Annotated in this window: 45 protein-coding genes, 1 rRNA gene and 1 riboswitch (2 of these 47 running past the window's edge); of the genes, 30 read left to right on the top strand and 16 right to left on the bottom strand. The window is 68.4% G+C overall.

Annotation, left to right across the window (positions count from 1 at the left end):
- Positions 1 to 769: the 3' portion of an SbcC/MukB-like Walker B domain-containing protein gene (locus C1925_RS20640; RefSeq protein ID WP_108770526.1), read on the top strand. 2,612 nt of this gene lie to the left of the window's left edge; only the last 769 of its 3,381 coding nucleotides appear in the window; the start codon falls outside the window, past its left edge; it ends in the stop codon at positions 767 to 769.
- Between the two features lie 96 nt (positions 770 to 865).
- Here the strand turns inward: C1925_RS20640 and C1925_RS20635 are convergent, their stop codons facing one another.
- A complete protein-coding gene (locus tag C1925_RS20635) occupies positions 866 to 1,645 on the bottom strand; it encodes a sulfite exporter TauE/SafE family protein (RefSeq protein ID WP_164075305.1) in 780 nt (259 codons plus the stop codon).
- An 82-nt stretch (positions 1,646 to 1,727) separates the two neighbouring features.
- On the opposite strand from C1925_RS20635, the gene C1925_RS20630 reads away from it, so the two are divergent.
- A complete protein-coding gene (locus C1925_RS20630) occupies positions 1,728 to 2,120 on the top strand; it encodes a YchJ family protein (RefSeq protein ID WP_108770783.1) in 393 nt (130 codons plus the stop codon).
- Here C1925_RS20630 and C1925_RS20625 read toward each other — a convergent pair.
- Entirely contained in the window at positions 2,102 to 3,406 is a 1,305-nt protein-coding gene (locus C1925_RS20625; RefSeq protein WP_108770524.1) for a GGDEF domain-containing protein, read from the bottom strand. The two genes, C1925_RS20630 and C1925_RS20625, sit on opposite strands and share 19 nt — an antisense overlap.
- Positions 3,407 to 3,548: 142 nt before the next feature.
- Here C1925_RS20625 and egtB point away from each other — a divergent pair, with 142 nt between their 5' ends.
- The 4 genes from egtB to C1925_RS20605 all read left to right on the top strand — a co-directional run bounded on the left by egtB (position 3,549) and on the right by C1925_RS20605 (position 8,843).
- Entirely contained in the window at positions 3,549 to 4,820 is a 1,272-nt protein-coding gene (egtB, locus tag C1925_RS20620; RefSeq protein ID WP_108770523.1) for an ergothioneine biosynthesis protein EgtB, read from the top strand.
- Entirely contained in the window at positions 4,817 to 5,803 is a 987-nt protein-coding gene (gene egtD, locus C1925_RS20615) for an L-histidine N(alpha)-methyltransferase (RefSeq protein WP_108770522.1), read from the top strand. The genes egtB and egtD overlap by 4 nt, the downstream gene beginning before the upstream one ends.
- Positions 5,804 to 5,890: 87 nt before the next feature.
- Complete coding sequence (locus C1925_RS20610) at positions 5,891 to 8,050, top strand: lytic murein transglycosylase (RefSeq protein ID WP_108770521.1); 2,160 nt, start codon at positions 5,891 to 5,893, stop codon at positions 8,048 to 8,050.
- 31 nt (positions 8,051 to 8,081) lie between these two features.
- On the top strand, positions 8,082 to 8,843 hold the full coding sequence (locus C1925_RS20605; RefSeq protein ID WP_108770520.1) for a GYF domain-containing protein: 762 nt from the start codon (positions 8,082 to 8,084) through the stop codon (positions 8,841 to 8,843).
- On the opposite strand, the gene C1925_RS20600 is transcribed toward C1925_RS20605, so the two are convergent.
- Entirely contained in the window at positions 8,837 to 10,027 is a 1,191-nt protein-coding gene (locus tag C1925_RS20600; protein ID WP_108770519.1) for a benzoate/H(+) symporter BenE family transporter, read from the bottom strand. The two genes, C1925_RS20605 and C1925_RS20600, sit on opposite strands and share 7 nt — an antisense overlap.
- A 574-nt stretch (positions 10,028 to 10,601) precedes the next feature.
- On the opposite strand from C1925_RS20600, the gene rrf reads away from it, so the two are divergent.
- Positions 10,602 to 10,716: ribosomal RNA gene (gene rrf, locus C1925_RS20595) — 5S ribosomal RNA — on the top strand.
- A 352-nt stretch (positions 10,717 to 11,068) separates the two neighbouring features.
- Here the strand turns inward: rrf and C1925_RS20590 are convergent.
- The 3 genes from C1925_RS20590 to hemH all read right to left on the bottom strand — a co-directional run bounded on the left by C1925_RS20590 (position 11,069) and on the right by hemH (position 15,284).
- On the bottom strand, positions 11,069 to 13,171 hold the full coding sequence (locus C1925_RS20590) for a methyl-accepting chemotaxis protein (protein ID WP_108770518.1): 2,103 nt from the start codon (positions 13,169 to 13,171) through the stop codon (positions 11,069 to 11,071).
- 308 nt (positions 13,172 to 13,479) lie between these two features.
- On the bottom strand, positions 13,480 to 14,325 hold the full coding sequence (locus tag C1925_RS20585) for an alpha/beta hydrolase (RefSeq protein WP_108770517.1): 846 nt from the start codon (positions 14,323 to 14,325) through the stop codon (positions 13,480 to 13,482).
- Positions 14,322 to 15,284 carry a ferrochelatase gene (gene hemH / locus C1925_RS20580; protein ID WP_108770516.1) on the bottom strand — a complete coding sequence of 321 codons (963 nt, stop codon included), beginning with the start codon at positions 15,282 to 15,284 and terminating at the stop codon, positions 14,322 to 14,324. The genes C1925_RS20585 and hemH overlap by 4 nt, the downstream gene beginning before the upstream one ends.
- A 165-nt stretch (positions 15,285 to 15,449) precedes the next feature.
- Between hemH and C1925_RS20575 the strand changes: the two genes are divergently transcribed.
- From C1925_RS20575 to tatC, 4 genes are all read left to right on the top strand, one after another.
- A complete protein-coding gene (locus C1925_RS20575) occupies positions 15,450 to 16,334 on the top strand; it encodes a YSC84-related protein (RefSeq protein WP_108770515.1) in 885 nt (294 codons plus the stop codon).
- A 74-nt stretch (positions 16,335 to 16,408) separates the two neighbouring features.
- Positions 16,409 to 16,636: a Sec-independent protein translocase subunit TatA gene (gene tatA / locus C1925_RS20570; RefSeq protein WP_108770514.1), complete on the top strand. Its 228-nt coding sequence runs from the start codon at positions 16,409 to 16,411 to the stop codon at positions 16,634 to 16,636.
- A 15-nt stretch (positions 16,637 to 16,651) separates the two neighbouring features.
- Positions 16,652 to 17,128: a Sec-independent protein translocase protein TatB gene (gene tatB, locus C1925_RS20565; protein ID WP_108770513.1), complete on the top strand. Its 477-nt coding sequence runs from the start codon at positions 16,652 to 16,654 to the stop codon at positions 17,126 to 17,128.
- A complete protein-coding gene (gene tatC / locus C1925_RS20560; RefSeq protein WP_108770512.1) occupies positions 17,125 to 17,874 on the top strand; it encodes a twin-arginine translocase subunit TatC in 750 nt (249 codons plus the stop codon). Before tatB ends, tatC begins: the two co-directional genes overlap by 4 nt.
- 74 nt (positions 17,875 to 17,948) lie before the next feature.
- Here tatC and C1925_RS20555 read toward each other — a convergent pair whose 3' ends face one another.
- The 3 genes from C1925_RS20555 to C1925_RS20545 are packed head-to-tail and all read right to left on the bottom strand — an operon-like array spanning position 17,949 to position 21,459.
- Positions 17,949 to 18,860: a BPSS1780 family membrane protein gene (locus tag C1925_RS20555; protein WP_108770511.1), complete on the bottom strand. Its 912-nt coding sequence runs from the start codon at positions 18,858 to 18,860 to the stop codon at positions 17,949 to 17,951.
- 51 nt (positions 18,861 to 18,911) lie between these two features.
- Positions 18,912 to 19,658, bottom strand: a complete 747-nt coding sequence (locus C1925_RS20550; RefSeq protein ID WP_108770510.1) for a glutamine amidotransferase — start codon at positions 19,656 to 19,658, stop codon at positions 18,912 to 18,914.
- Positions 19,630 to 21,459 (bottom strand): GspE/PulE family protein, encoded by a 1,830-nt coding sequence (locus tag C1925_RS20545; RefSeq protein WP_108770509.1) that lies wholly within the window; start codon positions 21,457 to 21,459, stop codon positions 19,630 to 19,632. The genes C1925_RS20550 and C1925_RS20545 overlap by 29 nt, the downstream gene beginning before the upstream one ends.
- Positions 21,460 to 21,542: 83 nt before the next feature.
- On the opposite strand from C1925_RS20545, the gene glyQ reads away from it, so the two are divergent.
- The 4 genes from glyQ to C1925_RS20525 all read left to right on the top strand — a co-directional run bounded on the left by glyQ (position 21,543) and on the right by C1925_RS20525 (position 30,492).
- Positions 21,543 to 22,454 carry a glycine--tRNA ligase subunit alpha gene (gene glyQ, locus C1925_RS20540; RefSeq protein ID WP_108770508.1) on the top strand — a complete coding sequence of 304 codons (912 nt, stop codon included), beginning with the start codon at positions 21,543 to 21,545 and terminating at the stop codon, positions 22,452 to 22,454.
- 82 nt (positions 22,455 to 22,536) lie between these two features.
- Complete coding sequence (gene glyS, locus C1925_RS20535; RefSeq protein WP_108770507.1) at positions 22,537 to 24,612, top strand: glycine--tRNA ligase subunit beta; 2,076 nt, start codon at positions 22,537 to 22,539, stop codon at positions 24,610 to 24,612.
- 226 nt (positions 24,613 to 24,838) lie between these two features.
- Positions 24,839 to 26,635 carry an autotransporter assembly complex family protein gene (locus C1925_RS20530; RefSeq protein WP_108770506.1) on the top strand — a complete coding sequence of 599 codons (1,797 nt, stop codon included), beginning with the start codon at positions 24,839 to 24,841 and terminating at the stop codon, positions 26,633 to 26,635.
- Positions 26,632 to 30,492, top strand: a complete 3,861-nt coding sequence (locus C1925_RS20525) for a translocation/assembly module TamB domain-containing protein (protein WP_108770505.1) — start codon at positions 26,632 to 26,634, stop codon at positions 30,490 to 30,492. The genes C1925_RS20530 and C1925_RS20525 overlap by 4 nt, the downstream gene beginning before the upstream one ends.
- A 15-nt stretch (positions 30,493 to 30,507) precedes the next feature.
- Here the strand turns inward: C1925_RS20525 and C1925_RS21175 are convergent, their stop codons facing one another.
- The 3 genes from C1925_RS21175 to C1925_RS20510 are packed head-to-tail and all read right to left on the bottom strand — an operon-like array spanning position 30,508 to position 34,903.
- Positions 30,508 to 31,833, bottom strand: coding sequence for a J domain-containing protein (locus C1925_RS21175; protein WP_174213470.1), 1,326 nt, complete (start codon positions 31,831 to 31,833; stop codon positions 30,508 to 30,510).
- Positions 31,830 to 33,218 carry a hypothetical protein gene (locus C1925_RS20515; protein WP_108770504.1) on the bottom strand — a complete coding sequence of 463 codons (1,389 nt, stop codon included), beginning with the start codon at positions 33,216 to 33,218 and terminating at the stop codon, positions 31,830 to 31,832. The genes C1925_RS21175 and C1925_RS20515 overlap by 4 nt, the downstream gene beginning before the upstream one ends.
- On the bottom strand, positions 33,215 to 34,903 hold the full coding sequence (locus C1925_RS20510; protein WP_108770503.1) for a molecular chaperone HscC: 1,689 nt from the start codon (positions 34,901 to 34,903) through the stop codon (positions 33,215 to 33,217). The genes C1925_RS20515 and C1925_RS20510 overlap by 4 nt, the downstream gene beginning before the upstream one ends.
- Positions 34,904 to 35,047: 144 nt before the next feature.
- On the opposite strand from C1925_RS20510, the gene C1925_RS20505 reads away from it, so the two are divergent.
- Together C1925_RS20505 and C1925_RS20500 are read left to right on the top strand one after the other, a co-directional pair.
- A complete protein-coding gene (locus C1925_RS20505) occupies positions 35,048 to 37,195 on the top strand; it encodes a S46 family peptidase (RefSeq protein WP_108770502.1) in 2,148 nt (715 codons plus the stop codon).
- A 199-nt stretch (positions 37,196 to 37,394) separates the two neighbouring features.
- Positions 37,395 to 40,841 (top strand): PAS domain-containing hybrid sensor histidine kinase/response regulator, encoded by a 3,447-nt coding sequence (locus C1925_RS20500; RefSeq protein ID WP_108770501.1) that lies wholly within the window; start codon positions 37,395 to 37,397, stop codon positions 40,839 to 40,841.
- A 39-nt stretch (positions 40,842 to 40,880) separates the two neighbouring features.
- Here C1925_RS20500 and C1925_RS20495 read toward each other — a convergent pair whose 3' ends face one another.
- The 3 genes from C1925_RS20495 to acs form a co-directional block, all read right to left on the bottom strand.
- Positions 40,881 to 41,456 carry a manganese efflux pump MntP family protein gene (locus C1925_RS20495; RefSeq protein WP_079224342.1) on the bottom strand — a complete coding sequence of 192 codons (576 nt, stop codon included), beginning with the start codon at positions 41,454 to 41,456 and terminating at the stop codon, positions 40,881 to 40,883.
- A gap of 10 nt (positions 41,457 to 41,466) precedes the next feature.
- Positions 41,467 to 41,635, bottom strand: a riboswitch (yybP-ykoY riboswitch).
- Positions 41,636 to 41,858: 223 nt separating this feature from the next.
- Positions 41,859 to 42,524, bottom strand: coding sequence for a response regulator transcription factor (locus C1925_RS20490; protein ID WP_006477308.1), 666 nt, complete (start codon positions 42,522 to 42,524; stop codon positions 41,859 to 41,861).
- Between the two features lie 153 nt (positions 42,525 to 42,677).
- Positions 42,678 to 44,621 carry an acetate--CoA ligase gene (gene acs / locus C1925_RS20485; protein WP_108770500.1) on the bottom strand — a complete coding sequence of 648 codons (1,944 nt, stop codon included), beginning with the start codon at positions 44,619 to 44,621 and terminating at the stop codon, positions 42,678 to 42,680.
- A 244-nt stretch (positions 44,622 to 44,865) separates the two neighbouring features.
- Here acs and C1925_RS20480 point away from each other — a divergent pair, with 244 nt between their 5' ends.
- The 4 genes from C1925_RS20480 to xth all read left to right on the top strand — a co-directional run bounded on the left by C1925_RS20480 (position 44,866) and on the right by xth (position 50,511).
- Positions 44,866 to 46,293, top strand: coding sequence for a DcaP family trimeric outer membrane transporter (locus tag C1925_RS20480; RefSeq protein WP_108770499.1), 1,428 nt, complete (start codon positions 44,866 to 44,868; stop codon positions 46,291 to 46,293).
- A 95-nt stretch (positions 46,294 to 46,388) separates the two neighbouring features.
- Positions 46,389 to 48,044, top strand: coding sequence for an MFS transporter (locus C1925_RS20475; RefSeq protein WP_108770498.1), 1,656 nt, complete (start codon positions 46,389 to 46,391; stop codon positions 48,042 to 48,044).
- Between the two features lie 188 nt (positions 48,045 to 48,232).
- Positions 48,233 to 49,639: a coniferyl aldehyde dehydrogenase gene (locus C1925_RS20470; protein WP_108770497.1), complete on the top strand. Its 1,407-nt coding sequence runs from the start codon at positions 48,233 to 48,235 to the stop codon at positions 49,637 to 49,639.
- 104 nt (positions 49,640 to 49,743) lie between these two features.
- Positions 49,744 to 50,511 carry an exodeoxyribonuclease III gene (gene xth, locus C1925_RS20465; protein WP_108770496.1) on the top strand — a complete coding sequence of 256 codons (768 nt, stop codon included), beginning with the start codon at positions 49,744 to 49,746 and terminating at the stop codon, positions 50,509 to 50,511.
- Positions 50,512 to 50,590: 79 nt separating this feature from the next.
- On the opposite strand, the gene C1925_RS20460 is transcribed toward xth, so the two are convergent.
- Positions 50,591 to 50,842, bottom strand: a complete 252-nt coding sequence (locus C1925_RS20460; RefSeq protein ID WP_108766857.1) for a GlsB/YeaQ/YmgE family stress response membrane protein — start codon at positions 50,840 to 50,842, stop codon at positions 50,591 to 50,593.
- Positions 50,843 to 50,932: 90 nt separating this feature from the next.
- On the opposite strand from C1925_RS20460, the gene C1925_RS20455 reads away from it, so the two are divergent.
- The 9 genes from C1925_RS20455 to C1925_RS20415 all read left to right on the top strand — a co-directional run.
- Positions 50,933 to 51,532, top strand: a complete 600-nt coding sequence (locus C1925_RS20455; RefSeq protein ID WP_108770495.1) for a 4'-phosphopantetheinyl transferase superfamily protein — start codon at positions 50,933 to 50,935, stop codon at positions 51,530 to 51,532.
- Positions 51,533 to 51,584: 52 nt separating this feature from the next.
- Positions 51,585 to 52,223, top strand: a complete 639-nt coding sequence (gene rsmG / locus C1925_RS20450; RefSeq protein ID WP_108770494.1) for a 16S rRNA (guanine(527)-N(7))-methyltransferase RsmG — start codon at positions 51,585 to 51,587, stop codon at positions 52,221 to 52,223.
- 112 nt (positions 52,224 to 52,335) lie between these two features.
- The gene (locus C1925_RS20445; RefSeq protein ID WP_108770493.1) at positions 52,336 to 53,133 is read left to right on the top strand and encodes a ParA family protein; all 798 of its coding nucleotides are present in this window, start codon (positions 52,336 to 52,338) and stop codon (positions 53,131 to 53,133) included.
- Positions 53,133 to 54,053 carry a ParB/RepB/Spo0J family partition protein gene (locus tag C1925_RS20440; protein ID WP_079224318.1) on the top strand — a complete coding sequence of 307 codons (921 nt, stop codon included), beginning with the start codon at positions 53,133 to 53,135 and terminating at the stop codon, positions 54,051 to 54,053. The genes C1925_RS20445 and C1925_RS20440 overlap by 1 nt, the downstream gene beginning before the upstream one ends.
- A gap of 85 nt (positions 54,054 to 54,138) precedes the next feature.
- Complete coding sequence (locus C1925_RS20435; protein ID WP_108770492.1) at positions 54,139 to 54,864, top strand: suppressor of fused domain protein; 726 nt, start codon at positions 54,139 to 54,141, stop codon at positions 54,862 to 54,864.
- Between the two features lie 45 nt (positions 54,865 to 54,909).
- Positions 54,910 to 55,875, top strand: a complete 966-nt coding sequence (locus C1925_RS20430) for an NAD-dependent epimerase/dehydratase family protein (RefSeq protein WP_108770491.1) — start codon at positions 54,910 to 54,912, stop codon at positions 55,873 to 55,875.
- Between the two features lie 90 nt (positions 55,876 to 55,965).
- Complete coding sequence (locus tag C1925_RS20425; protein ID WP_108770490.1) at positions 55,966 to 56,688, top strand: glycosyltransferase family 2 protein; 723 nt, start codon at positions 55,966 to 55,968, stop codon at positions 56,686 to 56,688.
- Positions 56,688 to 57,029 carry a lipid-A-disaccharide synthase N-terminal domain-containing protein gene (locus C1925_RS20420; protein WP_108760679.1) on the top strand — a complete coding sequence of 114 codons (342 nt, stop codon included), beginning with the start codon at positions 56,688 to 56,690 and terminating at the stop codon, positions 57,027 to 57,029. The genes C1925_RS20425 and C1925_RS20420 overlap by 1 nt, the downstream gene beginning before the upstream one ends.
- Before the next feature lie 187 nt (positions 57,030 to 57,216).
- On the top strand, positions 57,217 to 57,671 hold the beginning of the coding sequence (locus C1925_RS20415; protein WP_108770489.1) for a DUF885 family protein. The gene runs 1,315 nt beyond the window's last position; 455 of the gene's 1,770 nt are visible here — the first part of the coding sequence; the start codon lies at positions 57,217 to 57,219; its stop codon lies beyond the right edge, outside the window.

The raw sequence follows: 57,671 nt of genomic DNA, 5'->3' as shown, positions 1-57,671 counted from the left end.
CAACCTGCTGGCCCTGCAGCGCCACAGCGCCGAGGCCCGCAAGTCGATCGGCCAGCGCCTGGACGAGGTCAACGCCAGCCTGGAACAGGTGCCGTTCAACCGCGGCACCCTGCTGACCATCGAGCTGAGCGACCGCCGCCTGCCGGAAGTGGGTGAGTTCCACCTGCAGCTGCGCGAGGTGCTGTCGCAGCAGCAGACCGAACAGCGCGAGCTGGCCGAATCGCAGTTCACCGTGCTGCGCCAGCTGGTCAACCGCCTCGGTTCGCAGGAAGGCGAGGACAAGCGCTGGCGCGAGCTGGTGCTGGACGTGCGCATGCACGTCGAGTTCATCGGCGTGGAGCTGGACGCGGAAACACGCCAGCAGGTCGAGATCTACCGCAGCGGCGCCGGCAAGTCCGGTGGCCAGCGGCAGAAGCTGGCCACCACCTGCCTGGCCGCGGCGCTGCGCTACCAGCTCGGTGGCGCCGACAGCCAGCTGCCCAGCTATGCCGCCGTCGTGCTCGACGAAGCCTTCGACAAGGCCGACAACGAGTTCACCGCGCTGGCGATGAACATCTTCGACAACTTCGGCTTCCAGATGGTGGTCGCCACCCCGCTGAAGTCGGTGATGACGCTGGAGCCGTTCATCGGCGGCGCCTGCTTCGTCGAGATCAGCGGCCGCCACGATTCGGGCGTCCTGCTCATCGAGTACGACGAAGAAGGCAAGCGCCTGAAGCTGCCCGAGCGCAGCCGCCAGCAGGCCAACGAACCGGAAGAAGCCGAGGCCTGACCGCCTCGGCCGGAACGGGAATGCCGGCCAGCGGCCGGCACTACCGGGCCATGAACCCGTCCACAGGTAGTGCCGGCCGCTGGCCGGCAGCAACCATCACGCCCCGCGGAACGTATCCCACGCCATCCGCGCGATCAGCACCACCACCAGCCCCACGAACAGCTTGCGGATGAACGGCGTGCCGCCCTTCAGCGCCAGCCGCGTGCCCACCACCGAGCCGAAGATGTTGGCCGCCGCCATCGGCAGCGCGAACAGCCACAGGATGTTGCCGGTGGGGATGAAGAACGAGATCGCCGCCACGTTCGTCGCCAGGTTCACCACCTTCGACGCTGCCGAGGCGCGCAGGAAATCCAGGCCGAAGAAGCGCACGAACAGGAAGATCAGGAAGCTGCCGGTGCCCGGCCCGAAGAAGCCGTCGTAGAAACCGATCGCCGCGCCGATGGCCAGCGCGATGGCCAGCTCGCGGCGGCCGATCTCCTGCGGCCGGTGCAGTGCACCGAAATCCTTCTTCCACAGCGTGTAGCCCAGCATCGCCACCAGCAGCACCAGAACCAGCGGCCGCACCGCCTCCTTGGGCAGCAGGCTGACCGCGGTGGCACCAGCGAAGGAGAAGATGAAGGCAGTGCCGGCGGCGAACAGCACCGGTTTCCACGGGAAGCGCACGTTGCGCGCATAGCGCCAGGCGGCCGCGCCGGTGCCGAACATCGAACTGAACTTGTTGGTGCCGAACAGCATGGCCGGCGTCTGCTGCGGCAGCACCGTGAACAGGCCCGGCAGCTGCACCAGGCCGCCGCCGCCCACTGCCGCATCGACCAGGCCGGCGATGAAGGCAATCACCACCAACCACCACAACTCAGGGGGAACCAGTTCCAGCACGGCGATCGACACTTGGATGGGGGGCGACAGCATACGCCTATCGCCGATGGATGCTGGCCGCGTACCGCGCGACAATACCGGCATGACCCGCATCCCCGCCGATCCCTGTCCCTGCGGCCTGCCCGCCGACTACGCCGCCTGCTGCGGCCGCTACCACGCTGGCGAGGCCGCCCCGGATGCCGAGCGCCTGATGCGTTCGCGCTACAGCGCCTACGTACGCCAGCTGGCCGACTACCTGCGCCAGACCTGGCACCCGGACACGCGCCCGGCCGAACTTTCGCTGGACGAGGCAACAGGCCAGCGCACCCAGTGGCTGGGCCTGACCGTGAACGATCACACCGTCACCGGCCCCGACAGCGCCGAAGTGCGCTTCACCGCCCGCTACCGCATCGGCGGTGGAAGCGCGGTGCGGATGACCGAGCACAGCCGCTTCCTGCGCATCGACGGCCGCTGGTACTACCTCGACGCGGTCTGAGCCTCGGCGCCGCCGCGCACCGCCAGCACGCGCTGGCCGCCGTGCGCGCAGACCCGGTTGCGGCCTTCTTCCTTGGCCGCATACAGCGCCTGGTCGGCGGCCTTGACCACCCCGGCCGGGCGCGCATCGATGCGGCTGTCGGCCAGGCCGATGCTCACCGTCACCTGCACCACCTGGCCGCTGCCGCCGCGGCCGCGCTGCTGCTGCCCGGCCGCGTCGTCACGGCTGCGCGTGCTGCGGTCGCGCAGCTGCATGCGGCTGTCCTCGATGCTCTGCCTCAGCGCTTCCACCGCATCCACGCAGGCCGGCGCCGCGCGGTCCAGGAACACCACCGCGAACTCCTCGCCGCCATAGCGGAACGCGCGGCCGCCATCGCCCACCCGCGCCAGCCGCGAGGCCACCAGCTTCAGCACGTCATCGCCGGTGTCGTGGCCGTGGGTGTCGTTGAACTTCTTGAAGTGGTCCACGTCCACCATCGCGATGCTGTAGGTGCCGGCGGCACGCTGCAGGGTTTCGTTGAAGGCGCGCCGCCCCGGCAGTCCGGTCAGCTCATCGCGGAATGCCATGTGGAAGGATTCCTGCAGGGCGGCGCCCAGCATCAGCAGCAGTGCGGCCACGCTCAGCGCCGGCAGCAGCGCCGGCTGCAGGAAGATGCGCGGCAGCATCCACCACAGGCACAGCAGCGCCAGCAGCATCGCCGTGTGCAGGGGGCGCGGCCGCCGCCAGGCCTGCCAGCCCAGCGCAGCGGTCGCCGCCAGGAACAGCAGGGCCGGCAGCTGCGCCAGCGCATTCCAGTCGCTCGGAATCCACGCGAAGTGCCGGTTCGACAGCAGGTCATGCATGTCCTGCGGCTGCTGCGCGGCCAGCAGGATGAAGATCGCCAGCAGGGTGCCGCTGCCGATCCCGCGCAGCAGCAGGTCCTGGCGGCGCCGGCCACGCTCGGGCCACAGCGCATGCACGGCAAACAGCAGTGGCAGCCAGGTGGATACCGCATGGAAGCGCAGCGGCGTCAGCGGGCTGACGTAGCCCAGCCGCAGGTAGTGGGCCAGGTCCGGGTGCAGCACCGTGAACACGGCCGCCACCAGCAGCAACAGGCACAGCGTGCGCACCTGGTTGTACATCAGCGCCAGCCCCGCGCCCAGGCAGGCCAGCAACCAGGGCAGCACGCGCTGGCCGGCGCGGCCGACATCCTCGTTGCCCAGGGTGGCCCACAGCACCAGTGCGACCAGCAGGGCGGGCAGCACGAACAGGTAATGCGCAGGCTGGCGGAGCGGATGATCGGACAAGCGGTAATTCCAGCGCGGTCACTACACGGCCGCAGCACTGCCGTTAGCGGCGTTGGCGCAGGGTTCTTGAATGGGCGCGATGTGAATGCGCTGACGCCATGCGATGACATCGCGCTCACCCGTGGCAGCCGAAGCTGGGCCCATGGACAGCGCAACCCTCGCCGTCGCTGCCCCGCAGCGTGAACTCGCCAGCCACTTCGCCCACGTGCGTGGACGCAGCCAGCAGCTGGCCGCACCGCTCAGCGCCGAAGACGCGATGCTGCAGAGCATGGACGATGCCAGCCCGACCAAATGGCACCTGGCCCACACCACCTGGTTCTTCGAGCGCTTCGTGCTGGCCAGCGTACGTGGCCACCAGCCGTGGGATCCGGCCTGGGATTTCCTGTTCAACAGTTACTACAAGAGCCTCGGCCCGGCCCATGCCCGCCCACGCCGTGGCCTGCTGTCGCGGCCCTCGCTGCAGCAGGTGCGCGACTATCGCCGGCACGTCGATGAGCAGGTGCTGGCGCGCCTGGCCGATGGCGATCTCGGTGAAGAGGCGCTGCAGCACCTGCAGCTGGGCCTGCAGCACGAACAGCAGCACCAGGAACTGCTGCTGACCGACATCAAGCACGCGCTGTGGTGCAACCCGCTGCAGCCGCCCTATCGCGAAGACCTCGCGGCGGTCACCAGCGCGGCCAGCGCACAGGGCTGGGTTGCACGGGAAGAAAGCATCGTCAGCGTCGGCGCAGCGCGCTGGCCGCAGCACGCGCCCTTCGCCTACGACAACGAATCGCCGCCGCACCGCGTACTTGTTCCCGCACACGCCATCGCCGAGCGCCCGCTCAGCAACGGCGAGTACCGCGCCTTCGTCGATGCCGGCGGCTACCGCGATCCGCGCTGGTGGCTCAGCGAAGGCTGGGCCCTGTGCGAGGCCGAGGGCTGGCAGCACCCGCTGTACTGGCACGACGACCTGCAGCGCGAGTACACCCTCGGCGGCTGGCGCGCGCTCGATCCACATGCGCCGGTCTGCCACCTCAGCTATTACGAAGCCGACGCCTGCGCGCGTTGGCATGAGGCACGGCTGCCGACCGAATTCGAATGGGAAGCGGTCGCCGCCACGCAGCCGCCCAGCGGCCACTTCGCCGACGACGACCAGCTGCATCCTCATGCAGGGCAGGGCACGGGCCTGCGCCAGCTGTTCGGCGATGTCTGGGAATGGACCTCCAGCGCCTATGGCGCCTACCCCGGCTTCCAGCCCTTCGGCGGCAATCTGGGCGAATACAACGGCAAATTCATGTGTGGCCAGTGGGTGTTGCGCGGCGGCAGCTGCGCCACCCCGCGCGGCCACGTCCGCAGCAGTTACCGCAACTTCTTCAATCCACCGGCGCGCTGGCAGTTCTCCGGCGTGCGCCTGGCGAGGGATCTTCCATGAGTACCGTGCAGGACGCGCTGCAGGCGCTGACCGACCTCACCCCCGGCCGCCAGCAGATCATGGCCGACGCCGTGGCCGGCCTTTCGTGCGCCGCGCGCCAGCTGCCGTCCAAGTATTTCTACGACGCGCGTGGCTCGCGCCTGTTCGAGCAGATCACTCACACCCGCGAGTACTACCCCACGCGCACCGAACTGGCACTGCTCGACAGGGTGCTGCCGGAAATCGCCAGCGCCGTCGGCGCCCATGCCCACGTGGTCGAACTGGGCAGTGGCAGCGGCCGCAAGACCGCCCTGCTGCTGGCCGCCCTGCACGATCCGGTGGCCTACACCCCCATCGAGATCTCGCGCGCCGCGCTGCTGTCCAGCATCGACCACCTCGCCCCGGCGCTGCCGAAGGTGGAGATGCTGCCGGTCTGCGCCGACTTCACCCGCCCGGTGCAGGTCCCCGAACCGGAACGCCAGGCGGCGCGGCGCCTGTTGTTCTTCCCCGGTTCCACCCTGGGCAACTTCGCCGGCGAAGAGGCCATCGCCCTGCTGCGCGCGATGCGCCAGACCATGGGCGGTGACGGCCTGGCGCTGGTCGGCATCGACCTGCACAAGGACCCGGCGCTGATCGAGGCCGCCTACAACGATGCCGACGGCATCACCGCCGCCTTCACCCTCAACCTGCTGGCCCGCCTCAACCGCGAGGTCGGCAGCGATTTCGATCTCGATGGCTTCCGCCACCAGGCCCGCTACAGCACCGCGCGCCTGCGCATCGAAACCGACCTGGTCAGCCAGCGCGAGCAGGACGTGCACCTGGACGGTCAGACCTTCCACTTCCAGGCCGGCGAACCGATCCGGGTCGAGTACAGCCACAAGTACACCGATGCCAGCTTCAACCACCTGCTGCAGCAGGCCGGGCTGGAAACCATCGCCCACTGGAATGCGTCCGATCCGGCGTACGGCCTGCGCCTGCTGCGCGCCTCCGCTGCGCATCGGTAGCGCCGGGCCATGCCTCGCGCCTGCCAGACCGTCTGCCCGCGCTAACATGGCTCCAGCACCGGCAACACGGAGGACGCCATGCCCTTGATGACCACGCTCGGCCTGGCCGCCGCGCTGGCCGCGCCGTTGACGGCGCCACCGACACCCGCCGCTGATCCGGCCTTCGCCCGCTGCATGACGCAGCTGCAGGCCACGGCCACCAAGCAGGGCATCGCCGCGGATCGCTTCGCTGCCATCACCGCCGGCCTGCAGCCCGACCCCAGCGTGCTGCCGCTGCTGGATGCGCAGCCGGAATTCACCACGCCGATCTGGGATTACCTGGCTGCCCTGGTCGATCGCCCGCGGGTGGACGATGGCCGCGCCATGCTGCAGCAGCATCGTGATCTGCTGCAGCGGGTATCGGCCCAGTACGGCGTCGATCCGGCCACCATCGTCGCCGTATGGGGCGTGGAGAGCGATTATGGCCGCGTGTTCGGCAAGCGTCCGCTGCTGCAGTCGCTGGCCACGCTGTCCTGTGCGGGCCGTCGCCAGCCTTTCTTCCGTGGCGAACTGCTGGCGCTCATCAAGCTGATCGAGCAGGGCGACCTGCAGGCGCAGGGACTCACCGGTTCCTGGGCCGGCGCCTTCGGCCACACCCAGTTCATGCCCAGCACCTATGCGCGCATCGCCGTCGACGGTGATGGCGATGGCCGCCGCGATCTGGTGGCCAGCATTCCCGACGCACTCGCCTCCACCGCCAACTATCTCAAGCGCGCCGGTTGGCGCAGCGGCGAGCCGTGGGGCATGGAGGTACGCATTCCCGAGGGCTTCAAGACGGCGCAGGCCGGGCGCACCCAGCGTCGCGCGCTGGCCGACTGGCGCGCACTGGGCATCACCGGCCTGGATGGCAGCGCCCTCGCGCCGCAGGGCCTGCCGGCCGATGCCCGCGCGGCCCTGCTGCTGCCGGCCGGTGCCAAGGGCCCGGCGTTGCTGGTTTTCCGCAACTACGATGCGATCTACAGCTACAACGCCGCCGAAAGCTACGCGCTGGCCATCGCCACCCTGGCCGATCGCCTGCGCGGCGGCAACGGCCTGGCGACCGCCTGGCCCACCGATGATCCCGGCCTCGGCCGCGACGAGCGCCGCCAGCTGCAGACCCTGCTGCTGGCCCGTGGCCACGATATCGGCAGTGCCGATGGCATGATCGGCAATGCCAGCCGGCGCGCGCTCCAGGTCGAGCAGCGCCGCCTGGGCTGGGCCGATGCCGATGGCCGCCCCGGCCAGCGCATCCTGCGCGCGCTGCAGGCCGAACCGCGCACGCCGGCCACACCCACCCGTTTCAGTCTTCCCGCCAACTACAGTGCCGCGCAGTCGCCGGCCTTACGGAGTCGATCCACCGTGCAACAGATCCAGGGTGTCAGCAGCGGCCAGTTCCAGGGACTCGATGCCTGGCTGGTGGAAACCCCCGAAGCCACCGCCGCCATCAGCGTGTTCGGCGGCCAGCTGCTGTCCTTCGTGCCCAAGGGCCAGCCCGACGTGATGTGGCTGTCGCCCAAGCGGGCCGAGCTGCCAACCCCCATCCGTGGCGGCAGCCCGGTGTGCTGGCCGTACTTCGGCCGCCAGGGCCAGGGCAATGACGTGCCGGCGCACGGCTTCGTCCGCACCCTGCCGTGGGAACTGCAGCAGGCGCGCCGCCTCGACGACGGCAGCATCGAGCTGACCCTGGCGCCACCGGCGCTGCAGGATCTCGGCCTGCGCCTGAGCATGACCGTGCGCGTGGGCCGCGAACTGCGCCAGCAGCTGGTCACCGAGAACACCGGCAGCGCACCGGCCACCTTCACCCAGGCCCTGCACAACTACTTCCGCGTGGGCGACGCCACCCGCGTGGAAGTGGACGGCGTGGACGGGGTGACCTACCAGGACAAGTACGAGGACTACGCCCAGACCCGCCGCCAGCAGGGGCCGTGGTCCCTGCGCGATCCGCGCGATCCGGGCCGCAGCGACCGCATCTACAGCCCGGCCGGCGGCCGCTACGTGCTGCGCGACCCGGTGCTCAAGCGCCGCATCGAACTGCGCACCGAAGGCAGCCGCGCGCTGGTGGCCTGGAACCCCGGCGCTGAAGCGGCGGCGAAGATGGCCGACGTTGGCGATGGCTGGCGCGAGTACGTCTGCCTGGAGGCTGCAAACGCCGGTCCGGATGTCGTGACCGTGGCCCCGGGCGGCCGCCACGTGCTGGTGCAGGTGCTGTCCAGCCAGCCCCAGCCCTGAGCTGGGCCCCGTTACAGACAAGGAGCGATGCATGCAGGACGCACAGTGGTACTACGCCAACAGCAGCCAGCGCGAGGGGCCGGTCGACCTGGCCGGCCTGCGGCAGCTGCAGGCCGAGGGCAGGGTAGGGGCCGCCACCCTGCTCTGGTGCGAGGGCATGCCGACCTGGCGCCCGCTGGCCGAACTCGACCCGCCGCCCCAGACGGCCGACGTCGCCGCCCCGGCGGTTGTCGTCGACCGTGGGATCGATGACCCCTACCGCGCGCCCGACACGGCGCCGGCGCTGCTGGCGGGCCCCACGCAGGACAGCCAGCCGCTGGAAGGCGACATGGCGCTGTACGCCGCAGTGGTCGGCCGCAACTTCGCGGTCTACCGGCGGCGCTGGCGGCTGGACCAGGGCGTGCCCCATGCGTCCGGCACCTGGCACTGGCCCGCGTTCCTGTTCGGCCTGCCGTGGATGATGTACCGGCGCATGTACCGGGTGGCGATGCTGTGGGTCGCCGTGCTGGTGGCCAGCAGCGTGGCCGAAGCCCTGCTCGACGTGCCGGAGGCCTTCTCGTCCATCTCAAGCCTGGCGCTGGGCGTTACCGCCGGCGTGTTCGCCAACCACTGGTACCTGCGGCATTGCCAGCGCCAGATCGCCCAGGCCCGCGCGCTGACCGGCAGCGACCCGGCCGCGCTGCAGCAGGAACTGGCCCGGCGCGGCGACGTCAGCTGGCTGGGCCTGGTGCTCAGCCTTGCTGCGGTGCTGGCGCTGCTGGTGGGCCTGGCGTTCCTGCCGACGTCCTATTGAGCCTGCAGCCGTGGGCGCAGCACCAGCAGGCACAGCGAGCCGGCCACCAGGCCCCAGAAGGCCGAACCGATGCCGGCCAGTGACACGCCGGAGGCGGTGACCAGGAAGGTGACCAGCGCGGCCTCGCGGTCGCGTTCCACGGCCAGGGCGCTGGCCAGGCTGTTGCCAATGGTGCCGAACAGGGCGATGCCGGCCACGCAGGCGACCAGTTCCTTGGGGAAGGCAGCAAACAGCGCCGCCACCGTCGCCCCGAACAGGCCGATCAGGATGTAGAAGGCACCGGCGGCCATGGCCGCGGTGTAGCGGCGCGCGGGGTCCTCATGGGCATCGCGGCCCATGCAGATCGCCGCGGTGATCGCCGCCAGGTTCAGTGCATAGGCGCCGAAGGGGGCCAGCAGCGTATTGACCACGCCGATCCAGCCGATCACCGGCGAAATGGGCGCGCTGTAACCAGAGGCGCGCATCACCGCCACCCCGGGGATGTTCTGCGAGGCCATGGTGACCACGAACAGGGGCAGGGCGATGCCGGCCACCGCCTGCCACGACAGCGAGGGCGTCACCCAGTGCGGGGTGGCCAGCTGCAGGTGGAGGTCCTGCGCGTGCAGCAGGCCACGGCTGGCAGCGATGATGATGCCGACCAGCAGAGTGGCGATCACCGCATAGCGCGGGAACAGGCGTCGCCCGGCCAGCCAGGTGGCGAACATCGCCAGGGCGAGCACGACCTGGGTGTTCATCGCCACGAACACATCCAGGCCGAAGCGCAGCAGCACGCCGGCCAGCATGCCCGCCGCCAGCGCCATCGGCACGCGCTGCATCAGCCGGGCGAAGATGCCCGAGAAGCCGGCAATCATGCCCAGCACCGCCGCGAGCAGGAATGCACCCGTGGCCTCGGACAGCGAGGCGCCACCGGCACCCACCACCAGCATTGCCGCACCCGGGGTCGACCAGGCGGTGACCACGGGCACGCGGTAGCGCAGCGAGAGACCAATACAGGTGACGCCCATGCCCAGGCCAAGCGCCCACATCCAGGACGCGATCTGTGCCTGATCTGCGCCGACGGCCTGTGCGGCCTGGAACACGATCACCGCCGAACTGGCGAAGCCCACCAGCACCGTGATGAAGCCGGCCACGATTGCCGGTACCGAAAGATCGCGCCACCACACCTGTCTGACCTGCGTGCCCATCGTTGTCTCTTCTGTATGCATCCGTACATACATAGCGCTTGCGGCGTTGACCGCGCAACGCGCGGGCAACGCCGCAGGGATGCCGGCACGCGTGCCATGCACTGCATACGCGATGCGATTGTCATCTTCCTGAAAAAAAGGGTTGACGAATTCTGCAGGATCTCTAGAATTCGCTCCCTTGCTGCGGCGTGGCAACTTCCTCGGAAGCGACACGCCAACAGCGACGCCACACCGGCGAACGAGTTGATCGAACGAAGGTGTTGACGGACTCGAAAAGTCCGGCATAATAGGCGGCTCGCAACGACGAAATACCTTCGGGTCCAACGACGAAGCGGCATCGGCAACAACGTCCACTCCGGTGAGACGGCCTTGAAAAAAGGTGTTGACGAGGCGGAAAAGCCGGCTATAATGGGCGGCTCGCTACGAAGGAAACTTCGCAGCACGCGGGAATGGCGCTGAGGCCACTTCCCCTGATCTTTGAAAGTATGCGCAGGTATCTTGTGAAGGCGCCTGCAGGAAGGATGATTGTCCATCTTGCAGACGTTTGATCAAGCAACTATTAATTGTTTTACTCCCTGGTGAAATTAGCGCTGTGGAACCACCCGATCCCATCCCGAACTCGGAAGTGAAACGCAGCTGCGCCGATGGTAGTGTGGCTCAAGCCATGCGAGAGTAGGTCATCGCCAGGGTTTACACCCAAAAACCCCGCTGCTCACGCAGCGGGGTTTTTTCTTTGCGCGTGGATAATCATGCTGCGGGAGATTCCGCGCGTGGCGTTCCCCGGTAGAGCCACGCCGTGCGTGGATGTGCCGTGCCGGCAAACGGCATGGAGCAACAGCGGTAATGCCGGCCGCTGGCCGGCAAAAGCGCGGCACAGGCGCCTGCAGGAACAGCGGTGCCAACCAAGGTTGGCATCTACCAGAGCAGCGGCCCGCGTGCATGGAGCAAGGACGGTAGTGCCGGCCGCTGGCCGGCACAGGCAAGGTGCCAACCGCGGTTGGCACCCACCCAAAGCACAAAGCAGGAACCGGGCGTCTGGCCTCAGGCCAGCGCCATCTCCCGCGTTTCCTGCTGCCGGAACACCGCAACCGCTTCACTCAACGTGCCCGCCTGCACCTGCAGCTCGCGTGCGGCGGCAGTGGCTTCTTCAACCAGGGCCGCGTTCTGCTGCGTCGCCTGGTCCATCTGCACCACGGTCTGGTTGATCTGTTCGATGCCGCTGGACTGCTCCTGCGAGGCCGCGGAGATCTCCTGCATCAACGCGCTCACGCTCTGCACGCCGCCGACAATGCCCTGCATGCGCTGGCCGGCGTCGGCCACCAGCTGCGCGCCTTCGCCCACCTCGCGGCCGGCTTCGTCGATGAGCTTCTTGATCTCCTGCGCCGCCGCCGCCGAACGCTGGGCCAACACGCGTACCTCGCTGGCAACCACGGCGAAGCCGCGACCCTGCTCGCCGGCGCGGGCGGCCTCCACCGCGGCGTTCAGGGCCAGGATGTTGGTCTGGAACGCGATACCGTCGATGACGCCGGTGATGTCACCGATGCGACGCGAGGCGGCTTCGATGGCCTGCATTGTGGTGACCACCCGCTGCATGGCCACGTTGCCCTCGTTGGCCGCGCCCTGCGTGGTGCTGGCCAGGTCACTGGCCTGGCGTGCGTGGCTGGCGTTCTGCCGCACGGTGGCGGTCAGTTCCTCCATCGACGCGGCCGTCTCCTGCAGGTGCGCGGCCTGGCGCTCACTGCGCTCGGACAATGCATCGTTGCCGGAGGCAATCTCGTTGGCGGCACCACGGATCGCGCCGGCACTGCGCTGGATGCGACCGACCATGCGCGCCAGCTGGGTCGCCGTGACATTGGCGTCGCGCTGGATCGCGGCAAACGCACCGTGGTATTCGCCTTCCATGCGCCGGTCGAGCTCACCGCGGGCGAGTGCGGCCAGCATCTGTCGAACCTCTTCCACGGTGCCGCCGACCGTCGCCATCAACTGGTTGATGCCACCGGTCAGGCCGTCCAGGAAGCTGGCGCCCTCACTGGCCTGCAGGCGCTGGTCCAGATCGCCGGCCGCCGCTGCCGCCACGATGCCGGCCACTGAATTCTCCAGCGTCAGCTCATGCGTGCGGTCATGCCACTCCACGGCAAACCCCAGGCGCATGCCTTGTGCATCGAACACCGGCGTGACCACCTGGGCGAAGTGCACCGGGCCGATCTGGATCTTGCCGTTATGGGTGACCTGCAGCGTGTTGAGGATGGCGCGGATGCGGTCGGGGTTGGCGTGGAAACGATGGATGCTGCTGCCGACCAGCTGTTCGGCATCGAAATCGGGGAAGGCCTGGCGCAGGTTCGCCTGCTGGTTGCGCAGCAGGGCCACCACCGAATGGTTTACGTAACGGATCACGTGGTCGTTGTCGGCGATCATCATTGCCGTACGCGAGACATCCAACGCCTGGCGGATCTGTGCGTTGTCGGCATGACCCTGTACCTGGCGTTCGCGCTGCGCCTGCACGTGGCGGGCGGTGTCGGCCAGGGCGTGGGCCAGCGAACCTGCGGCGTAATCCTGCACGTTGCCGTGCGCGGACAGGTCGGCGCCGGTGGCGATATCGCGGGCAAGGGCGGCCAGCCGCTGAGGGCCATGGCCCAGCGCCTCGCTCTGCTGGCGCAGGCGCGCGGCGGTCTGGCCGAGCACGGCCGCAAGCGCGGCCAGCGCCGCCGCGTGCAACACGGCCGGCAGTACCGCGGCGCCCTGCACCAGCGGCAGCAGCAGGGCGATCACCCCGACCGCGCCGGCCAGCCACAGTGGCAGACGGTCGCGATGACCCAGCAGGACCCCCAGCAGCACGGCGATCGGCAACGCCGGGCCGAGGCCACCCAGATGGCAGAGCAGGCTGAGCTGGATGGCGACGAGCACCGCAAGGCCATTGCGGGCCAGCGGCGTGCCGGCCTGCGGGCCGCCCAGCCACGCGGCAGGCAGCACGGCGGATGCCGCCAGCGCGGCCATCAGCCCGCCTTGGCTGCCTACGGCAAGGCCCAGCCCAAGCAGGGCCATGAAGGCGCTGCCCAGCAGCAGGCGGCGATCACCGCGTCGTGCGAGCTGTTGCAGGTAGGGAAGGCGGCCCTGGTCGGGCGGACGGGGGGATGCAATGGACATCGGCGACTCCTGGATCAACGGACGGCAACGGCCCCGCAAACCCGCCCGCGCGACGGCGGGACGGTGGCAGGGCAAGGGTTGCGAAAGGGGGAGGTGGAGCAGGCAGGCACCGGGGCCACGTCCTGTGGGCGATGGTGCGGACAGAAAGACATGCGGGCTTCCTTGCAGGACCACGAACAGCCGCAGGCCCGACCGGGCCCGCGTGCTGCGGGCGCAGGGGCCCGCAACTGTTCTATCGGCCGCGCGCGCGTGGAGTGAAGCGCACGCGGCGGTTCCCGCTCAGCCGCGGTTGCGGTGAAGCAACGCGATCAGACGGCGAGGAAGCCGTTGATGACCTCGGCGATCTGCGCTGGCTGTTCCATGTGCAGATGGTGGTTGCCCGGGAACACCGCCAGGCGGCCGTCGCGCAGGTGCTGCAGGCGCTGGCTGCGCCCCGGCTCGGGATAGTAGGACTGTGCCGGCGTGGCGTAGATCACCTGGGTGGGGCAGGCGATGGCCTGCAGCAGATTGTCGATCTGCCCTTCGCTGAGGCGGATGGCGGTGGGCAGCATCAGGCGCGGATCGCTGCACCAGCGGTAGCCGCCTTCCACCGGCTCGACGCCGCGCTCGACCAGCAGGCGGGCGCAGCCTTCGCTGAGCTGGTTGGTCATCATCCGCGCGCGGATGGGCGCGGCCAGTTCGGGGAACACGCGCAGCTGCTTGCGGGCCAGGGCGCGGGTGGCATTCACATGCTCGCGCAGGCGATCGGCGGTTTCTTCTTCCGGCCCGCGCAGGCCGCCCAGCGCCTCGATGGCGACCAGCCGCTCGACGCGATCACTGACGGCGGCGGTGAGACTGGCGATGCCGGCGCCCATCGAATGGCCCATCAGGGTGAAACGGTCCCAGCCCAGCGCGTCGGCGACATCGAGCACGTGGGTGATCGCCGCCGGTGTGGTGTAGACCGCGCCGGCCGGCAGGTGGGCGCTGTGGCCGTGGCCGGGCAGGTCGATGGCCACCAGCTCCACCTCGGCCAGGTGCGGCGCCAGCGGTACGAAGCTGGCGGCGTTGTCCAGCCAACCATGCAGGGCAAGCACGCGGGTGCCACCGGCAGTGCCGCCGCGCAGGCCCGCCACGCGCGCGCCCGCCACGTCCATCGCGAACGGTTGCAGGCTCATGCCAGCGATGCCACGGCGAGGCGTGCCAGGGCACGGGCGTGTTCGGGTTCGGCGTTGAGGCACGGGATGTAGCGCATCTGCGCGCCGCGCTCGGCCAGCGTTTCAGTGAAGCCCATCGCCACTTCTTCCAGCGTTTCCAGGCAGTCGGTGGCGAAGCCCGGGCAGACCACGTCGATCTGCTTCACGCCCGATTCGGCCAGCGCCCACAGGCTCGGTTCGGCGTAGGGCTGCAGCCAGCGTTCGCGGCCGAAGCGCGACTGGTAGCCGAGCTGCCATTCATCGGCAGCCAGCCCCAGTGCCTTGGCGATGGCCTGCGCGCTGGCTTCGCAGCGCTGCGGGTACGGATCGCCGGCGTCGGCCAGGCGCTGCGGAATGCCGTGGAAGGAAAACACCAGCTTCTGGCCGCGGCCGTGCTGTTGCCAATAGCGCTGGATGGAGCCGGCGACCGCGGCGACCCAGTCCGGGTCGACCGAGTAATCCTGCACCAGGCTGATGGTGATGCCGGGATGGCGGCGCTGCCAGTCATCCACGCGGTCCTCGATCGAGGCGGTGGTGGTGGTCGAATACTGCGGGTACAGCGGCAGCACGACGATGCGGCGCACGCCTTCGGCGGCCAGGCGGTCGAGCTCGGCGGTGAGCGCCGGTGCGCCGTAGCGCATGGCATGGCGCACCCGCAGGCTGGGCAGCAGGGCCTGCATGGCCTCGGCCAGGCGGCGGGTATGCACCATCAGCGGCGAGCCTTCCGGCAGCCACACCATGGCGTACTTCGCGGCTGAACGGCCACTGCGCAGCGGCAGGATGAGCCCACGCAGCAGCGGCTGCCAGAGCAGCGCCGGAATCGAGACCACGCGGGGGTCGGACAGGAATTCAGCCAGGTAACGACGGACGGCGGGGGCCGTCGGCGTCTCGGGCGTGCCTAGGTTGACCGCCAGCACGGCGGTATCGGGTGCGTCGAGCATGAGGGCTATTGTCGCCGATCCGATGCCGCGCCGGGATGCAGGGTTTGGATCGTGTCGATGCAGGGCGTTTATCCGCATGCGCCACGCTCATTGGATATTCATCACAACGCTACTAATTTCAGTCACTTGCTATATCTTCCTATGGACTGACTTCTGGAGCCCGCCATGCGTCGCCCGATCCAAGCCCTGCTGATCGCCGCCAGCCTGCTGTCCAGCCAGGCCATGGCCGGACCGCAGGAAGACCAGCGCGCCCGCAACGCGGTGCGTGTGCTGGCTGAAATCCAGGAAATTCCCGATCAGGGCATTCCGGACAAGTTGCTCGACGAAGGCCGCGCGGTCATCGTCATTCCCGACACGATCAAGGCCGGTCTGGTCATCGGCGGTCGCCGTGGCCATGGCCTGATGTCGGTGCGCATGCCCAATGGCGCCTGGTCCAACCCGGTGTTCATCAAGCTCACCGGCGGCAGCATCGGCTTCCAGGCCGGCGTGCAGTCCTCCGACGTGGTGCTGGTGTTCCGCAACGACCGCAGCCTCGACAATCTGGTCAATGGCAAGTTCACCCTGGGCGCCGATGCCGGCGTGGCCGCCGGTCCGGTGGGCCGCAATGCCGCCGCCGCCACCGATGGCCAGCTGAAGGCCGAGATCTGGTCGTGGTCGCGTGCCCGCGGCTTGTTCGCCGGCGTCGCCCTGGATGGCGCGGTGCTGCAGATCGACGATGCCGCCAACCTCGACGCCTACGGCAGCAACACCACGCCGCGGATGATCTTCGAAGGTCGCGCCGCCGGTTCGCCGTCGATGGACGTGGTCGCCTTCCGTGACCGCCTGGAAGAAGCCACCTACGCCGCGCGCAACAACCGCACCGGCAACGGTGGCACTGCAAGCGCACCGCCGCCGCCGGTCCAGGCGCCTGTTCAGGCACCGGTCGCGGCCCCGGCCGAAGCGACCACCGCGCCGCTGCAGAACATGCCGCAGAACCCGCCGCCGGCACAGCAGGGTTTCCAGCCGGTCGGCGACGGTGAAATCCGCACCGAGACGCTGGGCGGCAACTGACTTTCGTCACGCGCGCCGGCTTACAGCCGGTGCGCTATGCTCGACAGCCTGATCACAACGTAACGAGTGTCTTTATGGGCAGTTTGAGCATCTGGCATTGGTTGATTGTCCTGGCCGTGGTTCTGTTGGTGTTCGGCACCAAGCGGCTGACCAGTGGTGCCAAGGACCTCGGCTCGGCGGTGAAGGAATTCAAGAAGGGCATGCGCGACGACGACAAGCCGTCGGCGCAGCTGGGCGACGAGTCGCGCAGCCAGGACGCCTCGCGCACGGCGCAGGACGAGCACGACCGCAACGCGCGTTGATCCGGAGCGGTTGCGGTGTTTGATATTGGTTTCAGCGAACTGCTGGTGATCGCGGTGGTCGCCCTGGTGGTGCTCGGTCCCGAGCGCCTGCCCAAGGCGGCCCGCTTCGCCGGCCTGTGGGTGCGTCGCGCCCGCAACCAGTGGGACTCGGTGAAGCAGGAGCTGGAGCGCGAACTGCAGGCCGAGGAGATCAAGCGGCAGATGCAGGACGTGCGGCAGAGCATGCAGGACACCGAGAGCCAGCTGCGCGCCAGCGGCGAAGCGGTGCGGCGCGAGGCAGCGCAGGCACAGCAGCAGGGCGATGACCTGGCCCAGGAAGTGCGCGCGCCGGCCCCGGCGCAGACGCCGCCGCACCTGGCCGATGAGGTCCCGGCGCCCGTGGCGGCGCAGGATGTCGTTTCAGCACCCGATGCCCCAGCGCAGCCGGCCGCTTCCGCGCCTGCTGACACCCCCGTGGCCGATGCGCCCGTTCCGCCGGAGCGCCAGCCATGAGCGACCATGATTTCGGTGAAAGCTCGCTGGTCGAGCACCTGGTCGAACTGCGCGCGCGGCTGATCCGCGGGCTGCTCGGTTTCGGCGTGGTGCTGCTGGGCCTGCTGCCGTTCACCCAGAAGCTCTACAACGCGCTGGCCGAACCGCTGGTGTCGCAGCTGCCGAACGGGCAGACGATGATCGCCACCAACCCGGCCGGTGCGTTCTTCGCGCCGTTGAAGCTGACCTGCTTCGTGGCCCTGTTCGTGGCCGTGCCGTGGCTGCTGTACCAGCTGTGGGCGTTCGTCGCCCCCGGCCTGTACGCGCGCGAGAAGCGCCTGGCGGTGCCGCTGCTGGTGTCGTCGGTGCTGCTGTTCTACACCGGCTGCGCGTTCGCCTACTTCCTGGTGCTGCCGGCGGTGTTCCACTTCCTCACCACCTTCAGCCCGGAAGTGATCGCGATCACCCCGGATGCGAACGCCTACCTGGATTTCGTGCTGGCGATCTTCTTCGCCTTCGGCGGCAGCTTCGAGCTGCCGGTGGCGATGGTGATCCTGGTGCTGCTGGGCTGGGTGACGCCGCAGCAGTTCAAGGAAGGCCGCGGCTACGCGGTGGTCGGCATCTTCGTGCTGGCCGCGGTGCTGACCCCGCCGGACGTGGTCTCGCAGCTGATGCTGGCGATCCCGATGTGCCTGCTCTACGAGCTGGGCATCCACGCCGCACGTTGGCTGGTGCCGTCTGCAGCGGTGAAGAAGCCCGCTGCCTGATACGGGAACGCCGGGCATGGCCCGGCGTTCTTCATTGATCCGTTTCATCCACGCATGGCGTGGATCTACCCAGGTCAGGCGTGGAAGACGTCGTTCTGCGGCGGGGTGGCCGGCACCGGCGGTGCGGCGCGGTTGCCGCGGTGGACGAACATCTGTTTCCAGGCGGCATAGACCGCGCCGACGTACAGCGGCATCACCACCGTGGTCAGCACCAGCTGGGCGATGAACGCCGCCGCCAGCGGGCCGCCGATCAGCATCGCGATCTGGATGACGATGACGAACAGGATGTAACCGCAGAACGCCGCGATCAGGCCCAGCACCGCGAACACGGTCATCGCCACGATGTTCTCGATGCAGCCCTGCAGGCTCAGGCGCAGCGCGTGCATGCCGCTCTGCTTGTCGAACACCACCAGCGCCGGCTGGGTGAACATCGCCAGCGACAGGCCCACCGCGGTGACGAACACCAGGAACAGCCACAGGGCGATGCGCTTGGCCGGCAGGTTGGCCACCAGGTTCGCCGCATCATCCGGGCTGATCTGCTGGCCGCTGCGGCTGATCTGCTCCATCTTGGTCATGACCTCGCTGAAGGCGGCAAAGCCTTCGCGGCCGATCATCAGGAACAGCAGCACGCCCAGCAGCAGCACCGCCAGCACCTGGATGGCCAGCGGCACCAGCAGGTGGCTGACGCGGTGGTCGCGGATCGGCTGCAGCAGGTGCGAGGCCAGGCCGGGACGGCCCTCGTCGATCTCGCCCATCGCGTACAGCATGCCGCCGAACATCACCGGCGAAATGGCCAGGGTCATCAACTGCACGGCCAGGCCGGCGGCACCCGGGATCAGGGTCGACAGCAGGGTGACCACCCAGCTGACCACCAGCCAGGTGAGGCCGATCCGGGCCAGCTGCAGCGGCGCACGCCGGTACAGCGCGAACGTATCCAGCAACCACTGGGCGCCCGCCGAAGCCGGCAGCTTGCGAATCTCTTTCATGGACATCCGGGAAGGGACAGAAGGGGGCCGGGCGGGTGCCCGTGCCGCCGATTATCCCTGTTTTGCGACCGGCTGGGCTGAAGACTGGCGGGCCTGGCGGACGAAGCGCCGCAACAGCTGGCGGGCCAGGGGCGCGGCGCTGACCGCGCGCTCGATGCTGCGCGCGCAGCCGCCGTGGCGGCCGATGCAGTCGGCGCGGGCACGGATGTAGCCGCGCATGTGGTGGGTGGCGAACTCGGGGTGGAACTGCACGCCCCAGGCTTGGCGGCCCCAGCGGAAGGCGTGGCAGCCATCCAGCGGCGAGCGCGCGAGCACCGCGGCACCCTCGGGCGCGCGCAGCACGGTCTGCATATGGGTGGCGTGGGCCGGGAAGTGGCTGGGCAGGCCGCCGAACAGCGGATCCTCGGCGGCGGCCGGGTCCAGCGCCAGTTCGATCGTGCCCGACTCGCGCCCGGCCGGGTTGTAGGCCACCTCACCGCCGAGCGCGTGCGCCAGCAGCTGGTGGCCGTAGCAGATGCCGAACACCGGCATGCCGTCGTGGGCGACCTGGCGCAGCCACGCCGCGCTGCGCTCGCTCCATTCGGCGTGGTCGGTGACGTAGGCGGCCGAGCCGGTCACCAGTACGCCGGCGAAGCCGCGGGCGTCGGGCAGGTGGCCGCCGTGCTCGACGTCGACCACCACCGTCTCGTGTTCTTCCAGCCCGGCGGCGACGCGGATCCAGTGCGGAAAACGGCCGTAGCGCCGCAGCGACGGCACCGGGCGGCCGGTTTCAAGGATCAGGAACGGTGCTGGATTCATCAGGGGGCGGCAGGACTGACAGGACTTCCTCGATTGTAGTCAGCCCCTGCGCCACCTTTTCAAGCCCCGCCTGGCGTAGGGTTCGCAGTCCTTCAGCCTGTGCGGCACGTCCGAAAGCGGCCAGATCCATGTCCGCCCGGATCAGCCTGCGCAGCCGCGAACCCAATGGCAGCAACTCATACAGGCCGATGCGGCCGAGGAAACCGGTGCGCCGGCACTCCAGGCAACCGACCGGCCGACAGGGCGTGGCGGCATCTGGATATGCAGCATGGCTATCAGCCAGCACCGCCCAATCGGACGCGCCGAGGGTGTGCGGCTGCTTGCAGTGCGGGCACAGGGTGCGCACCAGGCGCTGGGCGAGGATGCCGTTGATGGTGCTGGCCAGCAGGTAGTGCGGCACGCCGATGTCGAGCAGGCGGGTGATGGCCGAGGCCGCATCGTTGGTGTGCAGGGTGGACAGCACCAGGTGGCCGGTCAGCGAGGCCTGCACCGCCATCTGCGCGGTCTCCAGGTCGCGGATCTCACCGATCATGATGATGTCCGGGTCCTGTCGCAGCAGGGTGCGCACGCCGCTGGCGAAGTCCAGGTCGATGTTGGCCTGCACCTGCATCTGGTTGAACTCCGGCGAGATCATCTCGATCGGGTCCTCCACCGTGCACACGTTCACGTCCGGGGTGGCCAGCCGCTTCAGGGTGGAATACAGGGTGGTGGTCTTGCCCGAACCGGTCGGGCCGGTGACCAGCACGATGCCGTGCGGACGCTCGACCAGCGCATTCCAGCCGGCGGCCTCCTGCGGGCTGAAACCAAGCTGGTCGATGCTCTTGAAGGCGGCATCCGGGTCGAAGATGCGCATCACGCACTTCTCGCCGAAGGCGGTGGGCATGGTCGACAGGCGCATCTCGACCTCGCGGCCGCCCGGCGAACGGGTCTTGATGCGGCCATCCTGCGGGCGCCGGCGCTCGGCCAGGTCCATGCGGCCGAGCACCTTGATGCGGCTGACCACAGCGGTCATCACCGCCGGCGGCACCTCGAACACCTTGTGCAGCACGCCATCGATGCGGAAGCGCATGCGCCCCATCTCGCGGCGCGGCTCCAGGTGGATGTCCGAGGCGCGTTGTTCATAGGCGTACTGCAGCAGCCAGTCGACGATGTGGACGATGTGCTGGTCGTCGGCGTTGACGTCACCGGCGCGGCCCAGCTCGACCAGCTGCTCGAAGCTGGGCAGGGTCGTGTTGGCTTCGCCGCGCACGTCGCCGCGGGCCCCGCGCACCGAGCGGGTGACCCCGAAGAACTCCATGGTGTAGCGGTGCAGGTCCAGCGGATTGACCATCGCCAGCTCGATCTGGCGCCGGGTCAGGTGCTGCAGGTCGCGGCGCCATTCCTGCGCCAGCGGCTCGCTGGTGGCCACCAGCACGCGCTCGGCGTCGACCGCCAGCGGCAGGAAACGGTGGCGGCGGGCATAGGCGTGGGAGGCCACGGCGGTGACCGAGGCGACGTCGACGCGGGTCGGGTCGATGCGCAGGTAGCGGCAGCCGGTGCGCCGGGCCAGCCATTCGGTCAGCCGTTCCAGGCTGAGCTCGCCGCCCTCGCTGGCGGCCAGCTTGAGGTTGGACAGCAGCACCAGCGGGTGCACTTCGCTGGCGTTGCGCGCGCCCTGTGCTGAAAAGCGCACGCGGTCGCGGTCACGTTCGGCGATGAGGCCATCGGCCAGTGCGGCAGCGGCCACCTGCTCGAACTGCAGGCGCCCTGGTGGCAACGGGGCCGGTGCCCCGGGCGTGCCTGCCGGCAGCCGGTGTTCCATCTGCCTGCTCCTCCCGGGTACGGAATGCCCCGCAGGTCGGCCGTTATACTAGCGCACCCCTCTGCCGGCCAAGAATCGTCCGCATGTCCGCGAACCCGACCGTTCCGATCACCTTCCAGGGCCTGATCCAGACCCTGAACCAGTTCTGGGCCCAGCAGGGCTGCGTGCTCATCCAGCCGCTCGACCTGGAGGTGGGCGCCGGTACGTTCCACCCGGCCACCTTCCTGCGTGCGATCGGTCCGGAAGGCTGGAACGCGGCCTACGTGCAGCCGTCGCGCCGCCCGACCGACGGCCGCTACGGCGAGAACCCGAACCGCCTGCAGCGCTACTACCAGTACCAGGTGGCGATGAAGCCGGCGCCGGACAACATCCAGCAGCTGTACCTGGATTCGCTGAAGGCGCTGGGCATCGACCCGCTGGTGCACGACCTGCGCTTCGTCGAGGACAACTGGGAATCGCCGACCCTGGGCGCCTGGGGCCTGGGCTGGGAAGTCTGGCTCAACGGCATGGAGGTGACCCAGTTCACCTACTTCCAGCAGGCCGGTGGCCTGGAATGCCGCCCGGTGCTGGGCGAGATCACCTACGGTCTCGAGCGCCTGTGCATGTACCTGCAGAACTGCGACAACGTCTACGACCTGGTCTGGACCTACGGCCCGGATGGCCAGCCGGTGACCTACGGCGACGTCTACCACCAGAACGAGGTGGAGCAGAGCACCTACAACTTCGAACACGCCGACGTGGAAGAGATGTTCCACCGCTTCGACGCGTGCGAGCGCGAGGCGCAGAAGCTGGTGGAAGTGAACCTGCCGCTGCCGGCCTACGAACAGGTGATGAAGGCCAGCCATACCTTCAACCTGCTCGATGCGCGCCGCGCGATCAGCGTGACCGAACGCCAGCGCTACATCCTGCGCGTGCGCGCGCTGGCCCAGGCGGTGGCCAAGGCCTACTACGAGCAGCGCGAGAAGCTGGGCTTCCCGGGCGCGAAGAAGGCCTGACGGCCTCGCTGCTTTTCATCACCCCATTGCCCCGGGGCGCCGGCCGCGTCGCGCGCTGCGCCCCCACCACAGGATTGAAACGATGAGCCAACTGTCCCCCCTGCTGATCGAACTGGGCACCGAGGAGCTGCCGGTCAAGGCGCTGCCGGGCCTGGCCCAGGCCTTCTTCGATGGCGTTGTCGACGGCCTGCGCAAGCGCGGCGTCGAGCTGGAACTGGGCGATGCACGCCCGCTGTCGACCCCGCGCCGCCTGGCCGTGCTGCTGCCTGGCGTCGGCCTGGAACAGCCGGAACAGCGCAGTGAAGTGCTGGGCCCGTACCTGAACATCGCACTGGATGCCGAAGGCCAGCCGACCAAGGCCCTGCAGGGCTTCGCCGCCAAGGCTGGCATCGACTGGACCGCGCTGGAGAAGACCAGCGACAACAAGGGTGAGCGCTTCGTGCACCGTGCGGTGAGCCCGGGTGCGCGTACCGCCGCGCTGCTGCCGGAGATCCTGCGCGAGGCCATCGCTGCGATGCCGATCCCCAAGCCGATGCGCTGGGGCGACCACGACTGGGGCTTTGCCCGCCCGGCGCACTGGCTGGTGCTGCTGCACGGTGCCGACGTGGTCGAGGCCGAGCTGTTCGGCCTGAAGGCCGACCGCATGAGCCGTGGCCACCGCTTCCACCATGACAAGACCGTGTGGCTGAGCCAGCCGCAGGATTACGTCGAATCGCTGCGCGCGGCCAAGGTGCTGGTCGATCCGGCCGAGCGCCGCGAGCGCATCGTCGCCGAAGTCGAGGCCGCTGCTGGCCAGGCCGGTGGCAGCGCCCGCATCACCGAGGACAACCTGGAGCAGGTGGTGAACCTGGTCGAGTGGCCGGCGGCGGTGCTGTGCAGCTTCGAGCGTGCATTCCTGGCCGTGCCGCAGGAAGCGCTGATCGAGACGATGGAGATCAACCAGAAGTTCTTCCCGGTGCTGGATGACAGCGGCAAGCTGACCGAGAAGTTCATCGGCATCGCCAACATCGAATCGAAGGACGTGGCCGAAGTGGCCAAGGGCTACGAGCGCGTGATCCGCCCGCGCTTCGCCGATGCCAAGTTCTTCTTCGACGAAGACCTGAAGCAGGGCCTGGAATCGATGGGCGACGGCCTGAAGACCGTGACCTACCAGGCCAAGCTGGGCAGCGTGGCCGACAAGGTGGCGCGCGTCTCGGCGCTGGCCGAAGTGATCGCGCCGCAGGTCGGTGCCGACCCGGTGCTGGCCAAGCGTGCCGCACAGCTGGCCAAGAACGACCTGCAGTCGCGCATGGTCAATGAATTCCCGGAACTGCAGGGCATCGCCGGCCGCCACTACGCCGTGGCCGGTGGCGAATCGCCGGAGGTGGCGCTGGCCATCGACGAGGCCTACCAGCCGCGCTTCGGTGGTGATGACATCGCACTGTCGGCGCTGGGCAAGGTGCTGGCGATCGCCGAGCGCGTGGACACCCTGGCCGGCGGTTTCGCCGCAGGCCTGAAGCCGACCGGCAACAAGGACCCGTTCGCCCTGCGCCGCAACGCGCTGGGCCTGGCCCGCATCATCATCGAAAGCGGCTTCGAGCTGGACCTGCGCGCGCTGCTGGCCAGCGCCAACGCCGGCCTGGCCGCGCGCAACGTGCAGGCCGACGTGGGCGAGCTGTACGACTTCATCCTCGACCGCCTGAAGGGCTACTACAGCGACAAGGGCGTGCCGGCCACCCACTTCAACGCGGTGGCCGAGCTGAAGCCGGCTTCGCTGTATGACTTCGACCGTCGCCTTGACGCAATCGGCACGTTTGCCGCGCTGCCGGAAGCTGAGGCGCTGGCCGCGGCCAACAAGCGCATCCGCAACATCCTGCGCAAGGCCGAGGGCGACATCCCGGGCCAGATCGATGCAGCGCTGCTGCAGGAAGACGCTGAGCGCGCGCTGGCCGAAGCGGTCACCGCGGCCATCGACGACACCGGCGCCAGCCTGCACCAGAAGGACTACGTGGCCGTGCTGGCGCGCCTGGCGCGCCTGCGTCCGCAGGTCGATGCGTTCTTCGATGGCGTGATGGTGAATGCCGAAGACCCGGCGCTGCGTGGCAACCGCCTGGCGCTGCTGACCCTGCTGGGCGAGCGCCTGGGCAAGGTCGCGGCGATCGAGCACCTGTCGAATTGATGGGGTGACCCATCCACGCATGGCGTGGATCTACTGGGCCCGGTCACGCAAGGCGTGGATGGGGCGGTAGTGCCGGCCGCTGGCCGGCATTTGCCATGGGTGCCGGCCAGCGGCCGGCACTACCCATATCGTGCAGATAACGCGCACAAAGCTGCGCATTTTGACTGCCACTTAACAACCGATCCCCATTCGCGCGCTGCATTTCGCATCGTCACGCGCGGTCGGTATGCTGTGCCGCATGCAGCCAAAGAAATACGCCCTCCCGCTGATGGTCCTGACCCTGGCCACCACTTCCGTGGCCCATGCGCGCGGCACCATCGACAAGGTGGACATCAAGGGATTGGACAAGGGCGACGACGCCGCGATCATCGAGAACATCCAGGAATCGCTGACGCTGTACGACACCATCGGCAAGGAACAGGGCGAGTCGCGGCTGGAATACCTGCTGTCGCAGGCCGAGCGGCAGACCCGCGAGGCGCTGGAGCCGTTCGGTTACTACAACCCGGAGATCACCGTGGAAGCGCCCCGCCAGGACGAGCGCGTGCAGGTGCATATCCGGGTGGAGAAGGGCGAGCCGGTGCGCGTGCGCCGCGAGCACATCGACATCACCGGCCCTGCCATGTACGACCAGTACCTGCAGGATGACCTGGCCGCGTTCAAGCCGCGCAAGGGCCAGCGCTTCGAACACACCCAGTACGAAGCCAGCAAGATCACCATCACCCGGCGCCTGGCCGAGCGCGGCTACTTCGACGCCGACTACACCCAGCGCCAGGTGCAGGTCACCCGCGCCGAGAACGCCGCCGACATCGACCTGACCTGGGACAGCGGGCGCCGCTACAACATGGGCCCGGTGACCTTCGAGCAGGATTACTTCGTCGACAAGCTGTTCGACCCGCTGGTGTACTGGGAACAGGGCAGCTACTTCCACGAAGGCAAGCTGGACCGCCTGCGCGAATCGCTGACCAAGCTTGATTACTTCAGCGTGATCGACATCCAGCCGCGGCCGGACCAGGCCGACGAGAACGGCGAAGTGCCGGTGGACGTGAAGCTGACCCGGGCCAAGCGCACCATCTATACCTCGGGCCTGAGCTACGGCAGCGAGAGCGGCGCGGGTGTGCGCGGTGGCATCGAGCGGCGCTACGTGAACAGCCGCGGCCACAAGATGAACACCCAGCTGGACTATGCGCAGAAGCGGAAGAGCCTGACCAGCACCTACCGCGTGCCGGCGTTCAAGTGGCTCGACGGCTGGTACGGCTTCACCGCCAGTGCCTACGATGAGCAGACCGATTACATCGACCTGCGCAACTTCAAGCTGATCGCCAGCCGCAGCGGACAGATCAATGAGAACTGGACCGCCATCGCCTCGATGAACGCCCTGCGCGAGCGCTGGCGCTATGCCTCGGGCACCGAGTTCACCAACGCGGTCTACAACACCTCGACCCTGGTCTACCCGCAGCTGGTCGCCGACTACGTCAACGTCGACGATCCGCTGTTCCCGCGCAGCGGCGTCAGCGGCACCGCCACCCTGCGTGGCGGCATCGAGGGCGCCGGTTCGGATACCAGCTTCGTGCAGGCCAATGCCGTGCTGCGCTGGTATATCCCGGTGGGGCAGAGCGACCGCCTGATCCTGCGCGGCGAAGGTGGCACCACCTGGACCAGCGACCTGGTGGCGATGCCGCCGAGCCTGCGCTACTTCGCCGGTGGCGACCGCAGCATCCGCGGCTATGCCTTCCGTGAGGTGGGCCCGCGTACGCCGGCGCCGGACAAGTACGCGCTGGGTGCGAAGAACCTGGTGGTCGGTTCGGCCGAGTACGAGCATTACTTCAAGGGCGGTCCGTGGGGTGCGGCGGTCTTCGTCGACACCGGCAGCGCGTTCGACAACACCATCGACCTGCACACCGGCGTGGGCTTCGGCGTGCGCTGGAAATCGCCGGTGGGCCCGGTGCGCGTGGACATCGCGCACGGCCTGAACAACCCTGATTCGCAGTTCCAGCTGTACCTGAACATCGGAGCGGACCTGTGAGCGCGCAGACCCCGGAGACCCGCACCCCGCCGCCGCCGCGCGTGCGCTTCTACCGCCGCCGCCGCTTCTGGGCGTGGTCGGGCGTGGGCGTCATCGGCCTGGTGCTGCTGGCGCTGCTGGCCGTGTACTGGCTGCTGCAGACCGTGGCCGGCCGTGATGTGCTGCTGGCGCAGGTGGTGGCGCGGCTGCCGGTGGGCGCCAGCTTCACCTGGGACAAGGCGGACGGCCCGGTGGCTGGCCCGCTGACCCTGTACAACGTCGATTTCCGCTACGACGACATCCACTTCCACGCCGAGCGCGCGCACCTGGAGCCGGACCTGCGCCCGCTGCTGGGCCGCAAGCTGCTGCTGGACAAGCTGGAACTGACCAACGCCACGCTCAACCTGGCCAAGAGCGATGAGCCGTTCAAGCTGCCGTCGTGGCCCGATTCGCTGCCGCAGATCGAGATGCCGCTGGCGATCCAGGCCGATGTCATCGCCATCGATGGTTTCCGCATCAGCCAAGCCAATGAGCCGGTGATCGACATCGCCCGCGTGCGTGGCGGCATCGAGATCGCCAATGGCGAGTTCCAGGCGCACAATCTGGTCGTGGACAGCGACATGGGCGATTTCACCGCCCAGGGCCGCTACATCCCGGCCAAGGATTACGACACCGACGTGACCGTGACCGCCGTGCTGCCGGCACCGCGCGGGCGCACTGCCGCCACCCTGGGCCTGGTCGCGCGCGGCGATCTGGCGCACATGGAAGTGGCCGTCGCCGGCCGTGCACCGCAGCCGCTGAAGGCGATGCTGGTGTTCGACGGCCGCACCGACCCGACCTGGAATGCCACGGTCCGCAGCGACGAACTGGACCTGGCGCTGCTGTCGCCGGCGCTGGCGACTTCGGGCATCGCGCCGCTGGCACTGGATTTCACCGCCTCGGGCAAGGGCGGCAACGCCAACCTGCATGGGCGGGTGAAGCAGGGCGAGCAGGAACTGGAACTGGCACCGTCGGTGGTTTCGCTGCAGGACCAGGTGCTGAAGGTCTCGCCGCTGGTGGTGAAGGGCCTGGGCGGCGAAGCACGCCTGGAAGGCACGGCCGATTTCAGCCAGGAAGACCAGCAGAAGCTCAATTTCTCGGTGATCGCGCAGAACCTGACCTGGGTGCCGGCGCCGGACCCGAACACCGCCGGCAGCGCACCGGTACCGGTGACCCTGAAGGAAGCACGCTTCGGCCTGGCCGGCACGCTGCAGGCCTGGGCCGCGATCGGCCGCGCCGACGTGCAGCGCGAGCAACAGAATGCGCAGCTGCGCTTCGATGTGCGCGGTAATGACAAGGCCGCGCAGATCCACCAGCTGCAGGCGCAGACCCCGGGTGGCCAGCTGCAGGTGGAGGGCCAGGTGGCCTGGTCGCCCCAGCTGGACTGGGATGCCAAGGCCACGCTGAAGGACTTCGATCCGGGCTATTTCGTGCCGGGCTGGAATGGCCGCCTGTCGGGCAATCTGGCCTCCAAGGGCCAGCAGCTGCCGCCGCCGGCCAATGCACCGGCCGGCACTGCCGGTACGCTGCAGGCGACCGTGGACCTGCCCTCGCTGAAGGGCACGCTGCGCCAGCGCAACGTCGACGCGCAGGGCAAGTTCGCCCTGCAGGGCGAACAGGGCCAGGGCGAGCTGAAGCTGACCGTGGGCAGCAGCCGGGTGACCGCGTCGGGCAAGGTCGGCGACCGCCTGGACATCGACGCACGCTTCGAGCCGCTGCAGCTGAGCGACCTGCTGCCCGGTGCCGATGGCGGCCTGCGCGGCCAGGTGCAGGTGAAGGGCCCGCGCGATGCGCCGGACATCACCGCCGACCTGGTCGGCAACAACCTCAACTGGGATGGCTACGGCGCCGAAAGCCTGAGCATCAAGGGCCACCTGCCATGGCGTGGCGACAGCGGCACGCTGGCGGTGCAGGGCCAGCAGGTCAACGCCGGCATGCTGCTGGAGCGCTTGAACGTGGATGCGCAGGGCAGCGTGTCCAACCTGCGCCTGGCCGCACAGACGCGCAACGAGATGGGCGCGATCGACCTGCAGGGCAGCGTGCGCCAGCAGGGCACGCAGTGGCGCGGTGAACTGTCCGCGCTGCGCATCGCGCCGATGAAGGGCGATCCGTGGTCGCTGCGTGCACCGGCGACCTTCGCCATCAATGGCGGTACCTACACGCTGTCCGAAGCCTGCCTGGCCACCACCGGCAGTGGCGCTCTGTGCGCGCAGGCCAACTGGCCGCGCGAGGGCGTGGTGGTGCGCAGTGATGCGCTGCCGCTGTCGCTGGTGCAGCCGTGGCTGCCGCCGCAGTCCGGCCGCCGCATCTACCTGCGCGGCGATGTCAGCCTGGACGCGCAGATCCGTCCGCGCGCCAATGCCTGGGAAGGCCACGTGGAAGTGCGCTCGAAGGAAGGCGGCGTGCGCCTGGGCGAGATCCGCAACGCCGGCACCGACAGCACCCGCGGCGAACTGGTGCGCTACGACCAGTTCTCGCTGAAGCTGGACATGACCCCGGCCAGCATCAAGGGCTACCTGGGCATGGGCTTCCAGGGCAACGGCTTCGTCGATGCGAAGATGCAGACCGGCTGGGAAGCCAGTGCGCCTTTGAACGGCGAGCTCTATCTCAACATGTCGCGGCTGTACTGGCTGGAGCTTTTCTCGCCGGACATCGTGCGTCCCACCGGCCTGATCGAAGGCCACGTGAGCCTGCGTGGCACGCGCGGCCAGCCCTCGCTGGGCGGTGACGCGCAGCTGACCAACTTCAAGGGCGAATTCCCGGCGCTGGGCCTGACCTTCGACCAGGGCAAGGGCAGCTTCGTCGCCCAGCCCGATGGCTCGGCCAAGATCACCGCGCAGGCCAACTCGGGCAAGGGCACGCTGTACGTCGACGGCGGCCTGTCCTGGTTCGGCGATGCGCAGCCGCTGCAGCTGAAGATCCACGGCGAGAACGTGCTGGTGTCCAACACCAGCGAACTGCGCATCGTCGCCAACCCCGATCTCGACTTCACCCTGGCCAAGGCGGCGATGGAGCTGCGTGGCACGGTCAACGTGCCCGAGGCCGACATCGACCTGGAGCGCCTGGACCGCGGCACCTCGGTGTCCGAGGACGTGGTGGTGCTGGATCCGGCCGACCCGGAGGAATCGCGCACCTCGCCGCTGGACATGGACCTGACCGTGAGCCTGGGCGACAAGGTGAAGATGACCGGCTTCGGCCTGAAGGGCGGGCTGACCGGCAAGATGCAGGTCTGGGCCAAGCCCGGCCGCGAGATGACCGCCAACGGCGGGCTTGAGGTGAGCGGCCGCTACAAGGCCTACGGCCAGGACCTGACCATCACCCGCGGCAACCTCAACTGGAACTACAACGCCGTCTCCGATCCGCGCATCAACATCCGCGCCGAGCGCCGCATCGGTGATGTCACCGCCGGCATCGACGTGACCGGCCGCGCGCAGCAGCCGCGTGCCGACGTGTGGTCCGACCCGGCGATGTCGCAGTCCGAGGCACTGGCCTATCTGGTGCTGGGCCGCAGCCTGACCAATGCCAGCACCGACCAGACCCAGCAGGTCACCGCGGCCTCGGCGGCGCTGTCGGCCGGCAGCGGCCTGCTGGCTTCGCAGCTGGGCGCCAAGCTGGGCCTGGACGATGCCGGCGTGAGCCAGTCGCGCGCGCTGGGCGGTTCGGTGATCGGTTTCGGCAAGTACATCTCGCCCAAGCTGTACGTCGGCTATGGCGTGTCGATGGTGGGTGCCGGTTCGGTGCTGACCCTGAAGTACCTGCTGCGCCGCGGCTTCGACGTGGAAGTGGAATCGAGCACGGTGGAAAACCGTGGCTCGATCAACTGGCGACGCGAGAAATGACCGGGTCGGGTTCGGTTACCGGTTGGACCAGCGCAACTGCCCGCGATGGCCATGCAGGTCTTTTGCCCAGTAGACCAGGGCCATGACCAGCGCGGGCACGATCAGCACGATGGCGATCATCATGCCCGTACCCCAGGCCTTCTCCCCTGCCGGCGCACAGCGCTGCACGAAGCGCTGGCGGGCCATGCTCAGCACCCCGGTGCTGACCAGGGGCAGCACGAGCAGCGCGGTGAATGGATCGTCGGTGGTACTGAGCAGCGTCTGATGGAACGCAGCCATCACTGCCGCGACCGCCAGTGGAATGGTCAGGATACGCAGCCCCGGCAGGACCGCTGAAGCGTGCTCTGGCAGCGATTGCCAACGAATGAGCGCACGTATCGCGCGGGTTGTCAGCCACAGGCCAGGGGCCAGCAGCACGGCAGTGGCGATGATCAGCACCGCGCGCTGGCCGCCATCCAGCGCGCCATCGGCGGAGGCCGGCAGCGGCCAGCTGGCGACCACGCCCCAGGTGCAGAGCAGACCGAGGACCACACTGATCAGCAGCGCACGCAGGCCATCGGCCTGCCAATGGATGGCATCGCCCTCGCGCCCGAAGCGTGACCAGAACGCGACCTGTCCTGCATCCAGGCCGGGTGGCACGCGAAGGTCGTGCCAGTAGCCGAGCGCCGCCAGCAGGCTGATTGCCTGGTGCGCGCGCGACGGCTGCAGGGTGCTCAGCAGGTTGCGCCAGGCCGGGCGATGCTCGCGCAGGCTGGGAAGCACATCGCTGCCGGGCACCAGCAGCGACTCGCTGATGCCCAGGTAGCGGGTCGCCAGTGCCTGCGCACCGGCGGGTGACAGCAGCCAGCGCTGTTCGCAGCGGCGTGCCACGGCGTCCAGCCAGTGCATGTCCCAGTCCCGTACCGGATCATCCCAGCCGAAATACCCACTGAGCGTCTCGAAGGTGCTGCGCGGCAGCGCCGGTTCGTCCGTCACCAGCTGCTGCAGCACGGCGTGGCCGATGCGCTGCTTGCCGTGCAGCGACCACAGCTCCGGTTGCTGCTGGAGGGCCTGCCGCAGGAGCGCGTCATCGCCCTGTCCGGCCACCTCGACCAGCTGCGCGGCGACGCCCTCGGCGTCCACCGTATCCGTCGATGTCTCCTGCGCCGGGCGGACTTCCGCAGGCGGCGCTGCATCCTCGCGCAGTTGCGCCAGCGCGGCCTGGTAGGCCTCGTGCAGCCGCTGGAACGCCACCGGGTCATCTTCGGGCCGGGTGACCCGCAGCTGCCGCGCATAGGCGCGCTTGATGGCGCGTTCGTCGGCGTCGGCGTCCAGCCCCAGCAGCGCCCTCCAGTCACTCATCGCTGGCGGCACCACACCTGGGTCCAGGCATCGCGCGCCCACAACGCCACTGCGAAGGCGACCGGCAGCTCGGCGTAGCTCATGCCGAGGATCAGCAGTTTCAGGAACGGCACCACCGACAGCAGCAGCCAGCCGTTGAACTGGATCTGCAGGTGGGTGCGCCGCCACCAGCGCCACACGGACAGGCCCAGTACCGGCCAGGCGAGCAGGGTGCCGGCCGTGCGCAGCTCCAGCCCGTGGATCAGCACGATGGCCACGATCGCCAGCAGCGGAATCGGCAGCAGCGCCGCGAGCGCGGATCGATGTGGCTGCTCGTCCTGCACCTGCCAGTGCAGGAAGGTCTGCACCGCGGGGGCGACCGCGCCCAGCAGCACCAGCGCCAGCGCCGCGTACAGTGCCACCCGCGCGTAGGTGGCCATCGGATGGATGCCGGCAGCGCCGTCACCCGAGGCAAACTGGCCCAGCACGCCCACGGCCAGCACCAGCAGCGCGGCGATCACCGCGCACGCGACACCGCGCAGCAGTCCCTGCAGCCAGCGCTCGCGGTTCAGCCGGTGCATTGCGCCGATGTCGCGCCAGAACGTGATCTGGCGGGCCTGCAGCGGTGCCGGCACCGCCGTGTCGTCATCGATGCCCAGGGCATCCAGAGTCTGGTTGAGGTCGCGCCCACGCTGGGGCGACAACGAAGTGAGCAGTGCCTGCCAGTGATTCCACGGACGCGACAGCCAGGCCATGTGCTCGCCGGCCGCAGCGGGCGGGTTCGGCAATCCGCAGCGCTGCAGCAGTTCGGCCAGGCGATGGTGGTTGCCCGGCTGCACCACCCACTGGCGGTGCATCTCCATGCGCCGTGCATCCAGTGCATAGGGATCCACGCCGCTGCCGATCTCGTCCCAGCCGAACCGTTCGGCCAGCACATCGAGGTTGTCGGCCTGCACCGGCTCGGTGGCGGAGAACAGCGCGTCCAGCAGGGCGTCACCGATCCGCGCCTTCCCCTGCAGCGACCACAGTTCCGGCTGCTGCGCCAGCCACTCCTGCAGCGCGTCCGGCTCCTGCTGCACGGCTTCGGCCAGGATGCGGCCGGCGATGGCCTCCACGTCCATGCGCGGGTCGGCCCGCACGTGGTCATTCGCCTGCGGACCCGCGTCATCAACGCTCGGCGCTGCCGATTGCAGCGGTGCTTCCGGTCCGCTGCCGGGCCACGGGGTCTCCTCTGCGGCGCGATCCTTCGCCCATGCCAGTGCGGCCTGGTAGGCCTCATGTAGCTGCTGGAAGGCGACCGGATCGTCCTCCGGGCGGGTCACCCGCAGGCGCTGGGCGTAGGCCCGCTTGATCGCACGTTCGTCGGCATCCTCGCCCAGCTCCAGCACGTCCAGGCCCCAGCTCATGCATCGCGCTCCAGCATGTCCAGCGCCTGCGACAGCTCGCGGCGCTGCTGCTCGATGTGGTGCAGGTCCTGGCCGTCCAGCGCGTGGCGGAACTGCAGCAGCCAGCCCTGCAGCGTGTCGCGCTGATCGATGAACTCCTCGTACAGGCGTTCGGCACGGGCCACCACGGCCAGGTTCTGCTGGGCATCGCGCGGATGGATCTTCAGGTCCTGCAGGGCCTGCAGGCGCTGCTGGATCTCCTCGGGCGACAGCAGGCCCGGGTTCTGTTCCAGGATCAGCTCGTGGCGCAGGCCCGTGGCATCCTCAGTCACCTCCACCTGCAGCAGGCCGTTGATGTCGTAGGTGAAACGGGTGGTGATGCCGCGCTCTTCCATCGGTGCACGATGGGTCAACGGCACGCGCAGCTCGCCCAGCTTGATGTTGCGGTCCACGGTCGGGCTTTCGCCCTGGTAGATGTCGATCACGACTTCGCGCTGGCTCTCGTGGATCGGGAAGAACTGATCCTCGCGGCTGACCGGCACCACGCTGTTGCGCTGGATGATGGGATGGAAATAGCCGCCGCGCGACTGCCCATCCGGCATACGGCGGGACACCTGGGTGCCCAGCGTGTAGGGGCAGACGTCGGTCAGCACCACTTCGCGCAGGGCTTCGTTGCGCTCCTTCAGGCCGGCGGCGACGGTGGCACCCAGGGCGATGGCATGGTCCGGGTGGACATGGCGCAGCGGCAGCCGGCCGAACATGCGGGTGACCAGGCGGCTGACCATCGGCATGCGCACCGCCCCGCCCACCAGCACGATGTCGTCCAGTGCATCCGGCTGCAGCCGTGCATCGCGGATCGCCCGCTCGATCGGGCCGCGCATGCGCTGCAGCAGCGGATCGCACAGCCGGGCGAATCCGGCCTCGTCCAGTTCCCAGCGCAGCCGGCGTTCGCCCAGCGTCAGCTCCAGCGTGCTGCTGCCGGTGTGGCTCAGCTCGCGCTTGAAGAGTTCCAGGTGGCGCAGCAGCTGCGCCCTCTCGCTGTCGGCCAGGGTAGCCAGGTCCAGGCGCTGGTCGGCCAGCAGGGCCTCCAGCAGCACGCTCGAGAAATCCTCGCCGCCGAGGAAGTTGTCGCCGGCACTGGCATGCACTTCGATCACGCCGTCGAACAGCTCCAGGATCGACACATCGAAGGTGCCGCCGCCCAGGTCCAGCACCAGCACCCGACCTTCGCCCTCGCGCTGCTGCAGGCCATAGGCCAGCGCGGCGGCGGTGGGTTCGTTGATCAGGCGCTCCACGCGGATGCCGGCCAGTTCGCCGGCAGTGCGCGTGGCCTTGCGCTGCGCATCGGAGAAGTACGCCGGCACGCTGATCACCGCCTCTTCCACCTTCTGCCCCAGGGCGGCCTCGGCGTCGGCCAGCAGCGAGCGCAGCACCAGCGCCGAGAGCTCCTCGGGGCGGAAGCTGCGGTCGCCCAGGCGGGTCTGCCGGTCGGTGCCCATCCAGCGCTTGAAGTTCGCCACGCTGTGCGCCGGATGGCTGACCAGGCGGTCGCGCGCCGGCTGCCCGACCAGCACCGCGCCATCGGCCAGGCTGACCACCGAGGGCGTCAGTAGCTCGCCATGCGCATTGGGGAACAGTCGACCGCCGCCCGCCTCGTAGATGCCCACCAGCGAATGGGTGGTGCCCAGGTCGATACCGACGATCATGCTGCTTCCCTGACTGCATGTGATGGAACCGCGATTGTAGGCCGACAACGCGGCCGATGAACGCGCCACCCCAACCATCGGCCGTTGCCCCATCGGTCCCCAGCGGCTATGGTCCCGGGCTGTTCTGTACTGCCGGAAACGCCGATGTCTGCCCGTAAAACCCTTCCTGCCGCCCTGGCCCTGGGCCTGACCCTCGCCGCAGGCGCCCATGCCGATGAAGGCATGTGGATGCCGACCCAGCTGCCGGAGCTGGCCAAGCCGCTGAAGGCGGCCGGTTTCAAGGGCAACCCGGCCGAACTGGCCAACGTCACCGCGCCGCCGCTGAGCGCCGTGGTGCGTGCCGGCGGTGGCACCGCCTCGTTCGTTTCCGCCGATGGCCTGCTGCTGACCAACCATCACGTGGCGATGGGCGTGATCCAGTACAACAGCTCGCCCGAGCATGACCTCATCAACGGCGGCTTCATCGCCCAGGGCCGCGCCGACGAGCGCCCGGCCAATCCTGACTTCCGCGTGCTGGTCACCGTCGGCTTCGACAAGGTGACCGACCAGGTGCTGGCCCAGGCGAAGGGCAAGACCGGCCGCGCCTACTTCGACGCCGTCGATGCGGCCAGCAAGCAGATCGTGGCCGAGTGCGAGAAGGACGGCAGCGTGCGCTGCTCGGTGGCCAACATGTACTACGGCACCGATTTTTACCGCATCGCCCAGCTGGAACTGAGCGACGTGCGCCTGGTCTACGCGCCGCCGCGCGCGATCGGCAACTACGGCGATGAGATCGACAACTTCATGTGGCCGCGCCACACCGGCGATTTCACCCTGCTGCGCGCCTATGTCGGCAAGGACGGCAAGCCGGCCGCCTACAGCAAGGACAACGTGCCCTACCAGGCGCCGGCGCACCTGCAGATGTCGGTGGAAGGCCCGAAGGAAGGTGATTACGCGATGCTGGCCGGTTACCCGGGCATCACCTACCGCCACCGCACCGCCGCCGAATTCGCCGGCCAGATCGACACCGTGCTGCCGCGCCGCGTCTCGGTGTTCCAGCAGATGATCGACACCATCGAGGCGGCCAGTGCCAACGATGCGCAGGCACGTACCCGCTACGCCTCGCAGCTGCAGTCGCTGAAGAACAACCGCAAGCGTGCCGCCGGTGAGCTGGAAGGCCTGCTGCGCAGCGATGCCAAGGCCCAGCGTGCGGCCGACGAAACCGCCATGCTGGCGGCCACCGACCGCAGGTACCAGGCCGACATCAAGGCGCTGCTGGCCAACCTGTCGCAGGGTGCGGCGGTGGGCGAGCGCGACCTGCTGCTGGACCAGATGGCCCTGCAGACCCAGCTGCTGCGCTCGGCGCTGCTGCTGGAACGCCTGCGCATCGAATCGGCCAAGCCGGACGCGCAGCGCGAAACCGGCTACCAGCAGCGCGACCAGGCGATGATCGAGGGCGTGCTCAAGCAGGTGCAGCGCCGCTACGCACCGGAGGTCGAGAAGGCCCTGCTGACCCGCCTGCTGACCCGCTACCAGCAGCTGCCGGACGCGCAGCGCGTGGCCGAGTTCGACACCGCCTTCGGCCGCACCCCGGAACAGCTGGCCAAGGCCCTGGACAGCCTGTACGCCGGCACCCAGCTGGGTGACGAGGCACAGCGCCTGTCCCGCTTCGCCGCCGCCCGCGAAGGCAAGGCCCTGGCCTCCGATCCGCTGATCGCCGTGGCCGGCCCGCTGGTGGCCGCGCAGCTGCGCATCGAGAACGAGAGCAAGACCCGCGAAGGCGAGCAGCTGCGCCTGCGCCCGGCCTACATGCAGGCGCTGTTCGCCTGGCGTGCCAAGCAGGGCCGCGCGGTGTACCCGGACGCCAACCGCACCCTGCGCATCAGCTACGGCAAGGTCGAAGCGCTGCACCCGCGTGACGGCGTGACCTACTCGCCGGTGACCACCGTGGCCGGCATCGTCGAGAAGAACACCAACGCCTACCCGTTCGATGCGCCCAAGCCGCTGCTGGCGGCCATCGCCAAGGGTGATTTCGGCAGCACCGCCGACCCGGCGCTGAAGACCCAGACGGTCAACTTCCTGACCAACCTGGACACCACCGGCGGCAACTCCGGCTCGCCGGTGCTCAACGCCAAGGGCGAACTGATCGGCCTGAACTTCGACAGCAACTGGGAATCGGTCAGCGCCAGCTGGTGGTTCGACCCGCGCTTCAAGCGTGCCGTGCACGTGGACATGCGCTACCTGCGCTGGCTGCTGGCCAAGGTCTACCCGGCGCCGGAACTGCTGAAGGAAATGGGCGTCCCGGCGGAGTAAGGCCGGTTGCGGGTGGGCGCCTACCTCCTTTGGTGGGTGCCCACCGTCCACCTCTCTTGGTGGGTGCCCACTGTCCACCTCTTCTGGTGGGTGCCCACTGTTAGTGGGCACGGATGCCCCGTCACGACCAACGGTCGTGACCTACCAGAATGGCCAACGGTCGTGATCTACTGGCCCCTGTCCTGACGGAAACGCGCGCGTGGTCTCCAGCTGGATCCTGCTGCTGGTCTCGGTTGCCTATGCCGCGCTGCTGTTCGGCGTGGCGTGGTGGGGCGACCGTCGACCGATGTACCCCGACCGGCCGTGGCTGCGGCCGGTCGTCTACAGCCTGGCGCTGGCCGTGTACTGCTCGTCGTGGACCTTCTACGGCGCGGTAGGCACCGCGGTCCGCCACGGCGTGGGCTACCTGCCGATCTACATCGGCCCGCTGCTGATGCTGCTGTTCGGCTGGCGCATCATCGAGCGCCTGGCGCTGGTGGCGCGCAGCCAGAACGTGGTGTCCATCGCCGATTTCATCTCCTCGCGCTTCGGCCGCTCGCGGCGGCTGGCCGCGCTGGTGGCGATCATCGCCCTGATCGGCATCGTTCCGTACCTGGCGCTGCAGTACAAAGCGGTGGCGATGAGCCTGCAGGTGCTGACCGGCAACACCGGCCCCACCGGCTTCTTCACCGACCCGGCGCTGTACGTGGCGCTGCTGATGGCGCTGTTCGCGACCCTGTTCGGTACCCGCCAGGTCGATGCCACCGAGCACCACCACGGCATGATGCTGGCCATCGCCTTCGAATCGGTCATCAAGCTGCTGGCGATGCTGGCGGTGGGCGTGTTCGCCTACCTGTGGCTGAGCAACCGCACCGATGCGGTGGTGCAGTCGGTGCATACGCTGTTCACCGGCCTGCCGCCGGTGGGCTTCATCTCGCAGACGCTGCTCAGTTTCCTCGCCATCATCTGCCTGCCGCGGCAGTTCCACGTGGCCGTGGTCGAGTGTGGCGACGTGCGTGACGTGCGCCGCGCGCGCTGGATGTTCGGCGGCTACCTGGTACTGATCTCGGCGATGGTGCTGCCGATCGCCACGGCCGGCGTCACCCTGTTCGGCACCGGCGGGACCGTGGCCGACGATGCGATGGTGCTGGCCCTGCCGCTCGCCGAAGGGCGCAACGCGCTGGCCTTGATCGCCTACGTCGGCGGCTTCTCGGCGGCCACCGGCATGGTCATCGTGGCCTCCATCGCGCTGGCCACCATGGTCAGCAACGACCTGGTGATGCCGGTGCTGCTGCGCCGCAGTGGCGACCACCAGGAAGCGGCCGACATGGCCTCGCGCGTGCTGTGGATCCGCCGCATGGCGATCCTGCTGCTGGCCCTGATGGCCTACAGCTACTACCGCAGCAGCAGCAACGACAGCAGCCTGGCCTCGTATGGCCTGATGGCCTTCGCTGCGGTGGCGCAGTTCGCGCCGGGCCTGATCGGTGGCCTGTACTGGCGCGGCGCCAGCCGCCGTGGCGTCGAGGCCGGCATGGTGCTGGGCTTTGCCACGTGGATATACACGCTGCTGCTGCCGGCGATGACCATGGCTGGCTGGGTGGATGCGACCTGGGTGAGGCACGGGCCGTTCGGCGTGGAGTGGCTGCGCCCGCAGCAGCTGTTCGGCATGACCGGCTGGGACCCGCTGACCCATGGCACGTTCTGGTCGCTGCTGGTCAACGTGGCCACGATGATGCTGGTGTCCGCGCGCTGGCGCCCGGGCGTGGACGAACGCCTGCGGGCCGCGCCTTTCCTCGATCCCTATGCCGAGCGACCCTCGGTGGCCGGCGGCTGGCCCGGTCATGTGCACGTGGGTGACCTGCTGGCACTGGCCTCGCGCGTGGTCGGCGAGCGCCACGCACGGCGCTCGTTCTTCGAACAGGCGCAGTCGCTGGGGCGCGAGCTGCAGTCGACGGCGCCGGCCGACCGGCCCTGGGTGCAGTTCACCGAGCGCCTGCTGGCCGCGTCCATCGGCGCCGCGTCCGCGCGCCTGCTGCTGACCAGCCTGCTGCGCGGCTCGGGCATGGACCTGGGCGAAGTGGTGGCGGTGCTGGACGAAGCGGGGCAGGAGCTGCGCTTCAACCGCGAGATCCTGTCCACCACGCTGGAAAACATCAGCGCGGGCGTCAGCGTGGTCGACCCGGACATGCGCCTGACCGCCTGGAACCGCCGCTACCAGGACATGTTCGGTTACCCCGACGGCATGCTGTACGTGGGCCGCCCCGTCGCCGACCTGATCCGCTACAACGCCGAACGCGGCGAGCTCGGCGAGGGTGATATCGAAGTGCAGATCAACCGCCGCATCGGTTACATGCGCGCCGGCTCACCGCACGTGTTCGAGCGTACCCGCAGCGACGGCAAGGTGATCGAGATGCGCGGCCAGGCGCTGCCCGGCGGCGGTTACGTGACCAGCTACAACGACATCACCGACTACAAGCACGCGGAAAAAGCGCTGCTGGAAGCCAACGAAACGCTGGAACAGCGCGTGGCCGAACGCTCGCACGAAGCCGAGGTCGCGCAGCAGTCGAAGACCCGCTTCCTCGCAGCGATCAGCCATGACGTGCTGCAGCCGCTGAACGCCGCGCGCCTGTTCGCCTCGGCATTGCGTGACAGCGACCATGTGAGCGACGAACAGAAGCACCTGGCCGAACGCGTGGATGCCTCGCTGCGTGCGGCCGAGGAACTGCTGGATGGTCTGCTGGACGTCTCGCGGCTGGATGCCGGTGGCCTGCATCCGGTGATCGGCGAGTTCGACGTGAGCGCGCTGATGCGCGAACTGGCCGCGCAGTACACGCCGGTGGCGGCGGGGCGCGGCCTGCGCCTGGACCTGTTCGCGCGTACCACCTGGGTACGCAGCGACCGCCGCCTGCTGCGCCGCGTGCTGCAGAACTTCCTCGCCAATGCGCTGCGCTACACCCGTCAGGGCCGCATCGTGCTGGCCGTGCGCCAGCGTGGCGATGAAGTGGAACTGCAGGTGTGGGATACCGGCCCGGGCATCCCCGAGCACCACATGCGGCAGATCTTCGACGAATTCCATCGCTACCAGCAGCCCTTCGACTGGGGCGAGCAGGGGCTGGGCCTGGGCCTGTCGATCTGCCAGCGCATCTCGCGCCTGCTCGACCACCGCCTCAATGCACGCAGCAGGGTCGGCAGCGGTTCGATGTTCTCGATCATCCTGCCGCGCGTGGCGCCGTTGCCGGGCTACAGCGAGCCGCTGCTGCCTGCCCAGGCCGCCGCACCGCCGGTGCGCAGCGATTCGCTGGCCGGGATGCGCGTGCTGTGCGTGGACAACGACGAGGAGATCCTCGACGGCATGCGTGCGCTGCTGGGCCGCTGGCAGGTGCAGGTGATCACCGCATCGACCGTGGACCAGGCGCTGGAAAAGGTGGCCGAGCAGCCGCAGGTGATGCTGGTGGATTACCACCTGCACGACCGCATGGACGGCCTGGACGCGCTGGTGGCACTGCGCGAAGCGGCCGGCTACCCGTTGCCGGGCGCGCTGCTGACCGCCGACGGCCGCGATGAACTGAAGCGCATGGCCCGCGAGCGCGGTTATCGCGTGCTGACCAAGCCGATCAAGCCGGCCTCGCTGCGCGCCTTCCTCGGCGCGCTGCGCGACGCGAGGTAACGCCGGCCGCTGGCCGGCAACCCCGCAATCCTCACGGTGTTACGCCACGCCGTGCAGGTGTTCGTACAGGATCGTCGAACCGATGATCACCAGGATCACGCCGCCGATGATCTCGGCGCGCTTGCCGACCATGCCACCCAGCACGCGGCCGAGCATGATGCCGGCGGTGACCATGGTCAGCGTGCACAGGCCGATGACCGCTGCCATCACGCCGATATGCACGTCCATGAAAGCCAGGCCGATGCCCACCGCCATCGCGTCGATGCTGGTGGCGAAGCCGGTCAGCGCCAGCTTCCAGAAACCGTGGTGCTGCGAGGGATCCTCGTCCTCTTCGCCGCTGTCCGGGCGCACGCCGTTGATGATCATGTGCACGCCCAGTGCGACCAGCAGGCCGAACGCGATCCAGTGGTCGAAGGCCTCGACGTACTGCAGGGCGGCGCGGCCGAGCAGCCAGCCGATGATGGGCGTGATCGCCTCGATGACGCCGAAGATGATGCCGGCGCGCAGTGCATCGCGGAATACCGGCTTGCGCATGGCCGCACCCTTGCCGATCGCGGCAGCGAAGGCATCGGTGGACATGGCAAAGCCGATCAGGAGGATCGAAACAGGGGACATTGGCGGCTGCTGAAGGTCGGGCAAGGACGGACGCACGGCTCGCGCTCGCGCCCAACCTGACGTTGCGCGCGCGGGCCGCTGGTCTCGCCAACCATCATGGTTGTCCACGCCACGGCGCACTGGCCGAGTATGTTGACGTGGACGATTCCTGCGTAGGAATCCGGCTACTCCCCAAGGGGACGCGAAGCTTAGCATCGCGATCCGCGCATGGCGCATTTCCGGGTAAACGCGCAGGCAGGGCTGGTTTGTATAGCGAAGGCTATATCGCGGGCGCAGCGATGCCTGGTAGTGCCGGCCGCTGGCCGGCAGGTGCGTCGGTAGAAGCGTGCCAAGCAAGCTTGGCAGCTACCAGAGCAGTTCCAGTGATTCCAGGCGGATGCCGGCCAGCGGCCGGCACTACCGTCAGTCTTCTTCCGGCGGCAGCACGATGGCGTCGTCGTCGATCGCCAGCTTGCCGGCCATCAGCACGGCCTGGGTGCGGTTGGTCACGCCCAGCTTGCGCAGGATGGCGGTGACGTGGGCCTTGATCGTGGCCTCGGAGACGTTGAGGTCGTAGGCGATCTGCTTGTTCAAGCGGCCTGCACCGAGCATCTGCAGCACGCGGAACTGCTGCGGCGTCAGTTCGCGCAGGCGCTGGCCGACTTCGCGTTCCTCGCTGCCGGTGGGCGGCACGTTGTGCGCTTCTGGCGGTGCCCAGGTCTCGCCATCGAGGATGGTGCCCAGCGCGTGGCCGATCGTGTCCGAGTCGGCCGACTTGGGAATGAAACCGAGCGCGCCATGGTCGAGCGCGCGGCGCATCACCGTCGCTTCTTCGCGCGCGGACACCACTACCACCGGCAGGTGCGGGTGCAGCGAGCGCATGTGCACCAGCGCGTTGAACCCCTGCGCGCCGGGCATGTTGAGGTCCATCAGGACCAGGTCGGCGTCGTTGTGCTGGTCGGCCAGCGCGTACAGCGCTTCCACGCTGTCGGCCTCGAACAGCTGCACGCCCGGGATGACCCGCTGTACGGCCCCTCGCAGGGCTTCGCGGAACAACGGGTGGTCATCGGCAATCAGGAGGGTGGTCATGGTCGGGGGGAACCGTGGGGGAAAACAGTGCGGGGTCAGATCCCTTTCCGTCAGGAAAGGGCTCTGACCCCTTGGTGGCCGGAGTTCACTGGGGTCAGAGCCCTTTCCTGGTGGAAAGGGATCCGACCCCGAAGCCCCGGCCCGGATGGTCCATCAGCGGACCTTGCGCTCGTCCACCAGCGACGCCACGACCGACGGATCGGCCAGGGTCGAGGTGTCGCCAAGCTGGTCCGGCGCGTTCTCGGCGATCTTGCGCAGGATGCGGCGCATGATCTTGCCCGAACGGGTCTTGGGCAGGCCCGGTGCCCACTGCAGGTGGTCCGGCGTGGCGATGGGGCCGATTTCCTTGCGCACCCAGGCGACCAGTTCCTTGTGCAGCTCGTCGCTGGGGGTCTCGTCGGCCACCAGGGTCACATAGGCGTAGATGCCCTGGCCCTTGACGTCGTGCGGGAAGCCGACGACAGCCGCTTCGGCCACCTTCGGGTGCGACACCAGCGCGCTTTCCACTTCGGCGGTGCCGATGCGGTGGCCGGATACGTTGATCACATCGTCCACGCGGCCGGTGATCCAGTAGTAGCCATCCTCATCGCGGCGGCAACCGTCGCCGGTGAAGTAGCTGCCCGGGTAGGTGCGGAAATACGTATCGATGAAGCGCTGGTGGTCGCCGTACACCGTGCGCATCTGGCCCGGCCAGGAATCACGGATGATCAGGTTGCCCTCGGTCGGGCCGTCCTGCACTTCGCCATCGGCATTGACCAGCGCCGGCTGTACGCCGAAGAAGGGCAGGGTGGCCGAACCCGGCTTGAGGTCCATCGCGCCGGCCAGCGGCGAGATCAGGATGCCGCCGGTCTCGGTCTGCCACCAGGTATCGACGATCGGGCAGCGGCTGTCGCCCACCACTTCGTAGTACCAGCGCCAGGCTTCCGGGTTGATCGGCTCGCCGACGCTGCCAAGCAGGCGCAGCGAGGCGCGCGAGGTCTTCTTCACCGGCTCCTCGCCCTCGCGCATCAGTGCGCGGATGGCGGTCGGGGCGGTGTAGAAGATCGTCACCTTGTGCTTGTCGATCACGTTCCAGAAGCGCGAGGTGTCCGGGTAGTTCGGCACGCCTTCGAACATCAGCGAGGTCGCGCCGTTGGCCAGCGGGCCGTACACGATGTAGCTGTGGCCGGTGACCCAGCCGACGTCGGCGGTGCACCAGTAGATGTCGTCCTCGCGCAGGTCGAACACCGCTTCATGGGTGTAGGCCGCGTACAGCAGGTAGCCGCCGGTGGTGTGCAGCACGCCCTTCGGCTTGCCGGTGGAACCGGAGGTGTAGAGGATGAACAGCGGGTCTTCCGCGTTCATGCGCTCGGGCTCGCAGGTCGACGGCTGGCTGTCCACTACGTCGTGGAACCAGCGGTCGCGCGGGGCCTGCATGTCGACCGCGCCGCCGGTGTGGCGCACCACCAGCACGGTTTCAACCGTGTTGGTGCCCGGCAGCTTCAGCGCGGCATCGACGTTGGCCTTCAACGGAATCTTTCGACCACCGCGCAGGCCTTCGTCGGCGGTGATGATCAGCTTGCTCTGGCAGTCGCTGACGCGGTCGGCGATCGAGTTCGGAGCAAAGCCGCCGAACACCACCGAGTGGATCGCACCGATGCGCGCGCAGGCCAGCATGGCCACGGCCGCGTCGACGATCATCGGCAGGTAGATGGTGACCCGGTCGCCCTTCTTGACGCCCAGGTTGCGCAGTGCGTTGCCGAGGCGGCAGGTGCGCTCGTACAGCTCGCGGTAGGTCACGTGCTGGACCGGCGCGTCCGGGCCGTCCGGTTCGAACAGCAGGGCGGTCTTGTCGCCGCGCTTTTCAAGCTGGCGATCCAGGCAGTTCACGCTGGCATTGAGCTCGCCGTCCTCGAACCACTTGATGTGGAAGTCGGCCAGGTCGTAGCTGACGTTCTTGATCTTCGTCGGCTTGCGCATCCAGTCCAGCCGCTCGGCGGCCTTGCCCCAGAACGCATCCGGGTCGGACACCGAAGCCTGGTACTGCTGCTCATAAGACGTCTTGTCGATGCGTGCCTTGGCGGCGAACTGCGGATCGACGGGGTAGATATCAGCCATGGCACCCTCACTTGCACGTTGACTTTGTATGTGCGGTCGCAGCATTGCAACGACCCTCCGCCACCAGTTTGCCCCATCCACCCCCGGTCGCGTCACCACGGCGCTTAGACCATGGTCGAAAGTCGGCGCCCTGCAGGCCCGGGTTCGACCAATGGCGAATACCGCTATACATAAACGCCCCGCAGTCTCGGCTCGACCGTGCCCCACGCGCGGCATCACCTTGCCACTTGGGAGAGAGGGCAACATGAGCCACCGTACGTTGAAAGCCGTGCGCAAACCTTTGGCGGCCTGCCTGCTGGTCGCCCTGGTCGCACCGGGCATGGCGTTCGCAGAGACCGCCAAAGAGAAAGCGCTTGAATCACGCGTTGCCGAGCTGGAACGCCAGGTCCAGGCGCTGTTGTCCTCGCAGCAGCAACAGCAGACCCAGATCGTGCAGACCCAGCAGGCCGTGACCGATGTCCGCGCCGTGCAGGCCGAGCAGAAGCCGGTCGCGCAGGTGCCGGCCGGCAAGCAGCCGATCCAGGTCACCACCATCACCCCGGGCGCCGCGCCGGGCACCACGGTCAAGATCGGCGGCTTCATCAAGGCCGATTTCATGGCCACCCAGACCAGCGATGGCCAGCTGGCCGACGATGCCACCGGCCGCGCGCTGTACCTGCCGGGCCAGACCCCGGTGGCCGGTGCCGGCGGCTCGGGCAAGCGCTCGGACGTGGACTACAACGCCCACGCCAAGTTCTCGCGCTTCAACATCGGCATCGACAACGTCAGCGAATCGGGCAACAAGGCCGGCGCGATGTTCGAGATGGACTTCTTCGGCAACTCGCTGGGCAACCAGACCGCCACCAACACCTATGGCGTGACGCTGCGCCACGCCTACATGTACTGGAACAACTGGCTGGCCGGCCAGACCTGGTCCAACTTCATGGATGCGGCGGCACTGCCGGAAGCGGTCGACTTCGTTGGCCCGACCGATGGCGTGGTGTTCGTGCGTCAGGCCCAGGTGCGCTACACCCAGGGCGGCTTCAGCGTCGCCCTGGAAAACCCGGAAACGACCACCCTCACCGGTACCCGCAACCCGGTCACCGGCGTGTGGACCAACGCCAGCGCCAACTCCGACCGTGGCAGCCTGCCCGACCTGACGATGCGTTATGGCTGGAAGGGCGACTGGGGCACCTTCGGCGTCGGCGGCATCGTCCGCCAGCTGAAGGTCGACAACCAGGCCACCGGCGCCAAGGCCGACAAGGTGGCCGGCGGCCTGACCCTGGGCGGCAAGTGGGTGATGGGCGGCAACGATTCGCTGCACTACCAGCTGACCGGTGGCGAGGGCATCGCCCGCTACATCGGCCTGGGCGTCACTGCGGATACCGCCTATGACATCGCCCGCGACGAACTGAACCCGACCGGTGTGCTGGCCGGCTACGTGGGCTGGCGCCATGCCTTCTCGCCGAAGCTGCGCACCAACCTGATCTACGCCCGCAGCGACTACGACAACGACGGCAGCCTGGGGCCGCTGGTCACCAAGAGCGTGCAGAGCATCCGCGGCAACATCTTCTACACGCCGATGCCCAAGGTCGATATCGGTGCCGAGTACATGTACGGCGTGCGTGAGATCGAAGATGGGCGCAAGGGCGACATCAACCGTCTGCAGTTCACCACGAAGTACAGCTTCTGAATAAGTGCCGACCAACGGTCGGCACCTGCCTAGATCGAGTGCCGACCAACGGTCGGCACCCACCAACAACGATTGCTTCGGAGGGGAAGCGTCCCATGTCAACAACACCTGCACCGGCGAAATCCGAACTCACCCAGGGACACAAGAAGGTCATCTTCGCGTCCAGCCTGGGTACCGTTTTCGAGTGGTATGACTTCTTCCTGTACGGCTCGCTTGCCGCGATCATCGCCAAGCAGTTCTTCAGTGGCGTCAACGAAACCACGGGCATGATCTTCGCCCTGCTGGCCTTCGCTGCCGGCTTCTTCGTGCGTCCGTTCGGTGCGGCCTTCTTCGGCAGCCTCGGCGACCGCATCGGCCGCAAGTACACCTTCCTGGTCACCATCCTCATCATGGGCATCTCGACCTTCCTGGTCGGCGTGCTGCCCAACTACGCCTCGATCGGTTTCGCCGCACCGGTGATCCTGATCGTGCTGCGCCTGGCCCAGGGCCTGGCGATGGGTGGTGAGTACGGTGGCGCGGCCACCTACGTGGCCGAACATGCCCCGGCAAACAAGCGCGGCCTGTACACCAGCTTCATCCAGTGCACCGCCACGCTCGGCCTGTTCATGTCGCTGCTGATCATCCTGGCCTGCCGCTACTTCCTGGGCAACGAAGCCTTCGAAGCCTGGGGCTGGCGCATTCCGTTCCTGGTCTCGATCGTGCTGCTGGGCATTTCGGTGTGGATCCGCCTGCAGCTGAGCGAATCGCCGCTGTTCCAGCAGATGAAGGCGGAAGGCAAGGGCTCCAAGACCCCGTTCCGTGACAGCCTGAAGGGCGGCAACCTGAAGCTGATGCTGCTGGTCCTGCTGGGTGCCGCAGCCGGCCAGGCCGTGGTCTGGTACGGCGGCCAGTTCTACGCGCTGTTCTTCCTGAGCAGCATGCTGAAGGTCGACGCCACCACCTCCTACCTGCTGATCGCCGCCGCGCTGGCGCTGGGCGTGCCGTTCTTCATCTTCTTCGGTTGGCTGTCCGACCGTATCGGCCGCAAGAAGATCATCCTGGCCGGCTGCCTGCTGGCTGCCGTCACCTACATCCCGATCTTCAAGGGCCTGACCCACTTCGCCAACCCGGCCATCGAAGAAGCGCGCAGCAACTCGCCGGCGCTGGTTGTGGCTGATCCGAGCACCTGCTCGTTCCAGTTCGATCCGGTCGGCCTGCGCAAGTTCACCAGCTCCTGCGACGTGGCGACCGCCGCGCTGACCAAGGCGGGCGTGCCGTATGACGTGCAGCCGGCCGCTGCCGGTTCGCTGGCCATGGTGAACGTGGGCAGCGCCAGCGTCACCTCGTACGAGGCCGCTGGCCTGACCAAGGAAGAAGGCAAGGCCAAGGCCGATGCTTTCGGTGCCGAACTGAAGGGTGCACTGACCACGGCGGGCTACCCGGCCAAGGCCGATGGCTCGCGCATCAACATCGCCGGCACGATCTTCATGCTGTGGCTGCTGGTGCTGTACGTGACCATGGTCTACGGCCCGATCGCCGCCTACCTGGTCGAACTGTTCCCGACCCGCATCCGCTACACCTCGATGTCGCTGCCGTACCACATCGGCAACGGCTGGTTCGGTGGCTTCCTGCCGGCGATCTCCTTCGCGCTGGTGGCTGGTACCGGCAACCTGTACTACGGCCTGTGGTACCCCATCATCATCGCGCTGATGTCGGTGGTGATCGGCGGCCTGTTCCTGCGTGAAACGAAGAACGTGGACATCACCAAGTAACCGGCGTGCCGACCAACGGTCGGCACCCACCGGGGTTTCAAGGGCCGCGGTGCAGACCGCGGCCTTTTCGTTTGGTAGTGCCGGCCGCTGGCCGGCAAACGCACGATGCCTGCCGGAGATCGATGAGGTTGCCGGCCAGCGGCCGGCACTACCGGTCACCTCACGTGCGCACGCCGTATAGTCGCGGAATGAGCCACTCAGCCGCCGACCTCCCCGCCATCCTGCACACCCTGCGCAGCGCCTGGCAGGCCCAGCGCCCTTCGCTTGACCAGCGCGACGCCGACCTGCGCCGCCTGCGCGAGGCGCTGCAGACGCGCATGGACGAAATGGCCCAGGCCATCGCCGAGGACTTCGGTCACCGCGCCCACGTCGAATCGAAGCTGGCCGATGGCATGAGCGTGCTGTCGGCCATCCACCACCTTCGCCGGCACCTGCGGCGCTGGTCGAAGCCGCAGCGGGCATCGGCCGGCTGGAAGCTGTGGCCGGCGCGCGCGCAGCTGCGGCCGACGCCGCTGGGCGTGGTCGGGGTGATCTCACCCTGGAACTACCCGGTCACCCTGGCGCTGGTGCCGCTGGTCACGGCCATCGCCGCGGGCAACCACGTGCTGCTGAAGCCTTCCGAACACACCCCGCGCACCAGCGCGTTCCTGGCCGATCTGCTGGCCAGCGTGTTCCCGCCCGATCGGGTGGCGGTGGTGCAGGGCGGGGCGGACGTAGCCGCGGCGGTGTCCTCGCTGCCGCTGGACCATCTGCTGTTTACCGGCTCGACGGCGGTGGGGCGCAAGGTGATGGCCGCCGCAGCCGAGCATCTGGTGCCGCTGACGCTGGAGCTGGGCGGCAAATCGCCGGCGATTGTCTGCCGCGATTTCCCGCTGGAAAAGGCCGCCGCGCGACTGGCCACCGGCAAGTGGTTCAACGCGGGCCAGACCTGCATCGCACCGGACTACGTGCTGATCGACACGGCGCGCCAGCGTGAGTTCGTGCAGGCGCTGCAGCAGCAGGTGCGCGAGCGCTATGGCGACTTCAGCGATGCCGGCGACTACACGCGCATCATCAACGAAGGCCAGTACCAGCGCCTGCAGGGTTACCTGGCGCAGGCACGCGAGCGCGGCGTGCCGGTGATTCCGCTGGCGCAGGTGGACCCCGCGCGCGCCGACCGCGAGCGCCTGCTGGTGCCGACCGTGGTGCTGGATCCGCCGGATGACCTGGACCTGATGCGTGAGGAGATCTTCGGGCCGATCCTGCCGGTGCGGGGTTACCCGGATCTGGAGGCGGCGCTGGCCGATGTGCTGTCGCGCGACCGGCCGCTGGCGCTGTACCCCTTCAGCCATGACACGGCGACGGTGGAGCGGATCCTCGGCCAGGTGGTTGCCGGTGGGGTGACGGTCAACGACACGCTGCTGCACTTCGCCGCCGACGGCCTGCCGTTTGGCGGGGTGGGGGCCAGTGGCATGGGCGCCTACCACGGCTGGGCCGGCTTCGATGCCATGAGCAAGCGGCTGCCGGTGCTGTGGCAGTCGCGCTGGGCGGCCAGTGACCGGCTGCGGCCGCCGTATTCGAAGATTGCGGGGTTGTTGAGGCTGCTGGTTCGGTGAAGCCACGCATGGCGTGGCTCTACTGACGGGATCTGCGCACGCGGGAGATTCACGCGCCAACCAAGGTTGGCGTCTACCAAAGCGGGGCCGGGTAGAATGGCCCCATGAAAATCGCCTCGTGGAACGTCAATTCGCTCAATGTCCGCCTGCCGCACCTGGAGCAGTGGCTCAAGGATTTCGGCCCGGACATCGTCGGTATCCAGGAAACCAAGCTGGAGGACCACAAGTTCCCCGATTCGGCGCTGATCGCCGCCGGTTACCGCAGCGTGTTCGCCGGCCAGAAGACCTACAACGGCGTGGCGCTGTTGTCGCGTGAGCCGGCGCAGGACGTGCAGATCGGCATCCCCGGCTTCGAGGACGAGCAGAAGCGCGTCATCGCCGGTACCTTCGGCGACCTGCGGGTGATCAACCTGTACGTGGTCAACGGCCAGGACGTCGGCACCGACAAGTACGAGTACAAGCTGCGCTGGCTGGAAGCGGTGCACGCCTGGATCGCGCAGGAACTGCAGCGCCATCCGAAGCTGATCGTGATGGGCGACTTCAACATCGCCCCGGACGTGCGCGACGTGCCCGACCCCGAGGTCTGGAACGAGAACCACATCCTGACCTCCACCGCCGAGCGCGGTGCGCTGCAGAAGCTGCTGCAGCTGGGCCTGCATGATGCGTTCCGCCTGCACAACGACGAGGCTGGCGTGTTCAGCTGGTGGGATTACCGCGCTGCCGGTTTCCGCCGCAACCTGGGCCTGCGCATCGACCTGACCCTGGTCTCCGATGCGCTGAAGGCCAGCGCGGTGGCCTCGGGCATCGACCGCGAGCCGCGCACCTGGGAACGCCCCAGCGACCATGCGCCGGCGTGGGTGCAGATCGGTTGAACCGGTAGCGCCGGGCCATGCCCGGCGAGCGCAGCGGCGGCAGGGAAACGCCGGGCATGGCCCGGCGCTACCGTTCAGATCACCGTATGCTCTTGCGGGTGAACAGGTTGACGATGGCCAGCAGGATCACCGCGCCGATCAGCGAGAACAGGAACGTGCGCAGGGTGATGGCATCGTTGATGCCGCCGCCGAACAGGAAGCCGGCAATCAGCGCGCCGACGATGCCCACCACGACGTTGAGGATGATGCCCTGCTGGGCGTCGCGACGCATGATGATGCTGGCCAGCCAGCCCACGATGCCGCCAACGATCAGCCAGATGATGATGCCCATGAACGTGACCTCTGGAAGGGGAAGGGACGGGGACCAGTTGACCCGCAGTGCCGTGAAACCGTCGTGCAATCCCGTGACGGGCGCGTGCGGATGAGCCTGCCAGCCACCCTCGACGGCCCCTGGCGCTTCGGCCCGGTGACGGTCTGGCGCTGCCCGCATGTGCCCGGCCAGCGCGGTGAGCCGCAGGCCCGGCAGGTGCTGGCGCAGGCGCTGGGCGGCGAACCCGACGCCCTGCCGCTGGTGCGCGACGACAAGGGCCGGCCGGAACTGGCCGGCGCGCTGGCCCACTTCGGCACCGGCTGGAGCCACAGCGGCGAGGTGCTGCTGGTGGCGCTGGGCGAGGGCGTGCGGCTGGGCGTGGACCTGGAACTGCTGCGCCCGCGCCCGCGGCTGCTGGAAATCATCCAGCGCTTCTTCCACCCCGACGAAGTGGCCTGGCTGCAAGGGCTGGCTGCCGACGAGCGCGAACACTGGTTCTTCCGCGTGTGGTGCGCCAAGGAAGCGCTGCTCAAGGCGCACGGCCAGGGCATCTCCTTCGGCCTGCACCGCCTGCAGCTGGCGCCCGGCGCCGATGGTGCCCTGCACCTGCGCTGGTGCGACGCCGAACTGGGCCAGGCCGAGCGCTGGCACCTGCACGAATGGCAGGCCAGCGGCCAGTTCCGCGCGGCATTGGCCTGGTATCCGCATTGAAGCGACGCACCGAAGCGGCGAACCGGCGGCCAAAACCGGCGATAATGACGGCATGAGCGAACACGATCTTCCCGCCGGCGTGGTCTCCACGCTGGAACAGGGCCTGGCCAGCATGGGCCTGGCGGCCGCATTGGCGCCGCCGCTGCTGCGCTACCTGGCGCTGCTGCACCGCTGGAACGGCACCTACAACCTCACCGCCATCCGCGATCCGCAGGAAATGGTCACCCGCCACCTGCTCGATTCGCTGGCGATGCAGCCGTTCGTGGCCGATGGCAGCCTGGCCGATCTCGGTACCGGCCCCGGGCTGCCGGGCATCCCGCTGGCCATCGCCTGCCCGGGCCTGCAGGTCACCCTGGTGGAGAGCAACGGCAAGAAGGCGCGCTTCATGCGCGAGGCCGTGCGCCAGCTGGGCCTGACCAATGCACGCGTGGCCGAGTCGCGCGCCGAGGCGCTGGACGAGGCCGGCCGCTACGACCAGCTGACCGCGCGCGCGATGGACACCCTGGCCGGCATCGTCCGCGTCGGTGGCCACCTGCTGCGCCCCGGTGGCGTGCTGCTGGCCATGAAGGGTGTCTACCCGCATGACGAGATCGCGGCCCTGCCGGCAGGCTGGCAGGTGCGCGAGGTGACCCCGCTGAGCGTGCCCGGCCTGGCCGGCGAACGCCATCTGGTCACCGTTACAGGCCCCTGAACCCCGCCGCCAGCCCTTTGCGAAACAACGGGTTGGCGATCCATGATTTCCGCACGGGGCCGGTTGTACGCATAATGACCGGTCCCAGCACACGTCGACGAGGCACACCCGCATGGCCCGCATCATCGCCATCGCCAACCAGAAGGGTGGCGTCGGCAAGACCACGACCGCCGTCAACCTGGCCGCTTCCCTGGCCAACGCACCCAAGCGCGTGCTGTTGGTCGACCTGGATTCGCAGGGCAACGCGACCATGGGCAGTGGCGTGGACAAGCGCGAGCTGGTCTCCTCCACCTACGATCTGCTGCTGGGCGAAGCCAAGGCAGCGGACGTGCGCGTGGCCACCGCCGAGGGCTACGACCTGCTGCCGGGCAACATCGACCTGACCGCGGCCGAGATCCAGCTGATGGCGCAGGAAGAGCGCGAGCAGCGCCTGAAGCGCGCGCTGGCGCCGATCCGTGACGAATACGACTACATCCTGATCGACTGCCCGCCGGCGCTGTCGCTGCTGACGCTCAACGCGCTGGCCGCCGCCGATTCGGTGCTGGTGCCCATGCAGTGCGAGTACTACGCGCTGGAAGGCCTGAGCGCGCTGGTGGAAACCATCGAAGCGCTGCGCACCAACCTCAACCCGGTGCTGGAGATCGAGGGCGTGCTGCGCACCATGTTCGACGTGCGCAACAACCTCGCCAACGCAGTGTCGGCCGAACTGACCGAGCACTTCGGTGACCGCGTGTTCCGCACCATCGTGCCGCGCAACGTGCGCCTGGCCGAGGCCCCCAGCCACGGCCAGAGCATCGTCGGCTACGACCGCGCCTCGCGCGGTGGCGTGGCCTACCTGGGCCTGGCCGGCGAGATCATCCGCCGCAACAACGAACGCAACAAGGCCGCCAAGGCCGTGGAGACCGCCTGATGACCAGCAAGCCTGCAGCCAAGAAGCGAGGCCTCGGCCGCGGACTGGACGCCCTGCTGGGCCCCAAGGGCGCAGCCAGCCAGGTGCAGGCCACCACTGCGGTCATCGAGCCCCTGCCGGGTGAAGTGCTGCGCAAGCTGGCCGTGGGCCAGCTGCAGCCGGGCAAGTACCAGCCGCGCCGCGAGATGGACGAAGGAAAGCTCTCCGAGCTGGCCGATTCGATCAAGTCGCAGGGCGTGATCCAGCCGATCCTGGTGCGCCAGCTGCCGGCGGGCAACTACGAAATCGTCGCCGGTGAGCGCCGCTGGCGTGCATCGCAGCTGGCCGGGCTGGACGAAGTGCCGGTGGTGGTGCGCGAGCTGGAAGACCGCACCGTCATCGCGATGGCGCTGATCGAGAACATCCAGCGCGAAGACCTCAACCCGCTGGAAGAAGCCGAAGCGCTGCAGCGCCTCATCAGCGAGTTCACCCTGACCCACGCCGAGGCCGCCGAGGCCGTCGGCCGCTCGCGCGCGGCGGTGTCCAACCTGCTGCGCCTGCTGGAACTGCCGGTGGCCATCCGCCTGCTGCTGGAAACCCGCCGCCTGGAAATGGGCCACGCCCGCGCGCTGCTGACCCTGGCCCCGGAACTGGCCGGCAAGCTGGCGCAGGAAGCGGCCGATGAAGGCTGGTCGGTGCGCGAGGTCGAGCGCCGTGCGCAGGCCTTCGCCGCCGGCAAGGTGCCGAGCAACCGTCCGGTGGCCACGCCGAAGGTGCAGCAGGCCGACATCGCCTCGCTGGAAACCGAGCTGTCCGAATCGCTGGGCACCAAGGTGGCCATCAACCACGGCCGCGGCGGCAAGGGCAAGCTGATCATCCATTACACCGATCTGGACACGCTGGACGGCGTGCTCGAAAAGCTGCGCACCCGCCAGGGTTGAGCGCGGCAGCGCTGCAGCAGCGCTCGGCAGGGAAACGCACACGCCGCGGGACGGCTTCGTGCCGCGGCTCATCCAGGGAGCAGGAATGAGCATGGACATCGACGACGTCAGCCCGGGCGGCAGCCCGATCCTGGTGCACAGCCGCGAGAAGAACTTCACCCCGGCCCAGGGTGAATCGCACATCGAGGCCATCAGCGCGCACATCGAGCGCCACCTGGGGCCGATCTCCGGCGTATTCCACGAAATCATCTCCGACCTCGTGCATATCGACGTGCACGTGGTGCCGGCCAGCGAGCCGTTTCCGTACCTGCGCCTGGTGACCTCGGGCATGAGCGACCTGCCGATGACCCTGCCCGAAGGTGCGCCCGGCTCGGCATACATGGAGCTGATGGTGACCCTGCCGGCCGACTGGCCGATCAGCGGTGATGCCTTCGAAGACGAGCGGAACTACTGGCCGGTGCGGTTGCTGAAGACGCTGGCACGGCTGCCGCACGAGTACGACACCTGGCTCGGCTTCGGCCACACCATTCCCAACGGCCACCCGGCCGAGCCCTACGCCCCGGGCGTGGGTTTCGATGGCGCCATCGTGCTGCCGCCGGTCACCGCGCCCGATGGCTTCGGCACGCTGCAGCTGGACGACGCCCGGACCATCGAGTTCATGTCCATCGTTGCCCTGTATCCGGAGGAGATGGACCTGAAGCTGAAGAAGGACGCCGAGGCCCTGCTGGATCGCTTCGATGCGAAGAGCATCCAGGACGTGATCGTGCCGGGTCGGGTAAACGTCGCCAGAAAGCGCTTCGGTTTCTTCTGAGACCGGTAACATCCACCGTCTGAACTTCGTTACAGAGTCTCTTCCATGACCATCCTGCTCACCGGCGCTGCCGGCTTCATCGGTGCCTACACCGCCCGCGCGCTGCTGGAGGCCGGCCAGGCCGTGGTCGGCCTGGACAACTTCAACGATTACTACGACCCGCAGATCAAGCGCGATCGCGTGGCTGCGCTGTGCCCGGGCCTGGACCTGCGCACCCTGGACCTGACCGACCAGCAGGGCCTGGCTGCGCTGTTCGATGAGGTGCAGCCGACGGCAGTGATCCACCTGGCCGCCCAGGCCGGCGTGCGTTACTCGCTGGAAAACCCGCATGCCTACGTCGACAGCAACCTGACCGGCTTCGTCAACATGCTCGAGCTGTGCCGCCACCGTGGCGTGCAGCACCTGGTGTATGCCTCCAGCAGCTCGGTGTATGGCGATTCGGCCACGCCGCCGTTCTCCGAGGACCAGCGCGTGGACCAGCCACGCTCGCTGTATGCGGCCACCAAGGCGGCCAACGAGCTGATGGCCTACACCTATGCGCAGCTGTACGGCCTGCATGCCACCGGCCTGCGCTTCTTCACCGTGTACGGCCCGTGGGGCCGGCCGGACATGGCGCCGCTGCTGTTCTCGCGCGCGGTGCTGGCCGGGCGGCCGATCGATGTGTTCAACGAAGGGCGCATGCAGCGCGATTTCACACATGTTTCCGACATCGTATCGGGCATCCTCGGCGCCCTCGCGAACCCCAGCACCGACGTGGTGCCGCACCGGGCGTTCAACCTCGGCAACCATACGCCGGTCGAGCTGGAGCGCTTCATCAGCGTGATCGAGCAGGCCGCCGGCCGCCCCGCGCAGAAGGTCTACAAGCCGATGCAGCCAGGCGACATGGTGCGCACGATGGCCGACACCCGGCGGGCCCATGACGCCTTCGGCTTTGATGCGGTCACCCCGATCGAGCAGGGCCTGCCGCCGGTCGTGCAGTGGTGTCGCGAGTATTTTGGCGATCGTGCCTGAGGAGTGACCCTCACGCAGCCGGATTCATCTTCGGATAACCTCGGCTTCGGAGAATGCGCGGTCTTTGTATCCCTGCTGGCCGAGTGACCCATGAGCCACCCCGAGCTTTCCGTTGTCGTCCCGGTGTTCAACGAGCGCGACAATGTCGCGCCCCTGGTCGGTGAGATCGTCGCCGCGCTGCGCGGCCATCTGCCGTTCGAGATCGTCTACGTGGACGACAACTCGCGCGATGACAGCCTGGCCGTGCTGCAGGGCCTGAAGGCCAGCACCCCGGAACTGCGCGTGCTGCACCATGTCAGCCAGAGCGGGCAGAGCACCGCCGTCCGCACCGGCGTGCGAAATGCCCGCGCGCCGTGGATCGCCACCCTCGATGGCGACGGCCAGAACGACCCAGCCGATATTCCGAAACTACTGGCTGCGCGGCAGAGCGCTGATGCGCAGGTGAAGCTGTTCGCCGGCTGGCGCGTCAACCGCCAGGACAGTGGCAGCAAGCGCTGGGCCAGCAAGTGGGCCAACGCGATCCGCGCGCGCATGCTGCGCGACGATACCCCCGACACCGGCTGCGGCATCAAGCTGTTCGAGCGCGAGGCCTTCCTCGACCTGCCGTACTTCGACCACATGCACCGCTACCTGCCGGCGCTGATGCAGCGCGCCGGCTGGAAGACCACCAGCGTGCCGGTCAACCACCGCCACCGTACCGCCGGCGTGTCCAAGTACAACAACCTGGGCCGCGCCCTGGTCGGCATCCGCGACCTGCGCGGCGTGGCGTGGCTGATCACCCGCAGCAAGCGCACTGCGGTGGAGGAGCGTTGATGGAGCTGCACTGGCTCGACCAGCCACTGACCTGGTTGTACTGGACCGGCCTGCACGTCACCGGCTGGAAGCTGATCGGCTACACCGGCGCACTGATGTTCGGCGGCCGCTGGCTGGTGCAGTTCGTGGCGTCCAAGCGTGCCGGCAAGCCGGTCATCCCGCGCCTGTTCTGGTACATGAGCGTGGTCGGCAGCCTGATGACCCTGAGCTACTTCCTGTTCTCGGCCAAGCAGGACTCGGTGGGCGTGCTGCAGAACCTGTTCCCGGCGTTCACCGCCCTGTACAGCCTGCACCTGGACATCCAGCACCGCGGCTGGAAGCGGGACAAGGCGAGCCATTGAGGCCAGGGGTCGGATCCCTTTCCGCAGGAAAGGGCTCTGACCCCGGCCGGATCCCGGCGCATCCACGCATGGCGTGGATCTACCGTATGTTCGTTGGTAGCGCCGGGAGCAGGCAGGACCTTCGTCCCATGCCTCGGGCCCTGCACGGTGCGATCATCGGGATCTGCCTTCCCGGGAACCTGTGCTCGTGAAAACCCGCCTCGCCGTAGCTCTGTTGATTGCCCTGTCCGCCCCCGCGGTCGCCCTGGCTGCGCCGCCGGCCGCCGCTCCGGCCAGCATGGCCGCCGAATCGGCCGCCGATGCCGCCTTCCGTGCGCTGTACGAGAAGGAGTGGAAGTGGCGCCAGGATGGCGGTGGCGAAGCCAGCGAGGACGAGGATGCGCCGGCCAACGCGACCCGCATGCCTGATGTCGGCCCGGCCGCGCAGCAGGCCCGCCTGAAGGTCTGGGACGAAACCCTGGCCGACCTGAAGAAGATCGACGTCAACGCCCTGTCGGCCGACAACCAGGTCAACTACGCGATCTACCGCGACCAGGTCTTCAACCTGGCCGAAGCCACGCGCCTGCGCACCTACGAGATGCCGTTCAATTCGGATTCCTCGTTCTGGTCCAACCTGTCCTTCATGGCCCGGCGCGAGATGAA

Source organism: Stenotrophomonas sp. SAU14A_NAIMI4_5, assembly GCF_003086795.1.
Taxonomy (GTDB): domain Bacteria; phylum Pseudomonadota; class Gammaproteobacteria; order Xanthomonadales; family Xanthomonadaceae; genus Stenotrophomonas.
Note: the sequence above shows the minus strand (reverse complement) of the source record. Positions and strands in the feature narration are given on the sequence as shown.

Excerpts from the sequence above, each read along its gene's own strand:
- C1925_RS20505 (WP_108770502.1), top strand. The coding sequence starts at position 35,048 with ATGTCTGCCCGTAAAACCCTTCCTGCCGCCCTGGCCCTGGGCCTGACC.
- xth (WP_108770496.1), top strand. The coding sequence starts at position 49,744 with ATGAAAATCGCCTCGTGGAACGTCAATTCGCTCAATGTCCGCCTGCCG.
- C1925_RS20550 (WP_108770510.1), bottom strand. The coding sequence starts at position 19,658 with ATGAATCCAGCACCGTTCCTGATCCTTGAAACCGGCCGCCCGGTGCCG.
- tatC (WP_108770512.1), top strand. The coding sequence starts at position 17,125 with ATGAGCGACCATGATTTCGGTGAAAGCTCGCTGGTCGAGCACCTGGTC.
- rsmG (WP_108770494.1), top strand. The coding sequence starts at position 51,585 with ATGAGCGAACACGATCTTCCCGCCGGCGTGGTCTCCACGCTGGAACAG.
- C1925_RS20490 (WP_006477308.1), bottom strand. The coding sequence starts at position 42,524 with ATGACCACCCTCCTGATTGCCGATGACCACCCGTTGTTCCGCGAAGCC.
- C1925_RS20605 (WP_108770520.1), top strand. The coding sequence starts at position 8,082 with ATGCAGGACGCACAGTGGTACTACGCCAACAGCAGCCAGCGCGAGGGG.
- C1925_RS20555 (WP_108770511.1), bottom strand. The coding sequence starts at position 18,860 with ATGAAAGAGATTCGCAAGCTGCCGGCTTCGGCGGGCGCCCAGTGGTTG.
- C1925_RS20495 (WP_079224342.1), bottom strand. The coding sequence starts at position 41,456 with ATGTCCCCTGTTTCGATCCTCCTGATCGGCTTTGCCATGTCCACCGAT.
- egtD (WP_108770522.1), top strand. The coding sequence starts at position 4,817 with ATGAGTACCGTGCAGGACGCGCTGCAGGCGCTGACCGACCTCACCCCC.
- hemH (WP_108770516.1), bottom strand. The coding sequence starts at position 15,284 with ATGCTCGACGCACCCGATACCGCCGTGCTGGCGGTCAACCTAGGCACG.
- C1925_RS20575 (WP_108770515.1), top strand. The coding sequence starts at position 15,450 with ATGCGTCGCCCGATCCAAGCCCTGCTGATCGCCGCCAGCCTGCTGTCC.
- C1925_RS20460 (WP_108766857.1), bottom strand. The coding sequence starts at position 50,842 with ATGGGCATCATCATCTGGCTGATCGTTGGCGGCATCGTGGGCTGGCTG.
- C1925_RS20445 (WP_108770493.1), top strand. The coding sequence starts at position 52,336 with ATGGCCCGCATCATCGCCATCGCCAACCAGAAGGGTGGCGTCGGCAAG.
- C1925_RS20425 (WP_108770490.1), top strand. The coding sequence starts at position 55,966 with ATGAGCCACCCCGAGCTTTCCGTTGTCGTCCCGGTGTTCAACGAGCGC.
- C1925_RS21175 (WP_174213470.1), bottom strand. The coding sequence starts at position 31,833 with ATGAGTGACTGGAGGGCGCTGCTGGGGCTGGACGCCGACGCCGACGAA.
- C1925_RS20430 (WP_108770491.1), top strand. The coding sequence starts at position 54,910 with ATGACCATCCTGCTCACCGGCGCTGCCGGCTTCATCGGTGCCTACACC.
- egtB (WP_108770523.1), top strand. The coding sequence starts at position 3,549 with ATGGACAGCGCAACCCTCGCCGTCGCTGCCCCGCAGCGTGAACTCGCC.
- C1925_RS20610 (WP_108770521.1), top strand. The coding sequence starts at position 5,891 with ATGACCACGCTCGGCCTGGCCGCCGCGCTGGCCGCGCCGTTGACGGCG.
- glyQ (WP_108770508.1), top strand. The coding sequence starts at position 21,543 with ATGTCCGCGAACCCGACCGTTCCGATCACCTTCCAGGGCCTGATCCAG.
- acs (WP_108770500.1), bottom strand. The coding sequence starts at position 44,621 with ATGGCTGATATCTACCCCGTCGATCCGCAGTTCGCCGCCAAGGCACGC.
- C1925_RS20600 (WP_108770519.1), bottom strand. The coding sequence starts at position 10,027 with ATGGGCACGCAGGTCAGACAGGTGTGGTGGCGCGATCTTTCGGTACCG.
- C1925_RS20480 (WP_108770499.1), top strand. The coding sequence starts at position 44,866 with ATGAGCCACCGTACGTTGAAAGCCGTGCGCAAACCTTTGGCGGCCTGC.
- C1925_RS20630 (WP_108770783.1), top strand. The coding sequence starts at position 1,728 with ATGACCCGCATCCCCGCCGATCCCTGTCCCTGCGGCCTGCCCGCCGAC.
- C1925_RS20435 (WP_108770492.1), top strand. The coding sequence starts at position 54,139 with ATGAGCATGGACATCGACGACGTCAGCCCGGGCGGCAGCCCGATCCTG.
- C1925_RS20510 (WP_108770503.1), bottom strand. The coding sequence starts at position 34,903 with ATGATCGTCGGTATCGACCTGGGCACCACCCATTCGCTGGTGGGCATC.
- C1925_RS20590 (WP_108770518.1), bottom strand. The coding sequence starts at position 13,171 with ATGTCCATTGCATCCCCCCGTCCGCCCGACCAGGGCCGCCTTCCCTAC.
- C1925_RS20545 (WP_108770509.1), bottom strand. The coding sequence starts at position 21,459 with ATGGAACACCGGCTGCCGGCAGGCACGCCCGGGGCACCGGCCCCGTTG.
- C1925_RS20440 (WP_079224318.1), top strand. The coding sequence starts at position 53,133 with ATGACCAGCAAGCCTGCAGCCAAGAAGCGAGGCCTCGGCCGCGGACTG.
- tatA (WP_108770514.1), top strand. The coding sequence starts at position 16,409 with ATGGGCAGTTTGAGCATCTGGCATTGGTTGATTGTCCTGGCCGTGGTT.
- C1925_RS20515 (WP_108770504.1), bottom strand. The coding sequence starts at position 33,218 with ATGAGCTGGGGCCTGGACGTGCTGGAGCTGGGCGAGGATGCCGACGAA.
- C1925_RS20420 (WP_108760679.1), top strand. The coding sequence starts at position 56,688 with ATGGAGCTGCACTGGCTCGACCAGCCACTGACCTGGTTGTACTGGACC.
- glyS (WP_108770507.1), top strand. The coding sequence starts at position 22,537 with ATGAGCCAACTGTCCCCCCTGCTGATCGAACTGGGCACCGAGGAGCTG.
- C1925_RS20475 (WP_108770498.1), top strand. The coding sequence starts at position 46,389 with ATGTCAACAACACCTGCACCGGCGAAATCCGAACTCACCCAGGGACAC.
- C1925_RS20585 (WP_108770517.1), bottom strand. The coding sequence starts at position 14,325 with ATGAGCCTGCAACCGTTCGCGATGGACGTGGCGGGCGCGCGCGTGGCG.
- C1925_RS20455 (WP_108770495.1), top strand. The coding sequence starts at position 50,933 with ATGAGCCTGCCAGCCACCCTCGACGGCCCCTGGCGCTTCGGCCCGGTG.
- C1925_RS20470 (WP_108770497.1), top strand. The coding sequence starts at position 48,233 with ATGAGCCACTCAGCCGCCGACCTCCCCGCCATCCTGCACACCCTGCGC.
- C1925_RS20530 (WP_108770506.1), top strand. The coding sequence starts at position 24,839 with ATGCTGTGCCGCATGCAGCCAAAGAAATACGCCCTCCCGCTGATGGTC.